Raw genomic sequence first — 52,706 nt, forward strand, 5'->3', positions numbered from 1 at the left:
CCGCCCTCCTGAGCGCAGCGACGGCGCTCGCGGGCGCGGCCCTGGGATGGGGGGTGTGGACATTGGTGGCGGCGCCGATCGTGCTGTTCTGGACGCAGGCCATCGGCATGGCCATCGCCGCCCGCCTGCTCATATTGCCAAGCTTCCGATTCGCCGGCGCCGGACATCTGTTCCGATACGGCAATGCGATGCTGCTGGTGCAATTCTTCTGGTTCATCCAGAGCCAGTCGGCGGTGTTCATTGCCGGCCGCCAGTTCGATACGCACAGCCTGGGACTCTACACCACCGCCTTGTTCCTGACCCAGATCCTGGCCGCCAAGTTCGTCCCGCCGCTCAATGAAGTCGCCTTCGCCGCTTATTCGCGAATCCAGGACAAACCGGACGCCGTTTCCTTCGCCTTCCTGAAGGCGGTCCGGCTGATCATGCTGATCGCTTTGCCTTTCTATTTCGGACTGGCGGTGACTGCCGAGCCGCTGGTGCTCACCATGCTGGGTCCGAAATGGGAGGGGACCATCCCACTGGTCGCGATACTTGCGTGGGCGATGCCGTTCATGACGGTGCAGATCATGGTCGCGCCCGCCACCAATGCGATCGGCCGCGAAGACATTTCCGTACGCACCGGAATGATCGGGGCGCTGGTCCTTCCCGTCTGTTTCCTGATCGGCGTCGGCCACGGCCCGTTCGGAATGGCGGTCGCATGGCTGGTGGGATTTCCGATCCTGACGGCGGCCACCTTCAGGATGGCCTTGCCGGCAATCGGCACGTCGATCACGGACCTGGTCCGGGCGCTTGCTCCCGGGCTAGCTGCATCGGCAGCGATGGCGATCGCGGTCACCGCGCTCGATCATATGCTGCCGGCCATGGCGCCGCAGCCGCGACTCGCCTTGCTGGTTCTCGCCGGGACCGTTTTCTATGGGGGCCTGCTCTTCATCTTCGCCCGCCAACTGGTCGCGGAAGTCGTTGCGCTCGTGCTCCGCCAACCGGCAGCGCTCAAGCCCAGGACGCTTTGAATCCAGGCGGCCGCATCATCGTGTCCCACCGGGACAAGCCCAAGTCGGTAAGGTGGGCAATGCCCGCGCCCGCCGTCACGTCAGGCCGAATGCCCCCCGAAAGCGCACTTCTAGACGCTCTGGATATAGATTCGCATCGCTTCGGCTTCTTCCTCGATGCGCCTGATCCGATAGGCAACGAGATCGCCGATCGAGACGATGCCGACCAGCCGCCCCTCCTCCACCACCGGCAAGTGGCGAATCCGGCGCCGGCTCATCTGCGAAAGCGCGGAGAGTACGGGGACATCGGGGGTCACCGTGATCGCGGGAGCGGTCATGATTCGCTCGACATTCCAGTCGAGCAGGGCCGCTCCGTCGCTTGCCAGGCAATAGATGACATCCCTTTCGGACAGGATACCCGCCACCGAAGCGCCGTCTGTGACGGGCACCGCCCCGATTCGCTTATCGGCGAGCAGCGCCACCGCTTCGCGCATCTTCGTGCCCACGGGAATGCTGACAACCTCATGGCCCTTGCCCTGCAAGATCGTCTTCACGGTCATGATCCGGCCTCCTTTTTTCCTTTTCGCGCCGACTCGTCTTGATGATCCCACGCCCTCGCTCCAAAGGGAAGCATGGCCGACGAACCCGTCCCTCCCCATCTGCAGCGCGCGGCGCATGCATGGGCAAGGTATAAAAGGATGATGAGGTGGATGGTTGCAGCTGCCGCGGTCGCGGTGCTGCTCGCCCTCCTCTATCTCAAGAGCACGGGACAACCGATGCCGCTCCATATGATCGTCGCCACCATCGCTGGCGTCGGCCTGTCCGTTTTGCTGGGAACCGGGCTGATGGGCCTGGTCTTTCTCAGCAACAGCAGCGGCCATGACGATGCCGCATCCGGCAAGCGAGACGGACAATGAGCGACGAACAGCGCGAACCGATCCTGCGGGTCGTTCCGCGTCCAGGCGACATCAATGCCAACGGCCATATTTTCGGCGGCTGGGTGCTGAGCCAGATGGATATCGCCGCCGGCATCGTCGCCGCGCGGCGGGCCGACGGAGCGGTGGCGACGGTTGCGATCGAGACGATGCAGTTCATCGCCCCGGTCCTCCTTCACGACGTCATTTCCATCTACGCCGAGATCGAGCGGACAGGCCGCACGTCGATGGGAATCCGGATCGAGGTGATTGCCAGTCGCGATCGCGGCACCGAGGAAGTGAAGGTCACGGGTGGCCTCTTCACCTTCGTGGCGCTCGACGAACAGCATCGGCCGAGGGCGCTGCCGCCGCTCTGAACCCGATTACCGATCACGAGTCGGGTCCGTCCGGTAACGAAGCGCAACCCGGCCATTGGCCGGGATGGTGACGGCCCATAAGGGCCGGCCGTTCCGTCTCCCCAATGCTTTGCCGGCCGCGACGATATCCTTCCCGAAGTCGGCTTCGAATCGGACGGGACGATCCTGATCGTTGGACGCGGTCAACAGGAACGAGCTTCCCTGTTTCCTTTCCTCCGTCTTCACGACGTGGGCGAGCACGCCCGATGCATCGCCGAGTTCGATTTCGACATCCTCGCCCACCGCCTTGTCCTCGATCGCGCCTTCGCCGAGCAGGATCGGCCGCGCCCTGCCTTCGACGAAAATGGCAACGCCCCCGGTCGGCAGCGGAAGGCCCAGCCCCTCCGACGTTCGGTTTCGCGTCCTTAGGATCATCCTGATCTGGACCAGCCGCTCTTCGGCACCGCCATGGATTTCGGCGCGATAGACGCTTTCGACCTTCACCTTTTCGCGATCGATCATCGCGACCTGCTTCTGGCTGTTCGAAGCGACGGTCACCGGCTCGGGCACGCGATAGAGTTTGAGATCGCCAAGTCCTTCCTGTGTGACCTTCATCGCCGAACGGGACATGCCGGTGACGACGATTTCCTCGGCCATCATCGGCGACGCCATCGGCGGAGGCGCCGGAGGAGGGGGTCCGGCGCCGTCATGAGTCTGGACAAGCGGGATGTCGCTCGTCTTGCCGGCCGGCCAGCATTGCAGGCTCAACGGGCTGGCTTGCGGCATGATTCGCCGGCCGCCGTCCTCCCGATTGGGACGGCCGGCGACTGTCTGGGCGCTGGCGTCGACGAAGCTGGTCTCGTCGCCGCTGGCAAGGGTCACCCAGGCGAACAGGTCGAGCCGGTCGCCTGAGGGGGACAGATTGCCGACATAATTTGCCTGCCAATCGAAGCCGGTCGCGAGATAGGAGAGGGTGATGGTCGCGGTAGCAGCGGCGACACTGCGAGTCCTGACCGACAAGGTCGGCTTGGCCGACAGGCCTTCAGGAATCTTGTCGTAGACAATCGTCTCGGGGATTCCGGTGCAACGAAGCGCTTCTAACCCCTGCTCGGTCTGAAGAATGACGGCCCCGGCCGCTCCGGAACGAATCACGGCCTCATGCTCACGTACTTCTCCGGTCGCGCGCGACGTGCGCCGCAGATGAACGCGCCGGCCAATCGAACGATCGAGCAGGCTGGCCGGCGAGAGCAGATAGGCATCCTGATTCTTCTCGATCACGCCGTCGGGAAGGCCCGTGACAATCGCGCTTTCCGGCAGGATCCCGCCGGCGACGCCTTCGAACCTGATGTCGCCATCCCCGGCCGGAATGTCGACGCGCCGCGTCTCGCTGATCAATGCGTAGCCGTTCAGCCAGCTAAGCTGCATCTTCTGGCTGCCGTCGCGATTCGGATCGCGATAAATGGTGACCGAAACCGCGTCCGGACCCGAAGAGGTGGTGACCACCTGTCCGGCCGCCCCGGATGGCAGCAGCATCAGCAGGGGCAGCAGCGCGCGCCGCATGATCTCAGTAGCGCGTATCGAAGACGGCTGTGACCACGGTCGTGCCGTTGGCGGGCACGGTGACTCGCCAGACCGCCTGGTCGGCGGAGCGCCGCTCGCTCTTGAGGCTTTCGCTGATAATGCGTGTATCGCCCCAATAATTGTCGAGACCGGCCTGGGTCAGGTCGACCGTCACCGATTCGGGCCGGGCATTGGTCAGCGTGTAGCGCATGCTCGTCCGCCAGAAGGTGGTCGTTCGCAGCGAATCGCTTTCGCCTGTCATGGCGGCGCCATCGGAGCGCTTGATTCGGAAGCGCTCGGTCGTCTTCCATTCCTCATAATCGATCCGCTCGCGCTTCTCGACGACCGGCTTCACCTTCACGTCGAACGCTTCTCCGGTCTTGAGGCCCAGCTCCGATCCCATCGGCGTATGGCCGATGGCGCTTTCGCCGATGAACTGGGCGTTGCCGCGCGCATCGCGCATATAGACCCGGACAATGCCTGCGGGCAGCGCATCCCCCAGACCCTGCTCGCGCGAGGTCGAGAATTTGAGGACCGTGTCCGCGCTCCGCGCCTCTTCCGCCGCATCCAGCCAGCCGTTGCGATATTCATAAGCCTTGCGTCCGGGCGCACCGACGACGTCGAGGAAGCTTACCTGTTTTGTCTGCTGGTTGGCGATCGTCGTCCGTTCGGCGAGCGGATAGAGATAGAAATCGCCGAGCCTTTCGCGACCTGCCGTTTCCGTCCCGGGATTGCGGATTGACGACGGAGGCGGAGGCGGAGGGCGATAGGAGCGGCGCGGGTCGTAGCCCTGATCCTGCCGGACCTGGCCGGCGACGAGCAAAGTGTCGGCATTGGCATAGGTCGTACCCGTATTGTTGCTGAGCGTGATCCAGCCCTGGACGTCGATCTTGCCGGCCCGCTCGTCGAACATCGTGACGTAGTCGGCTTTCCAGCCGATGCCCGGGGTCAGATAGCTCAAGGTCACGGGCCTGGTGCCGCTCCGCGCGCTTTCCATGGTCACCGACAAGGTTGGCCGGGCGCGCAGGTTTTCGGGCACCTTGTCGAAGATCACGCGAACCGGCAGTCCATCATCGCGGAGCACCTCGATGCGCTCGCCGATGCGCAGGACGACGCCACCATTGACGGCCAGGACGGTCGCCCGCTCGCGCATCTCCTGGCCCGTCGCCGGATTGGTGCGGACGAGGGTGATCATTTCTCCCACCGCCTTTTGCATCAAGGCCTGGGGCGAAAGCAGGTCATAGTCGAAATTCTGCTCGACGATGCCGATGCCGTCGCCGGTCAGGGTCACCGTCTCCGGACGGATCATGCCCGAGACATCCGGGAATTCCTGTTTCGAACGCCGGACCGGGACATCGAGCTGGCGCGTGTCCTGCACCAGCGCCAGATCGTTATTGTAGATGGTAATGGAGACATTTCCCTGGCCGGATTGGGCGAGAACGGGCGCAGCCAGCAGGGTGGAGAGCAGCAAGATACGACGCATGAAAAAATGCTCCCGACGGTTTCCCGCCGGGAGCATGTTATTTTATAACCTTCGCTGTCAATCGGCGAAGATGGGCGAGATTTTTCTAGAAGTCGATCTGGGCCCGGGCACCGATCACATCGACGCCATAATTGCGGTCGCCACCGGCAGCCGGGATCGCCGCACTCTTATAATCCAGCCGGCCATAGTTCAGCATGAAGCGAACATAATCCTGCGGAATCCAGATCAGGGAAATCTGGTATCCCTGCTGTTTGCCGCCGACCACGCCGGCATCGATGAGGTCGAGATAATCGTACCGCAGATTGACCTGGAGAGCGCCCATGCCGCCATCCTTGACCGACTTCAGCACCTTGGTCCGATCAAAGGTGCCGCCTTTATAGCCGCGTGTCTCGCCCGTAATGTAGTAGCCCACCTCGGCATAGCCGCCGAAGAAGGTCGGTGTCGGCGCCGGATCCACCCGATCGGCCTTCAACCAATGCACTTCGCCCACGGCGTGGAACGGACCATGGATGGCCGCGGCTTCGAGACCGTAATTGGTCTCCTTTTCCACCGCGAGAGCCGGCGTGGCCAGGAAGCGGGTGTCGCTCGAGTGGACGAGCGGCCGCTGCCGATAGCGCGTGGTGGTTCCGATATCGACCAGGTCGCGGTTCTTCCGATAGTGCGCCGATCCGCCGAAATGGAGCTGGGTTTCACCGAGCTTGGGTGCAAAGACCAGCCGTCCGTCGAACCCGAGCGAATTGTTGTCGTCATCGTTGAGATCGCCGATCGAGTCGGTGAAGACGCCTGCACTCGCAATGACCGGACCGTGCGCATAGGTCGCCGAGACGCCGACCCGGCGTTCGAAATTGAATGCGTCGGTGAAGGCCGCCCGTTCGATGAACGAGCTGAAGCGCGAGCTGGTCAGTTCCTCCAGCGACTGGAAATTATTGTGCTGGCCGATGATGAGACTCGTGCTGGGCATGAAATCATAGGACAGATAGGCGTCCGTGATGTCGACCGAATTGCCGGCGAAATCGATTTCGAACTTATAGCCCAGACCGCCGGGGATGTTGCCTTCCACGCCGAGACGAGCGCGGCGGACCTCATTCGAAAAGCCCAGGCCGCGATCGGTTATGCCGTCCGGGCGGCTCACGAAGCCCGCATCATATTGCAGGCGTCCGCGCGGCTTGAACGACCAACCGCTTTCCTTGTCGACAAATTGCGGCGCGCCCTTCCAGCTGGGCTTGGAAGAAGATATCTGTTTCTTGATGGATTCCAGCTGCTCCTGCAGCGCTTCCACCTGCGCTTCCAGAAAGGCCGTCCTGGCGGCGACCTGTTCCGGCGTGACCGCTTCCTCTTGGACGGGAACATCCTCTGCCTCTGAGGTTTGCCCCCATGCCGGCGAGATCGCAATCATCGAGCTGCCTGCCAAGAGAATCAGCGATAACACATTATTCTTCATGATTTTTTCCCCAATAGGTGAGATACTCCGCCCCCTGCGGAGTATGACGGGCGCGTGATCCTTTGATGACGCGCCCGTGACACTTTGATGACGCGTTCTACTTTACCGCTGCGAAGTTCAGCGGCGCGAACGTACGCGCCGCCTGCGCATTGCGTTGGCGCACGGCGTCAGGCGCGGCGATCAGGCCAAGCCGGGCAAGATAGCCGTTGCGGCCCCAGGTGCTTTCCTTGGTGAACTCCGCGACGAAAGAGCGGATCGACGGGATCGCCTTGGCGTGCGCATTCTTGACGTAGATGTAGAGCGGACGGGCGCCGGGATATTTAAACTGCGCGATATTGTCATAGGAAGGCGTGACGCCGTTGAGCGACAGGCCCTTCAGCTTGTCGCCATTTTCCTCGAGATACGAATAACCGAAAATCCCGACGGTGCCCGGGGTCCCCGCGATCTTCTGCACGATCAGATTGTCATTCTCGCCTGCTTCGACGAAGGCGCCATCTTCGCGCACGCCGATGCAGATCGCCTTGTGCTTGTCGGCGTTGCTGGATTTGAGCGCCTTCATGCCGGCGTTCGTCTCGCACCCAGGGGTCATCAGCAGTTCGACCAGGGCGTCGCGGGTGCCGCTGGTGGGCGGGGGACCGTAGACGCGGATCGGAATCGCCGGGAGCTGCGCGTTGACGTCCTTCCAGGTCTTGGCCTTGTTGGGCTTGCCGAAGGGCATTTTGGCGATCGCCGCATAAACGTCGCGAACCGTCAGATTGGACAGACCCGTCGCCTTGGCGGTCGCAAAGGCGATACCGTCGATGCCGACCTGGATTTCCGTGATTTGTTTGACGCCAGTGGCACTGCAGCTCTTCAGTTCCGAAGATTTGATGCGGCGGGAAGCATTGGCGATATCGGGGAACCGCTCGCCGATGCCGCCGCAGAACAGCTTCATGCCACCGCCGGTACCGGTCGATTCGATGATCGGCGTGGGCGTGCCCGGGTTGGCGCGCGCCATGCGCTCGGCGACGGCTTTGGCGAACGGATAGACCGTCGACGATCCGACGGCCCGGACCTGCGTCCGGGCATGAGCCTGCATGGGCAGTGCCGTAGAAGTGGCGACAAGTGCAATGGCCGCGATGGCCGTCCTGAATTTCATCGATTTTCCCCTTGATCAGCAGCGTCCTTGCTGCGGTGTCAGGCGGGGCATTAGGGGCTGGCCGTGACTCGTCAGGGACAATGATATGTCAGTTCCGTGACAGTCGATCATTGCCATTTGCGCAAAGAAAAAGGCGGCCATCGAAGCGATGGCCGCCTTATATTCTGCCGGAGAATCCGGAGATCACGCCGCCGGTGCGATCTCCTCGTCGCCGTCGCGGGGACGGCGGGTGCGGCGCCGCGGCGCCTTGGCCGGCGCATCGCTGTCGACGCTGATCGCGGGCGGCAGCACCTCCAGCGAGATACGCTCCTCGCCGCGATCCTCCTCAGGCTCGCGGCGACGCGAACGACGGGGACGCAACGGCTCGCCATTGCGCTCCTCGCGAGAGTCATTCCCGTCCGATGCAGGCCCGTCCGACGCAGGGTTTCGCTCCGCCTGCGGCTCGCTCTGACGAGCGGCGCGGACTTCGCCACGCCCCCGGCCGCGCTGGACCTGCGGCTCGGCGACGCGTTCCTCCCGGAAATCCCGGCGGCCGCGATCGTCGCGGTCTTCGCGGTCGTCGCGTTCCTCGCGATCGTCTCCGCCTGCGGCGGTGGTCTCGTCCTGGTCCTCGTCCTCATCGGGCGAATAATCGTCGCGCTGGCGCCTCTGCTCCTCGAAGCGGGCGCGGCTTTCGTTCAGGACCCGAAAATAATGATCCGCGAACTGCAGATAATATTCGGCCTGGACGCGGTCGCCCTGAAGCTGCGCGTCCCGAGCCAGGGATTTATATTTCTCAAGAAGCTGGCTCGCATTGCCGCGCGAGCGGTTTTCCTGACGATTGTTCCCGGGGTTAGGCGACTGGTTCGGCGAGCGGGGTCCGCCGCCGCGGCCGCGCCTGCGGCCGTTCTGACGATTGTTGATCAAACGCTGGTCCTCGTCTTCGTGGTCCCAATATTGCCACTATGACGGCCGGGCCCCTCCCGGCCGTAAATCTGTGCGCGACCGCTTTGGCAGGTGGCCACATCATGGCTCCCGCCACCTCAGGCCAGGATCGTCCAAAGACGTCTGAGCAATCGGGGGTCGGCGACGGACAACCTCACGCAATCATTGCTGTGATTGGCCCCGTCCCTGCGGCCTATGTAGCTATGCCACCTTTAAAATCCAAGCGGAAAGATGATTATCTGCATTAATGGCTTAACAGCAGCGCACGGCGCCGGCCCGCCAGGTCCCGCCGGGCGGCCGTCCTCAGCCCTTCATGCGCGAAGAGCGAAGCCACCTCGTCATATTGCCCGGCCCCGATCTCCACGCAGGCCAGGCCCTGCGCGTCAAGGCGCGGACCGATGAGCGGCGCCAGGCGCCGATAGTCGTCCAGCCCGTCCGGACCGGAGAATAGCGCCATGGGCGGCTCCCACTCCGCCACGTCGACCGGAAGCGGGGCGCCTGCTGCGATATAAGGGGGGTTGCAGAGGATCAGATCGAACTGCTCGGTGATCCCTTCGCTCCAGTCACCAAGCCGAAAATCGGCGCGCGCGGAAAGGCCCAGCCTCTCCGCATTGGCGTGGGCAACGGCAAGCGCCCGCTCCGACCTGTCGATTCCGATCCCGCGCGCTTCCCGCCATTGATCGAGCGAGGCCAGCAACAAGGCGCCCGTTCCGGTGCCCAAATCGAGGATCGAGCGAGGCCCCGCTTCACCGAACTGCGCCAGTGCCGCTTCGATCAGCGCTTCGCTGTCGGGGCGGGGTATCAGGACACCCGGCCCCACCTCCAATTCGATCGTCCAAAAGGCGCGCCGGCCAAGAATATAGGCGATCGGCTCCCCGCGGGCGCGCCGGCCCAGCAGGTCCTCGAATGCATCCGGTGCCGGTTCCTCCAGGCATGTCAGAAGCAAGGTCTCGCGCTCGATCCCGAAGGCCTTCGCCATCAGCAATTCGGCATCCAGGCCCGGCGTGTCGCTTATCGCCGCCAGGCTTTTCCTGGCGGCTGCCAGGGCGTCACGCGATCTCATCGAGAGTCGCAAGCCGCTCCGCCTCATCCTCGGCGATCAGCGCCGAAACCAGTTCGTCGAGCCCGGATCCCGCCAGGATCTCGTCCAGCCTATGGAGAGTGAGGTTGATGCGATGGTCGGTCACGCGCCCCTGAGGGAAATTATAGGTGCGGATCCGTTCGGATCGGTCCCCCGATCCCACCATCGACTTGCGGGCGCCTGCCCGTTCGTCGGCGAGCCGGGAGCGCTCAAGTTCATACAGGCGGGTGCGCAACACCTTGAGCGCCTTGGCCTTGTTCTTGTGCTGGGATTTCTCGTCCTGCTGGATGACGACCAGCCCGGTGGGAAGGTGGGTGATGCGAACAGCGCTGTCGGTCGTGTTGACCGACTGGCCGCCAGGGCCGGAGGACCGATAAACGTCGATCCGGAGATCCCTGTCGTCGATCTGGACATCGACATCCTCCGCCTCGGGAAGCACGGCGACGGTGGCGGCGGACGTGTGGATGCGGCCGCTGCTTTCGGTCGCGGGAACACGCTGGACGCGGTGCACGCCGCTTTCGAACTTCAGCTTCGCGAAAACGCCCTTGCCGGCGACCGACGCGACCACTTCCTTGAAGCCGCCGACATCGGAGGGGCTCGCCGAGATGATCTCGAGACGCCAACCCTGTTCTTCGGCATAACGCTGGTACATGCGGAGCAGGTCGCCGGCAAACAAGGCGGCCTCGTCGCCGCCCGTGCCGGCGCGGATCTCCAGCATCGCCGCCCGATCGTCGGCGGCGTCGCGCGGCAGCAGCCGCAGCGCGAGCGCCCGCTCCGCCTCGGGAAGCCTGGCCTGCAGGTCGGCCATTTCCTCCGCTGCCATCTCCCTGATATCGGGACTTGGATCGGATAGCATTTCATCGAGGACGACGATCTCGGCCCGCAACCGGCGCACTTCCCGCGCTGCGGCGGCGACGGGCTCGATCTCGGCATAATCCTTTGAAAGCTGGACGAACTGATCGGGCGGAAGGTTCGGCGCCGACATGGCGTTCTGCAACTCGTCGCGGCGCGCCTCGATGGCGGCGATACGCTGCCCGGAAATAGAGCTCATGAGCCCCTGACCGCGTCCACGAGATCGGCTATTGCGATGTCGCTCTGGCTGCCGCTCGCCAGATCCTTCAAGGCGGCCTGGCCACGGGCCAGTTCCTCGTCGCCGAGGATGATGGCGAACCGTGCACCGCTGGCGCTCGCCTTCTGCATCCTTTTCTTCATGTTGCCGCGATAAGCCATGTCGCAGGCAATGCCGGCGCGGCGGAGCGTGGCCGCGATCGCCAAAGCCTCTGTTTCCGCCTTCTCCCCCAAGGGCACCAGAGCCACATCGATACGCGGCGGCGCGGGCGCGTCGATCAGCATGCCAAGGCGCTCGATTCCGGCCGCCCAGCCGACCGCCGGCGTGGCCGGACCGCCGAGTGTCGGGATGAGGCCGTCATAGCGTCCGCCGGCGATCACCGCACCTTGGGCGCCAAGCCGGTCGGTGACGAATTCGAAGGCGGTGTGGCTGTAATAATCGAGCCCGCGCACAAGCCGCGGATTTTCGACGAAGGCGATGCCGGCGGCGCGAAGCCCCGCCTTCACCTTTTCGTAGAATGACCGCGCCTCCGCCGACAAATAGGCGTCGACGTGGGGCGCATCCCGGACGAGCGCCCGATCGCCTTCGTCCTTGGAATCGAGGATGCGGAGGACATTCTTGTCCAGCCGGAGCTTGCTGTCGGCGCTGAGGCTTTCGCTATGGGCGGCAAAATAAGCGGAAACGGCGTCCCGCCAACCCGCCCGCGAGACGTCGTCGCCCAGCGTGTTGATTTCCAACGTCACGCCATGATCGATGCCGAGCATGCGCAGCAGCTGATCGGCGAGGACGAGAAGCTCGACATCGGCGGACGGCGAATCCGTGCCGATGATTTCCGCGTCCAATTGATGGAATTGCCGATAACGCCCCTTTTGCGGGCGCTCGTAACGAAAGACCGGGCCGTGGGTGGCGATCTTGAGCGGCGCCAGCTGCTGCCATCCCTCCGAGAGATAGGCCCGGGCGATCCCGGCTGTGAATTCGGGCCGCAACGTGATCCCGTCGCCGCCGCGATCCTCGAAACTGTACATTTCCTTGGAGACGATGTCGCTCGTCTCCCCGATCGAGCGGGCAAATATACTGGTTGCCTCGAACACCGGCAGCTCGATCCGCTGGAAAGCGTAAAGGCGCCGCACGCGATCGAATGCCTCGACGACCGTCTGGAAACGATCGGCGGGTTCGCCCCATATGTCCTGGGTTCCCCTTATCCGTTGCAGGCTCTTGCTCATGGCGGCGCGCTTTAGCATCTTTGCGCGCGCTGGGAACTGCCGACGGAAAGCCGTTCAGAAGCGGCCGGGCATCCGCTAGGGTCGAGCAAGTCCACATTATCCGGAGCTTGATCTGCGTATCATCCTGTCCGCCAGCCTCGCCTTGATCCTCGCGCCCGCCGCCTTGGCGCAGACCCAGCCGACGCGGCCGCAGCCGCTTGGCATGACCGATCCCGTTCCGGCCGCCCGGGACATCGCCTTCCAGGGCACGATGCGGATCGAGGTCGACGCCACCGACACGGCGCGGGGCATCTTTCGCGTACGGCAGGTGATCCCGGTCGGCAAGGCGGGACCGATGACCCTGCTCTATCCCAAATGGCTTCCCGGCAATCACGCGCCGCGCGGGCCGATCGCCTCGATCGCCGGCCTCAAGGTGAAGGCCGCCGGCAAGGCGGTGGCGTGGCGGCGGGACCCCGTCGACGTCTATGCCTTCCATATCGACGTGCCGAGCGGCGCGCGGGAAATCGAGGTCGAGTTCCAGCATCTTTCGCCGACCAAGTCGGATCAGGGACGGGTGATCATGACCCCCGTCATGCTGAACCTGCAATGGGAGAAAATGTCGCTTTATCCGGCCGGCTATTTCACCCGGAACATCATGGTCTCCCCGTCCGTCACCCTGCCTTCGGGATGGCGGGGCGCAACGTCGCTCGACGTGGCCAGCAAGAACGGCAACCGCATCACCTTCAGGCAGGTGAGCTATGAGGCCTTGGTGGATTCACCGATGTTCGCAGGGCTCCACTATCGACGCGAGCCGCTGGCAGCCGACGTCGCGCTCAATATCTTCGCCGACCGGCCCCAGGATCTCGAGGCGACTCCCGAACAGATCGCCGCCCATCGCGAACTCGTCGAGCAGTTCGGGAAGCTCTATGGCGCCAAACATTATGACGAATATGAATTCCTGGTCGCGCTGACGGACGAGCTTGGCGGGATCGGCCTCGAACATCTGCGCTCCTCCGAGAACAGCCATCCGCGCGGCTATTTCACCGACTGGGCGAAATATTCGGCGGGACGCGATTTGCTCGCGCACGAGATGAACCACAGCTGGAACGGCAAATATCGGCGCGGCGCCGATCTCTTCACGCCCGATTACCGCACGCCGATGCGCAACAGCCTGCTCTGGGTCTATGAGGGCCAGACCCAATTCTGGGGTTATATATTGTCGGCCCGCTCGGGAATGATGCCGGTCGAGGACGTCAAGGCGGAGCTTGCTCGCACAGCCGCCTATTATGACATCCAGCCGGGGCGGAGCTGGCGCCCGCTGATCGACACCACCAACGATCCGATCGTCAATGCGCGACGGCCGCAGGCCTTTGGCAGCTGGCAGCGATCGGAGGATTATTACAGCGAAGGCATGCTGATCTGGCTCGACGTCGACAGCCGTATCCGGTCGCTGACCAATGGCCGGCGCTCGCTCGACCATTTCGCCCGGGCCTTTTTCGGGGTGAGGCCCAACGACCAGGGCATCTTCCCTTATACGTTCGAAGATGTCGTCCGAACGCTCGGCGAGATCGCGCCCTATGATTGGAACTCCTACCTGACCCAACGTGTCGAAAAGGTGGGCGAGGCGCCGCTCGGCTGGATCGGAAGGGGCGGGTACCGACTCGTCTATCGCGACACGCCGACGCCTTATTTCGCCGGCCGCGAGAAGGATCGCGAGATGCTTGACCTCACCTACACGATCGGGGCGACGATCGGAAAAGGCGGCATCGTCACCGGAGTCGCCTGGGATTCGCCTTTGTTCAATCAGGGCGTGACGGGCGGGACCCAGATCGTCGCGATCAACGGCCAGGAATATTCCGACAACGATTTCAAGGCCGCGATCACGGCAGCCAAAGGCGGCAGGACGCCGATCGAAATGCTCGTCAAGAAGGGGGACCGTTATCGGACCATCGATCTCGATTATTATGACGGTCTTCGTTATCCGGTGCTGGAACGCGTCGGATCCGGGCCTTCGACCCTTGATGCCCTGCTCGCGCCGCTTTGAAAGCGGCGATCAGGCCGTAAGCTTGAGCCCGGCAATACAGGCGACAATGCCGAAAAGGAGCATGATCCGGACCATGGCAGCCGGCTCCCCGAACCAGAATATGCCCACCAGGACCGTGCCGATCGCGCCGATCCCGGTCCAGACCGCATAGGCCGTCCCCATCGGAATCGATCGGGCGGCGACCTCCAGCAGACCCATGCTGAGCGTGACGGAGACGAGGAAAGCCAAGGTCCAGGGAATGTTGCGGAAGCCTTCGACGAATCGGATCGAGGTCGTGAATCCGATCTCGAACAGGCCGCCGAGGAAGAGCAGGAACCACGCCATCAGGGATGCACTCCGGTTTCGATGTCGCCTGTCGGCGGACGGCCGCGTACGGCCGCCAGGCAGGCAGCGACGATCATGGCTGCTCCGACCAAGGTCAGCGGCCTTACCGCTTCGTCGAAGAAAAGAAGGCCGTACAAGGCCGCCCAGATGAAGGCGGTATATTCGACCGGCGCGAGATGCTGGGCCTCGGCGCGAGCATAGGCCCAGGTCAGCAGCATCAGCGAACAAAAAGCGAGCAAGGCGGCGGCGAAGATGGCGGGCAACTCTCCCGGCGGCGGGAGTTCGGCGAGAAACGGCGCGGCAACCAGGAAGCAGCCTGTCGTGACCAGGCTCATGAAGAAGGCGACCTCGATCGGGCCGGCGACCAAAGCCTGCTGCCGCATCAGGATGATGTTATAGGCGTAGAGGAAGGCCGATGCGAGAATGGCGATCGCGCCCAGGAATGCCTCCTGACCGAGATCGGCACGGGCCTGGCCGGCCAGGATCACGACCACGCCCGAAAAGCCGAGCAGTGAGGCCAGGACCGCCCTGTGAGTGATCCGTTCCTTGAGAAGCAGGGCAGCGAGATAGAGGGCGATGATCGGCGCAACGAAGGACAATGCGATCCCCTGGGCAAGCGGTACCCGCGCCAGCCCCCAGAAGAAAAGGAAGCCCATGATGGCCGACAATATGCCGCGCCGCACGTGAAGGTGGAGGACCGACCGCGCGGGGAACTTCCTGCCTGTCCCGTAGAATATGGCGGCACCGAGGACCCCACCCGCGAGGGTGCGCCACAGCAGCGCATTGTAGGTGCCGATGGACAGCGCCAGCCCCTTCATGAAGGCGTCCATGCCGGAAAACAGAGCGATGCCCAACGTGGCGACGGCGAAGGCGATCGCCGGGCTATGCCCCTTCATTCCGCCGCGTCGGGAACCGCGTCGATCTGAGCCGCCTCGATTTCCGCGGCCTTCGCCTCCACGAGCCTGACGATATGGTCCACCATGTCGGCATCCTGGACATGGTGATCGGTCACGCCGGACAGATAGACCATATGCTTTCCCTGGCCCCCGCCCGTGATGCCGATGTCGGTTTCGCGCGCCTCGCCGGGGCCGTTCACGACGCAACCCAGCACGGAAAGCGAAAGCGGCGTGCGGATATGCGCCAGCCTGTCCTCCAGCGTCTGGACCGTCCGGATTACGTCAAAGCCCTGGCGGGCGCAGGACGGGCAGGAAACCACGCGGACGCCACGGTTGCGGATCCCGAGCGTCTTCAGGATCTCATAGCCGACGCGGACCTCTTCTTCGGGTTCAGCCGAAAGCGATACGCGGATCGTGTCGCCGATTCCGAACCAGAGGAGCGAGCCGATGCCGATCGAGGATTTGACGGTACCGCCGATCAGGCCGCCTGCTTCCGTTATGCCGAGATGAAGGGGGCAATCGACGGCCTCGGCAAGCTGCTGGTAGGCGGCAACGGCAAGAAAGATGTCCGAGGCCTTCACGGCCACCTTATAGTTGCGAAAGTCCTTGTCCTCGAGCAGCTTGATATGGTCGAGCGCGCTTTCGACCAGAGCCTCCGGACAGGGCTCGCCATATTTTTCGAGCAAGTCGCGCTCCAGGCTGCCGGCATTGACCCCGATCCGGATCGCACAGCCATTGGCCCTGGCGGCGCGGACGACCTCGCCGACCCTCTCGTCCGAGCCGATATTCCCCGGGTTGATGCGCAGGCAGGCCGCACCGGCATCGGCCGCTTCGAGCGCCCGTTTGTAGTGGAAATGAATGTCGGCGACGATCGGCACCCGCGCCGCACGAACGATCTTCCCCAACGCCGCCGTCGATTCCACGTCGGGACAGGATACCCGGACAATATCGGCCCCTGCTTCCTCGCAGCGCCGGATCTGTTCGATAGTGGCGTTCGCGTCCGCAGTCAGCGTATTCGTCATGGTCTGAACGGTGATGGGCGCGTCACCCCCTACCGGCACATTGCCGACCATGATCTGGCGGGATTTGCGGCGAATGATATCGCGCCACGGGCGGATGGACATGGATATGCGGACCTTGGTCGTTCGGACGGGCCTATAGCCGATCCGCGTGCCCGCCTGAACCCCTACCCTGCACCGTTTCGGGTCGCCCTGCCGGTGCGAGGCGCGCCGTCATGCCTTGCCCTCCTTCACGGGCCGCCCGCGCTTCCGCGGCACGGGCGGGGCCACCCTGACGCCCCGCCGCTGAAGCGCCTCGCGCAGCAGGCATTCGATCTCGGCATTGACGCTGCGAAGATCGGCCGATGCCGCACGCTCGAGCGCGTCCCACAGGGCGGGCTCGAGGCGTAGCGGAAAGGCCTTTTTCTTTGGTGGGAGGGGCACGGTCTTTACTGATCGATGTTCATGGCGTCACTGATAGAGGGTCCCGGCATTGACGATGGGCTGAGTGTCGCTTTCGGAGCAGAGGACAACCATCAGGTTCGAAACCATCGCCGCGCGCCGCTCGTCGTCGAGCTCGACCACATTCTTTTCCGACAGAAGCTGCAACGCGCTTTCCACCATGCTGACGGCGCCGATCACGATTTTCTGGCGTGCCGCGATCACCGCCTCGGCCTGCTGGCGGCGAAGCATGGACTGGGCGACCTCCGACGCATAAGCGAGGTGGGTGAGGCGGCATTCGTCGATGCTGATACCCGCCACCGAAACACGCTCCTGCAATTCTTCGTTCAGTTCCAGATTGACGACATCGGCATGGCTCCGGAGTGTCGTCTCCTGATGCTCGATATCGTCATACGGATATTTGGCGCCAATCGTCCGCAGCGCGCTTTCGATCTGGACGAACAGGAACTTGGTATAATCGTCGACGTCGAAGAGCGCCTGAGCGGTGTCGGTGACCCGCCATACGACATTGCAGGCGATTTCGATCGGATTCCCGCGCAGGTCGTTCACCTTGAGCCGCTCGGAAGTGACATTGTGGACGCGGGTCGAAATCTTCGTGCGGGTCAGCCACGGCCAACGCCAGCGCAGGCCGGTGATGCGATCGGTTCCCCTATAGTCGCCGAACAGAAGAATCGCCGCCGCCTGGTTCGGCTGAAGAAAATAGAAGCCCGAGGCGACGAACAGCATCGTCAGCGCCCCTGCAGCGGTCAGCGCCGGCCCGGATGCGAAATCCCTTTCCATCAGAAGCAGCAAGCCGGCCGCCATGATCGCCAGGGTCACCAGCAGGACAAGCAGCATGCCATAGCCGCTAATGGTGCGCGCAATGCTCTCCTGCGACAAGGACAGCGCCTTTGAACCGGAAAGGTTCTGAACTTCATTCGCCATATCCACCTCCATAATAATGATATCATATTTATATCGGAAGATTCTGCAAGCGAAATTGCGGACGTCCCGGAGGAAGGCCAGCTTGCCAGCGATCCGGCACCCCGATAGGGGCGCCAAATCGTGCCACCGAACCGGAGATTCCCGACATGGCGTCCGTCGCGCAATCGCAGACCTGGAAGCTCGTCATTCACGGCGGCGCCGGCGTGATCCAGCGCGAGCGGCTAGACCGCGACCAAGATCGGCAGATAAGGGCGGCGTTGGACCGCGCGCTCCAGGAAGGATCGTCCGTCCTCGCCGGCGGCGGCACAGCCCTCGACGCCGTGGAAGCGGCGGCCAAGGTGCTGGAGGACGATCCCAATTTCAATGCCGGACGGGGCTCCGTCTTCACCCATGAGGGCAGGATCGAGCTGGATGCAGCCATCATGGACGGACGCACGCGCGCCGCCGGGGCCGTAGCGGGCGTCACATCGACCCGTAATCCGGTGAGCCTCGCCCGCGCGGTGATGGAGCGCGGTCCCCATGTTTTTCTCGGCCGCGAGGGCGCCGATCAGTTTTCACGCGAGCAGGGCCTTGAGCAGGCGCCCCCCGAATGGTTCGCGACGGCGGAGCGACGGCAACAGCTCGAAGAAGTGCGCGCCAGCGACGGCTTTGACGCGACCCTCAAATATGGGACGATCGGCGCGGTCGCCGTGGATGTGCAGGGACATGTCGCGGCCGCCACTTCGACAGGCGGCATCACCGGCAAGCGCTGGGCGCGAATCGGGGATTCCCCTGTGATCGGCGGCGGCACCTATGCCGACGATCGCGCTGCCGCCATCTCGGCCACAGGGAGCGGCGAGCATTTCATACGCGTCGGCGTCGCCCATGAAATCTGCGCGCGCATGCGGATGCTCGGGGAAGACGCGCAGACCGCCGCCGACAAGGTGATCGCGGAAGTGGGCGAAATCGGCGGGACTGGCGGAGTCATCGTCGTCACCCCGCAGGGCGAAGCGACCTATTCCTTCAATTCAGCCGGCATGTATCGCGGCATGGCTTCGGCAGAGGGCCGGCAGATCGCCATTTACGGCGACGAATGACGAGGCTCCGTGCGCGGAGCCTCGTCCCGTCCTTCATTGCGGCAGCACGGTCACCGAGCGCCGATTCTGCGCCCAGGCGGTCTCGTCGGAACCAAGGGCTTCCGGCCGTTCCTTGCCCCAGCTGATCACCGTCATCCGCGATGCGGCGATGCCACGATTCTGGAGGTAATTCTTGGCCGCATTGGCCCGCCTGTCGCCGAGCGCGAGATTATACTCACGCGTGCCGCGTTCGTCGGCATGGCCTTCGATGGTAACGCGAACATTGGGGTTGCGCTGCAACCAGGCAGCCTGAGCGTCGAGGATGACCCGATCCTGATCATCCACCGAATAGCTGTCGGTTTCGAACAGGATGCGATCGGAAGGCACGGAACGCAGGAAGTCGGCGCGCGATCCGGGCAGAATCTCCGTGCCGACGCCCGTGTCGCCCGCCTGGTCCTGGCCGGCTTCGCCCTCCGTGCCCATTGGCGGCGGCGGTATGTCCTTGGGCGCTTTCTTCCCGCAGCCGGCAGTGAATGCCAGGGCAATCGCAAGCACGCCTACCTTCAGGCCGATCTTGTTCATCTTACTCTCCTTCACTTGGTTCATGGGAGCAACGGCCCCCAGGCGGGATCGGATCCATCGAGCGGAGTCTCGATCTTACGTTCATTGACCCCCGTCAGGTCGACCTGCCAGACACTGGACTTGCCGCCGCGCCCCTGGCTGGTGCGAAAGAATTGAATGACGCGGCCGTTTGGAGACCAGCTCGGCGCTTCGTCCTGCCAGCTGTTCGTCAGCAGCCTTTCGCCGCCGCCGTCCGGCGACATGACTCCGATCCGGAAATTGCCGGCGATGCGGGTGAAGGCAATGAGATCGCCGCGCGGGCTCCATTCGGGCGTCCCATAACCGCCGCCGCCGAAGCTGATCCGCCGCTGGTTGGAGCCATCGGCATTCATCACATAGAGTTGCTGGCTGCCGGATCGATCGCTTTCGAACACGATTCTCGATCCGTCCGGCGAATAGCTGCCGCCGATATCGATACCGGGCGTATTGGTAAGCCGGACCGGCGTGCCGCCATTGACCGATACACGATAGATGTCCGTATTGCCCGAAACCGACATGGAATAGAGGATGAAGCGACCATCCGGTGAAAAACGCGGCGCGAAGGTCTGATTGGCGCTTTCGGTGACGACACGCTGCCGGCCGGTGCCGATGTCGTAAATATAGATTCGCGGCCTTTTCTCGACATAGCTCAGATAGACGATCTGCTTGTAATCCGGCGAAAAACGCGGCGTCAGCACCACCGACTGACCGTTGGTGAGGAAGCGATGATTGGCACCGTCCGAATCCATGATCGCCAGCCGCTTGATCCGGTTCCCCTTCGGTCCCGATTCCGCGATATAGGCGATGCGGCTGTCGAAGAACGGGCTTTCCCCCGACAGTCGCGCATAAATGGAATCGGCACATTTGTGTGCGGCGCGGCGCCAGTCGCGCGGTGCGACAACATAGCCGGCGCGGGTCAGCTCCGATCGCAAGGCGACGTCGTAAAGATAACAGCCGACCGTCAATTGGCCATCGGCATTGGCCCGGACGAAGCCCTGGACGAGCGCAGCGGCACTGGTTCCACCCCAATGATCGAAGGCTGGGGCGGTCACTTCAGGATAGGTTATCGCCTTCACGCCGGCGGGGCCCAGCGGCCGGAACAGGCCGCTGCCGCGCAAATCGGCGGCAACCACCTCCGCTACCTGCCTGCCGAGCGCTTCGGTCGGACCCGCGGCCGTCGGCGCGCTTTGCGGGGTGGGCATGACCGGGATGGCGATCACGAGATCGGCGCTGCTGTCGTCCGTGACATCGACCTTGAGCTGAGCCGATGCCGGAAAGGCGACGGCCAAGGCGATAATGGCGAGAAATGCGAATCTGGATCTGGTCATTGTGCAAGACTCTTGTCGAACGAGATGGTGAGGGATTTCCAGGCATCATAATATTCGGACGGCAGGTTGAAAGGCGCCGCCAGACGCACGGCGCGGATCGCCTTTTCCTGGTGGAGCTTCACCTGAGGACGGTTGCTTGCCGTCTGGCCGGTCGTCTCGACGACCTCGACGCGAACGACCGCGCCGCTGCGGGCGAGCGCTATGTCAAGTATAGTCCGGAGCTTTTCGGCATCCGCGCCGGTCGGGGCGTTGCCGCGCCAATGCGGCCTGACCTGCCGCCGCACCTCTGCGCCCAGGGAATTGCGCACCGCGGCGCTCGCGACTTTCCCCGGCGTAGCGGTGGAGCGGCTGTCGGAATCGCTGTCGCTGACTCCTTTCAGCAGTCCGCTGAGCCGTCCGGTGGGGCGTGTCTCGGACTTGGCAGGCGCCTCCGTCTTCGGCCGCGCTGGCGCCTCTGCTTTGGCCTTGGGCTGGGGCCTTGGCTTCGGACTTGGCTTGGGTACCGGCGTCGGCTCGGCCGCTTGCGGACGCGGCACCCGAGCCGGTTCGGGCGGCGGCGGCGGCAGGGGCTGCACCACAGGCTCAACCGGGCCTTCGAGTTCGGCGAGCTTGGGTGCGGGGGGAATATCGGAAGGCGTGGGAGAAGCACTTTCGAGCCCTGTCTCGTCGACGAACGAGACTTCGATCGGTTCGCTCTGCTTCGGAATGGTGGCGGTGGCGAGCCCGAGCGACAAGGCCGCCAGCAGCGCCAAATGGCCCGAGACGGCGACGCCGAGGCCGGTGGCTTCCGCCCGATCCACTATTTCCGATCCCCGGAGACGCTGACCAGGGCGACCTTGCGCAGACCGGCCGCGTTGATCTCTCCCATCAGCTGCATGACCCGGCCATAATCGAGACTCCGGTCGGCGCGCAGGAAGATGCGCGGTCCGCCTTCGTCGCGGGCTCCGCCGGCGATCTGGGCGAGCAATGGTGACAGCGCCTCCGCGGCGACGGGACGATCGTCGACGAATATGGCGCCAGAGGATTCGATCGAGATCTGGACGGGCTTGACCTCCTGGTCGAGCGCGCCGGCCTTGGTGTCCGGCAGATCGATCGGCACCCCGGCCACCAGCAAGGGAGCCGTCACCATGAAGATGATGAGCAGGACGAGCATGACGTCGACCATCGGCGTGACGTTGATCTCCGCCATCGGCGCCCTGCGCCCGCGCCGCTCGCTGCCGGTCAGGGGTCCCATCGCCACGCCCGAATCACTCCTCGACTTCCAATTCGCGGCTCAGGGTCGCGTGAAAGCTTTCCGCGAAACGGGAGAGGCGCGATTCCATGCGATTGATGCCGTGTGTCATGCGATTATAGGCGATCACCGCCGGGATCGCAGCGAACAGGCCGAGAGCGGTCGCGAACAACGCCTCGGCGATGCCGGGCGCAACCACCGCCAGGCTGGTATTGTTGGCGCCGGCAATGTCGCTGAAGCTGCGCATGATGCCCCAAACCGTTCCGAACAGGCCGACGAAAGGCGCCACGGATCCAACGGTCGCGAGAATGTTCAGCCTTCCGGCAAGCTTGTCCACCTCTTCCGCCACGGCCGAATGCATGATGCTGGCCAGCCTGGCCCGCGTACCTTCCTTGTCGACCTTGGCGCCGGCCGTGGATCGGCGCCACTCGGCGATGCCGGCGGCGACCACCCTGGCGCTCGGCAGATTCTGACGGCCACGCTCCTGGTGAAACCGGTCGATGTCCTCGGCCTTGGCGAACTCCCGTTCGAACCTGGCATTGTCGCGGCCGATCCGATGGATCCGAAGCGCATGGGCAATGATGATCGTCCAGGTCCAGACGCTGGCCAGGATCAATCCGACCATCACCGATTTGACGACGATATCTGCCTGAAGGAACAAGGCGACGGGGGACATCGTGCCTCCCGTCATTTCCATATTCGTCACGTCTTGCCTTCTCCCTCCAGCCGTTTGAACATATCTACCCATAGACGCGGCTGGCGCTTGGGGCGGCCGTCCGGCGCAAGGAAGGCGGCCGTAACCGTGGCGTCCGCGAGGATTTCATCGCCGCGCATGACTCGTTGATGAATGAGGACGCTCGCGGCCCGGATTTCCAGAATGTCCGTCAGGATGAGGAGGTCGTCGTCCAGCTTGGCCGGCCGGCGATATTTGATCGCAACGTCGGCCACGGCATAGACGCCCTCGCCGCTTTCGAGCGCGGCCCGCTGGTCGACACCCATCGCGCGCAACATGTCCGACCGCGCCCGCTCCGCGAAGCGCAGATAATTGGCATAATAGACGATGCCCGCCGTGTCGGTATCCTCGAAATAGACGCGGAGCGCGAAATGGTGCGTCCGCCCCACGAAGGCACCTTGATAGGGCCGGTTCAAATCCATCGACACGAGAGCGGTCCTAGGGAGCGGGGATTTGCGTGGGAAGGAAGAATTGCCGAACCGCGCCAAATCTGCGTTGGCAGCCGGCCCCATATTCCGCTCGCTTCGTCATTCTGCCTCGAACAGGCCGTCCTGGATGCCATTCGGCGGACTGAGACCAAGATGGGTCCAGCCGCGTCCGTTGAGGCAGCGGCCGCGCGCGGTGCGGGCGATAAGACCCAACTGGATCAGATAAGGCTCGATCACTTCCTCGATCGTGTCGCGCGGCTCGCTGAGACCCGCGGCCAGCGTTTCGACGCCGACCGGCCCGCCTTTGTAGATGTCCGCGATCATTGTCAGATAGCGACGGTCCATCGCGTCGAGACCCAGCTTGTCGACCTCCATGCGGGTAAGGGCGCCGTCGGCGACATGGGCGTCGACCTCGGCCGCGTCGGCGGCCTGGGCGAAATCCCGGACGCGGCGCAGCAACCGCCCCGAAATGCGCGGTGTACCCCGCGAGCGGCGGGCTATCTCATTGGCACCGTCGTCGGTCACGGCCAGGCCGAGCAGAGCGGCTGCGCGCCGCACGACCTTCTCCAGCTCTTCGACCGAATAGAATGTGAGGCGGACCGGTATGCCGAACCGGTCGCGAAGCGGCGTGGTGATAAGACCCTGCCGGGTGGTCGCGCCGACCAGAGTGAATTTGGGAAGATCGATACGGACCGAGCGGGCCGAGGGACCCTCGCCGATCATCAGGTCGAGCGCGCGATCCTCCATGGCGGGATAGAGCACTTCCTCCACGGCCGGGCTGAGGCGATGGATCTCGTCGATGAACAATACGTCGCCATCTTCGAGATTGGTCAGCAAGGCGGCGAGATCGCCCGATTTGGCGATGACCGGCCCCGACGTGGCACGAAAGCCGACCCCAAGCTCCCGGGCGATGATCTGCGCCAGGGTCGTCTTGCCAAGGCCCGGCGGACCGAAGAACAGGACATGATCGAGCGCATCCCCGCGCGCCTTGGCCGCCTCGATGAAGATGCGGAGATTCTCGCGAGCGGCACGCTGCCCGACGAAATCATCCAGCGTTTTCGGCCGCAGCGCGGCATCCACGTCCTCCGGCTTGCGGCCGGCGGCAAGCAGGCGGTCCGCATCGGTCATCGCGCCGCCTTCTTGAGCGCGGTCCGAACCAGGGCGTCGAACGTCGCTTCAGCACCCAGCTCGGCCTCGGCCCGGGCGACGGCCGCCGCCGCCTCGGCCGGACGAAAGCCCAGGTTGAGCAAGGCGGAGACGGCATCTGCGCCCGCGCTTCCTGCGATCGCTGCAGGCATGTCCCGGCCGGGCCCGAGCGCGATCGATCCGACCTTGTCCTTGAGTTCGTTGACGATCCGCTGAGCAAGCTTGGGGCCGACGCCCTGGGAGCGTGCCACCATCGCCTGGTCGCCACCGGCCACCGCACGATGCAGTTCATCGATCGACAGAGCGGACAGGATGGCCAGGGCCACGCGTGCGCCGACCCCCTGCACCGACGTGAGCAGGCGGAACCAGTCCCGTTCCTCCGATGTCGTGAATCCGACCAGGCGGATCGAATCTTCGGAAACCTGCATATCGGTATGAAGCACGATCTCATTCCCGATCGCCCCCAGCGCGCCAAGCGTGCGGGTGGAGGCATAAACGAGATAGCCGACGCCCTGCACGTCGATCACCGCATGATCGGCGCTGAAGCTGTCGAGCAGGCCGCGCAGCTTGGCGATCATGCGGCGTCCAGCCCGTAAGCACGGCGCGAGGCAAGATGATGGGCGTGGGTGATGGCGACGGCAAGGGCATCGGCCGCATCGGCGCCGCTGATCCGGACGCCGGGAAGCAGGCGCTGAACCATGGCATGGACCTGAACCTTGTCGGCGCCGCCGCTGCCGACCACCGCCTTCTTCACCAGTCGCGCCGCATATTCGCCGACCTGCATGCCGGTCTTCGCGGCAGCAAGCAGGACGACGCCGCGCGCCTGACCGAGCTTGAGCGTCGATTGCGGGTTTTCGTTCACGAAAACCTCCTCGACGGCCGCGCCCTGCGGACCATGTTCGGCAAGAACGGAGGCGAGCGCGGCATCGAGCAGGACGAGACGGCCGGCGAGCGGCATCCTGGCATCGGTCTTGATCTGTCCGTTGGCGATATGGCGCAGTCGATTCCCGTCGGCGGCGATCACGCCCCAGCCCGTGCATCCAAGCCCGGGGTCGAGGCCGATCAGGATCAGCTCAATTTCTCCATGATCTCGTCCGGAACCTCGTAATTACCCCAGACGGTCTGAACGTCGTCATCGTCGTCCAGAGAATCGATCAGCTTCAGGAGCGAGCCGGCGTCGCCTTCGCCGACCTCGACCGGAGTCTGCGGCCGCCAGGCGAGCTTGGTGCTTTCGGGCTCGCCCAGGCTCTTTTCCAAGGCGCGGGCAACCTCGTGCAGATCCTCCTGCGCCGTCCAGATTTCGTGGCCATCCTCACCCGATTCCACATCCTCGGCGCCCGCTTCGATGGCCGCCTCGAAGATCTGGTCGGCGCTGCCTGCCGAGGCGGGGTAGGAGATGAGCCCGAGCCGGCTGAACCCATGGCTGACCGACCCGCTTGCGCCGAGATTGCCACCGTTCTTGGAAAAGATCGTGCGGACGTTGGTGGCGGTGCGGTTGCGATTGTCCGTCAGCGCCTCGACGATCAGTGAAACTCCACCCGGACCGAAGCCTTCATAGCGCAGTTCCTCGTAATTTTCGCCTTCGCCGACGCTCGCCTTGTTGATCGCACGCTCGATATTGTCCTTGGGCATGGACTGGGCCTTGGCGGCCATCACGGCTGCGCGAAGGCGCGGATTCATATCGGGGTCGGGCGTACCCATCTTGGCCGCCACCGTGATTTCGCGGGACAGCTTGGAAAACATCGCCGAGCGCTTTTTGTCCTGCGCGCCCTTGCGGTGCATGATATTCTTGAATTTGCTATGGCCTGCCATTGATTCCGAACCTGGTGCTGCGACCGGATCCCGCCCGGCCTTTCCATCCTCGGTTAGAAGAAAAGACAGTGCTTCGACAAGGGCCGCGGACGCGATTGGCGCGGGATCGCTTCGCCGCTGCGCGATCGGCGCGATCCGACGTTTCGCAGCACCGTCGCGCGCCTAGGCCATGATCGCTTCGGATTGAATCGATCTGAAGCGTGAAACCATGACCTAAACACTTGAAAAGGCGCGGCGCGTACTGGCCGGGCCCGCGAGCCTCAGGCGAGGCCGAGCGCCGCCTTGTAGGTCTCCAGCAAAGCCTCGGCTTCCTGGCGGTCGTTATTCTCCATCTTCCGCAGGCGGACGATCGCGCGCATCGTCTTGGTATCGTAACCGCGCGACTTGGCCTCGGCATAGACATCCTTCACGTCGTCCGCGATCGCCTTCTTCTCTTCCTCCAGCCGCTCGATCCGCTCGATCAGGAGCCTGAGTTCGTCCGCCGCGATCGTGCCTTCAGCCATTTTTTCCACTCGTCCTTGATGTTGAGCGCCGGCTTTAGGGATGCGCGCGCCGCGGCTCAAGCGGCTCCTTCACGAGCCCTGATCGCCTCAAGCTGGAACGCGGCGCTGCGATGCGCCAAGAGCCTGATTGGCGGCGCGGAGCGCCTTGGAGTTCGACGACCAGCCTCTCTCCGGTTGAACTGTCACCAATAGTGGCTATTCCGCCAATCATGCCGACCCGAGAAACGATGCCAAGCCAGTTCGTGCCGCGCACCCGCAAGGTGCGGATCCTGGCGACGCTCGGACCGGCGAGCAGCACGGCCGGAAAGATACGCCGGCTGGCCGAGGCCGGCGCCGACGCCTTCCGCATCAATATGAGTCACGGCACCCACAAGGATCATCTCGCCCTGATCGAGACGATCCGCGGCCTGGAAAAGGAGCTCGAACGCCCCACCACCATCCTTGCCGATCTCCAGGGACCGAAATTGCGGGTCGGCAAATTCGCGGGCGGCAGCGCCATGCTCAAAAATGGGCAGAAATTCGTGTTCGACCGCAGCAAGGAGGCGGGCGACGAGACCAGGGTCAGCCTGCCCCACCGCGAGATATTCGACGCGATCCAGCCCGGCGCCCGGCTGCTGATCGACGACGGCAAGATCGTCCAGCGCGTCGTTTCGGCCACTGCCGACCGTATCGAGACCCTGGTGGAAGTGGGCGGGCGGATTTCGGACAAGAAGGGCCTCAATGTTCCCGACGTGGTGCTTCCGCTCGCTGCGCTCACCGACAAGGATCGCGAGGATCTGGCCTTCGCGCTCGACAACCAGGTCGACTGGATCGCCTTGAGTTTCGTCCAGCGGCCCGAGGATGTTGCGGAAGCGAAGCGACTGATCGCGGGCCGGGCCTCCCTGCTCGCCAAGATAGAGAAGCCGGCGGCGGTCGAACGGCTGGAAGGGATATTGGAGCTGGCCGACGCGGTGATGGTCGCGCGCGGCGATCTCGGCGTCGAACTTCCGCCCGAGCAGGTGCCGCCACTGCAGAAGCAGATCGTCGAGGCGGCACGGCGCATGGGCCGGCCGGTCGTGGTCGCTACTCAGATGCTGGAATCGATGATCAGCTCGCCCTCGCCCACCCGCGCCGAAGTTTCGGACGTCGCCACGGCGGTTTATGACGGTGCGGACGCGATCATGCTGTCGGCGGAAAGCGCATCCGGGGATTTCCCCTGCGAGGCGGTGGAAATGATGAACCGCATCGCGACCAGCGTCGAATCCGATCCGACCCATGGCGCGCGCGTCCATTTCACCGAAACCTTGCCGGATCCGACGACCGCTGACGCGATCGCACAATCGGCCAACAACATGGTCGAAACGGTGAGCGCGGCCGCGATCGTGTGCTTCACCACCTCGGGATCGACGGCACGGCGCGTATCGCGGGAGCGGCCGTCCGTGCCGCTGCTGGTGCTGACGCCGTCCTTGAAGACCGCGCGCCGGCTCGGACTGTTGTGGGGCGCGCATGCGGTCCGCACCCGCGACATCGCCAATTTCGAGGAGATGATCGCCAAGGCCAAGCGCATGGCGATCCGTCACGGCGCCGCCCGCGGCGGCCAGCGGATCATCATCACCGCCGGCGTCCCCTTCGGCACGCCGGGGTCCACCAATGTCATTCACATCGTCCGTCTGGTCGGCGACGAACTGGAGCGGCACAAGGTATAGGGGTCGCCGCCGACGTCCCGGGGCCGCCTCCCCGTCATGTCCGGCGGAGCATTGCTATCTCTCCAGCAGGCCCGGAATCGGATCCAATAACTCCCGTGCCAGGAAGCCGATCCTGCCCACGTCCTTTGCGAGCTTCCTACCTGACTCACCGTGAAGATAGACGCCCCAGAGCGTTGCCGTCAGCGCATCCGCACCCCGCGCGCACAGGCCGCCGACGATCCCGGCCAGCACGTCACCGGAACCCGATGTGGCAAGCCCGATGCCGCCGCCTTCGAAGCGGAAGGCCCGTCCTTCCGGAACGGCGATGTAGCTGCACGGCCCCTTGATAACCGCCACCGCGTCGTAAAGCGAGGCGGCATGCCGCACCGCCGCCAGGGGATCGGCCACGACCACGTCATGATCGCAATCAAGCAAGCGCGCCATTTCGCGCGAATGAGGAAGCAGTATCGCGGAACCCTTCCGCCCCCGAAGCGCCTCTTTGAGCGGCGCTAGCGATCCGAGTGCGGCCGCATCCAGGACCAGGGTCGAGTCGAAGGGATCGGCAAAAAGAGACTCGAGCAATGCATCGAGCGGCGCCCCGTGCTGCAAACCGCAGCCGATCGTGACCGCATCCGCCTCCCGCGCAAGATCGCGCAACACCTTCCCGGAGGCTGGAGCGAGGCAGCCCTGCCCGTCCTCGTCGCAACCGATCACGCGCGCTTCGGGAATGGCGACCGAGAGCGGTATGGCAATCGACGCCGCGGTCGCGACCTGCAGCTTGCCCGCCCCCGCCCTAAGTCCGCCCAGCGCCGCAAGCAAGACGGCCCCCGCCAGCTCGCGACTGCCGCCGATCACAAGCAGCCGGCCACGATCCTCCTTGTCGCCATCCTCATCCGCTATCGGAAGTGGAAATTCGCGAAGCGACCTGCGGTCCAAGCGCGCCGGCGCGTTCATCGCGCGGCGACCATGGCGTCGGGGGCTGACGTGATCGGCGCATCTTCCTGGCTCAACGGCGCAGCGAAATTGTAGCGGACGAGCTTCGGCACGCACAGCTTCGCGTCGTCGGGCTCGAAATCATATTCGCAGACGCCGCAGTTGATGAATTCGGCTTCCCTGTCGATGGCCAGCACCTTCGCTTCATCCATCTCCTCCAATATGTAGCGGAGGCACAAGACCACCACCTGGTGGCAGACAATCAGCACCCGACGATCGGCATGGTGCAGGCTGATCGTGTCTAGCGCGCCGCGCAGCCTCAGGATCACGTCCGCCCAGCTCTCTCCGCCCGGGGCGCGATGGTAGAATTTGCCGAGCAGGGCGCGATGCTCTGCAAGTTCCGGATATTTGTCCTGGATTCCTGCCGTGGTGAGACGGTCGAATATCCCGAATTCCCGCTCGCGCAGGCGTTCGTCGACGATCGGCGGGCGGGCGTCGATGAGGCCGCCCTGCTCGCAAATCGCCTGGGCCGTCTGGCGGGCGCGGACATAAGGGGAAGAAAGCAGGATCTCAGGTTTGCCGGCATCGGGCAAAGCGGCAAACCAGCGCCCCAAAGCGCGCGCCTGTACGTGACCAAGATCGCTGAGCGGCACATCGACGTCGCGCGTGGCAATGTCGATCTGGTGAAGGCCGGCGGCATGGGCAGCGTCGCGCGCGACGTTGCCGGCACTTTGCCCATGCCGGACGATCCACAGCTTTTCAGGCCATCTCTGCCGCATCGCCTGAAGAAAGCCCGAACCGGGCGAAAGTTCAGAGCAGCCCGTCGGCTTCCAGACGAAGGCGCAGGTTCCCGGCATCGGTGAAAAGGTGGCCGTGCATGCCCACCGCCTCTGCCCCTTCGACATTGATCTCCCGATCATCGACAAAAAGGGCCTCGCCTGGCTTGAGGCCGAAACGGTGCAATGCAAGATAGTAAAGGGCCGGGTCCGGCTTCAGCATTTTCTCCTGCCCGGACACGACGATATCGCGAAAGCGGCTGAAGAATTCATGCTCGCGCGTCACGAAAGGCGTCCAGAAATCGGCCGAAAAATTGGTGATCGCGTACAAGGCCGTGCCCCGCGCGTCGAGCGCGTCGACAATCGCATGGACCTCCGGCACGGGATCCTTGATGGTCTCGCCAAATCGCGCCCCCCAGGCGGAGATCAGATCGGCATAAGCGGGGAATTTCTCGGAGAGTTCTGCGGCAGCTTCATCGAACGGCCGCCCGCCATCCAGCGACTCGTGCCATTGCCACAGATCGACATCCTCGATGAATCGCATCCGCGCCTCGTCGTCGGCGATCTGGCGGATGAGGAAGCTGTCGGGATCCCAGCCGTAGAGGACATTGCCGACGTCGAAGATGACGGCTGTCGGCTTCAACGCGCGCGGGTCCGATCCACTTACGCGGAGACGGGCGTGATCAGCCCTGACGCGCCTTGAAACGGCGATTGGTCTTGTTGATCACATAGGTGCGGCCACGGCGGCGGATCACGCGACAGTCGCGGTGACGCGACTTGAGGGACTTGAGCGAGTTGCGGATCTTCATGGCCGTAACGCCTGCCTATTCTTTCAAATTGGGTGCTGAAAACGAAGGCGCTCCCCTAGTGGGAGGCAAGGTTCAAGTCAAGCCGGACCGCCTTGGCTGCCGCCATGGCCGTCGGCACGCGCGGCCAGCCGGCGTTCCCAGGCCAGCGCATCGGCGACGATCGTGTCCAGATCGTTCCGACGCGGCCGCCACGGCAGGGTTGCCAGGATGCGGCTATTGTCTGCGACCAGAGCGTCGGGATCGCCGGCCCGGCGCGGCTCCATCCGCCTTGCGATCTTCATATTGGTGACACGGTCGACGCTGTCGAGCACTTCGAGCACCGAGAAACCGCGTCCGTAACCGCAATTCATCACGTGGCTGATCGCCGGATCTTCGATAAGCTTCTCCAGCGCATCGACGTGGGCGGCGGCAAGATCGCTGACATGGATATAGTCGCGGATGCCGGTGCCGTCGGGCGTCGCATAATCGCTGCCGAAGACCGACACATGGTCGCGCTTGCCGATCGCCGCTTCGACCGCGACCTTGATGAGATGGGTGGCGCCGGCCGTCGACTGGCCCGTTCGGCCTTCGGGATCGGCTCCGGCGACATTGAAATAGCGCAACGCGCAATGGTTGATAGGATGCGCCGCCGACGTGTCGACCAGCATCCGTTCGGTCATCAGCTTCGACCAGCCATAGGGATTGATCGGCTGGGTCCGCGCATCCTCGGTCACCGGAACATTTTCGGGAATGCCATAGGTGGCCGCCGTCGATGAGAAGATGAAGTGGCGGACCCCGCTCTTGACCGCGCTTTCGATGAGTGACCGGCTCCTGACCGTATTGTTGTCATAATATTTGAGAGGGTCCTCGACGGATTCGGGAACGACAACCGATCCCGCGAAATGGATGATCGCCTTGATGTCGTGCTCCGCGACGAGACGCGCCACCAGCGGCTGATCGGCGATGTCGCCCTTCGCGAATAGGGCCCCGGCCGGGACGGCCCATTCGAACCCGGTGACGAGATTGTCGAGCACCACCACCGGCCAACCCGCATCCAGCAGGGCAAGCACGGCGTGGCTACCGATATAGCCGGCACCGCCGGTTACGAGCACCGTCGGCTTCGCGTCATATTCGGGCATGGCTTAGGTCCTTGACGTGTGGACAGAAAGAGCTTGAAGTCGCAACTGCCCCTATTCGATCCTTTCGCCAAGCACGAGGTGCCGGAATGAAATCGATTTCTGAACGTGCTTGCATCCTTGTCCTGGCCGCGGCCCTGGGAGCCTGTTCCTCGACCGGTGGCGGGCGCGACGCCGGCGATGGTGTCGACGTCGCCCGCTTCCATCTTGGCGAACCCGTCGCCAGGGCCCAGATCTCGATCGAACCCTTCGACAAGGCCGACGCCGGTCGTCCCGAATATCCGGCGCATGCGAACGCCGTCGAAAGGCAGCTCACGCGGCTCGGCTGGACGGTGGTCCGCACCCCCGGGACATCGGAGCAGGTCGCCCTGATCGACGTCGAGCAGGGCAGCCGGGACGCGATCGCTGCGCTGAGTGCGGCGCGCATCGGACGAGGCATGGCGGCGCCGATGCCCAGCGGGGACGACGGCAACGTGATCGCGACCTTGCTCGAAGTGGCGATTCGTCGACGGTCCGACGGCACCGTCTTTTGGGAAGGACGCGCCGTTGCCGAGGATATCCCCGGAAAGCCCTCGGCCGATGCGGCGGTAATGGTCGAAAAACTTGTCGAAGCGCTGTTTCGGGACTTTCCCGGAGAGTCGGGGCGCACTATCAGGATCCGATGAATCTTTCGGTTTCGAGCCGTTTCGACAGCGGCAATATTCGCGTCGTCGGCGGAGACGGCAATCGCATCGACCTTGAAATAGACAAGGACAACCTGTCCGATTTCTATCAATGGTTCTATTTCCGGCTGAGCGGCACGACCGGTCAATCGGTCGAACTGCGCATCGTCAATTGCGCTGGTGCCGCCTATCCAGGCGGCTGGGAAAATTACCGCGCCTGCATCTCTTATGACCGCGAGCAATGGGAGCGGACCGACACCCGTTTCGCAGAGGGAATCCTGACCATTCCGGTGACGCTTGCCGGCAGCAGCGTCTGGATCGCCTATTTCGCGCCCTACACGATGGAGCGCCATCACGATCTGATCGCCTCCGTGGCGGTCCATCCGAGCGTTTTGCATCGCTCGCTCGGCCAGACCCTGGACGGGCAGGAACTCGACTATCTGAAGATCGGCGAAGGCCCATTGCAGGTCTGGCTCTATGCCCGCCAGCATCCCGGCGAGACCATGGCAGAATGGTGGATGGAAGGGGCGCTTGAGAAGCTGCTCGACGATGCCGATCCGGTGGCCCGACGGCTGCGCGAGAAAGCCTGTTTCCACATCGTGCCGAACATGAATCCGGACGGTTCCGTCCGCGGGCATCTGCGGACCAACGCCGCCGGTATCAACCTCAACCGCGAATGGGACGCGCCCAGCCTCGAGCGCAGCCCGGAGGTCCTTTACGTCCGCAACGAAATGGACAGGACGGGGGTCGATTTCGCCATCGACGTCCACGGCGACGAAACCATCGCCGCGAATTTCCTCGCCGGCTTCGAGGGCATCCCTTCCTTGAAACCCGGGCAGACCGCTCTCTTCAATAAATATAGCGAGGCCTTGGAGCGGGTGTCGCCGGATTTCCAGACCGAAAAAGGCTATGCGATCTCGCAACCCGGCAAAGCCAATCTGTCGATGTCGACCACCCAGCTTGCCGAGCGTTTCGGGGCGGTCTCGATGACTCTCGAAATGCCCTTCAAGGACAATGAGGACCTGCCCGATCCGGATTATGGCTGGTCCCCGGATCGTAGCCGCCTGCTTGCGCGGTCCTGCCTTGATGCGCTTCACGCCATCATCGGCGATCTTGCTGTCTTGAGGAAATAATATGCCCCGTTTGGTCCTCATCCGCCACGGCCAGTCGTCCTGGAATCTCGAAAACCGCTTTACCGGCTGGTGGGACGTCGACGTTACCGAATTGGGTGTGGAAGAAGCGCGTGAGGCCGGCAGGCTGATGGCGGCACGCGGGCTCGACTTCGATCTCTGCTTCACCAGCCTCCAGACGCGGGCGATCAAGACGCTCAACCTGGCGCTGGAGGAAATGGGCAGGCTGTGGTTGCCGGTCGAGAAGGATTGGCGGCTCAACGAGCGCCATTATGGTGGCCTCACCGGCCTCAACAAGGCGGAGATGATCGCCAAGGTGGGCGAGGAACAGGTAAGGATCTGGCGGCGCTCGTTCGATGTGCCGCCGCCGCCTCTGGAGGCCGGCAGCCCGTTCGACCTTGCCAGCGACCGGCGTTATGCGGGCATCGCGGTGCCGCGCACCGAGAGCCTGAAGGACACGATCGCCCGGGTCCTGCCTTATTGGGATTCGCGCATCGCTCCTGCCCTCAGATCGGGCCAGAGGGTGCTGATCTCCGCGCACGGCAATTCCTTGCGCGCGCTGGTAAAGCATCTCTCGGCGATCCCGGACGATGAGATTACCGGCCTGGAAATCCCGACCGGCCAGCCGATCGTCTATAACCTGGACGACAATCTCGCGGCCATCGACCGCTATTATCTCAAGGACCGCTGAACCATCCTGCGGGAAAGTGGAAAGCCGCCTTTCACGCTGAGGCCGAGAATATAATTGTCTGGAGCGCGCATGATGTTCCGCATCTGGCGCAACGCACTCTGCACCTCTGTCGCGGCCTTAAAAGCCGGTCCTCGCCCGGGCCATGTTCTGGTCGGCGCGGGCCATCACTTCATCGACGCTGTCGCCGGGGAGGATGCTGGTGACGCCGATAAATGCCTCGACGGAGATTTCCGTACCGCCGAGATCGACGGGACTCGCCGCAATGCAGCGCGCGAGCCTGTCGCCGGTCTCGATCGCGCTATTATGGTCGAGATGGTCGAGGATGAGCGCGAACATGTCGCCGCCGATGCGGGCGAGCATGTCCGTCGACCGGATCAGGCCGAGCAGCGAACGGGCGACATGGATCAAGGCCGCATCGCCGGCCAGGCGACCATGTCGCTCGTTGATCGCCTTCAGGCCCTTCAGGTCGATATAGAGCATGGCGGCAGGCGTACCGTGACGGCCGGCCTGGCCCACCACGCGCTTCAATTCCTTCAGAAATGCACGACGATTGGAGAGCGAGGTCAGCATGTCCCCGTCGGCAAGCTGCTCGAGCTCGTCGAGACGGGCGCGGGCGTCCGAGAGCGACGCGCGCAGGAGCGCGTTTTCGTCGGCCAATCGGTCGATTTGCTGGCCTGAATCCTGGCTGGAAACCTGGGGCGTTCCGTTCGACATGACAGCTCCATAGCCTGGCGGCGGTTAATAGATGACGAAGGAAGGGGCCGCCGTTATGAGGTTCTGCTTCGCCGGACAAAACAGGGTCGGAAATGGCAGTCGGAGCACCTCCAGTCGGGATCATCATGGGCAGCCAGTCGGACTGGGAAACCATGTGCCGTGCCGCCCAGATCCTGGATGCACTTGGCATCGCCTATGAAACGAAGATCGTCTCCGCGCATCGCACGCCCGACCGGCTCTATGCCTATGCCAAGGGTGCGGCGGATCGTGGCGTCAAGATCATCATCGCCGGCGCGGGCGGCGCCGCCCACCTGCCGGGCATGGCAGCATCGATGACGAGCCTGCCGGTGCTGGGCGTTCCCGTGGAGAGCAAGGCGCTTTCCGGCATGGACAGCCTGCTTTCCATCGTCCAGATGCCGGCGGGGATTCCCGTCGGCACGCTGGCGATCGGCAAAGCCGGCGCGACCAATGCCGGCCTGCTCGCTGCGGCGATCCTTGCTCTGGCCGACGCGCCGCTCGCAGGCCGGCTGTCCGACTGGCGGCAGAGGCAGACGGACGCCATCGCCGAAAGGCCGGAATGAGGATCGAGCCGGGATCGGTGATCGGCATCGTCGGCGGCGGTCAGCTCGGCCGCATGCTGGCGATGGCTGCGGCGCAGCTGGGCTATAAATGCCATATCTATGCGCCGGACGAAGCGCCGCCGGCGGCCGAAGTCTCCGCTTTCTTCACGCGCGGCGCCTGGGATGACGAAGTGGCGCTGGCGCGGTTCGGCCGCAGCGTGGACGTCGCCACCTACGAATTCGAAAATATCGCGGCCGGGCCATTGTCCGCGCTGGCGGCGGTGGTCCCGCTTCATCCCCCCCGTCAGGCGCTGGAGATCGCCCAGGACCGGCTGACCGAGAAATGTTTCGTGCGCGATCTCGGTGGCCGCCCGGCGTCCTTTGCAGCCGTCGACGACCGAGCGAGCCTGGACGCGGCCCTCGCGGAAATCGGCGTACCCGCCATCCTCAAGACCCGCCGTTTCGGTTATGACGGCAAGGGCCAGGCGCGGATCATGGAACCGGCCGACGCCGACGCCGCCTGGACGGCCTTGAAGGGCGCCCCCGCCATCCTGGAGGCATTTGTCCGGTTCGACGCCGAATTCTCGATCCTGCTCTGTCGCGGCACCAATGGCGAGACGAGATGCTGGCCGGCCCCCCGCAACACCCATGAAGACGGCATATTGGCCCGGTCCGAAGCCCCTGCAGGCAAGGATCTGGACGGCGCGGTCGCCGAAGCGGAAGTGCTTGCCCGCAAGATCGCGGATCGGCTCGATTATGTCGGCATGCTCGCCATCGAATTTTTCGCCGGCGCCGACGGCGCCCTGTTCAACGAAATGGCGCCGCGCGTCCACAATAGCGGACATTGGACGATAGAAGGCGCGGTGACCTCCCAGTTCGAAAATCATATCCGTGCCATTTGCGGTCTTCCGCTCGGCGCGACAGGCCTGGCCGCCCCGGCGGTGGAGATGTGGAATCTGGTGGGACGGGATGTCGACTCCTGGCCGGACATCCTCTCCGATCCGACCGCGCGTCTCCACCTCTACGGCAAAGGAGAAGCGCGGCCCGGCCGCAAGATGGGCCATGTCACCCGGTTGAAAGGATTGGGCGGGGCTGAATCCTCCTCCAGATAGGATCGGTCAGGGCTGCTTTATGACCTCGACCGGAAGCCCGATATTCGCGAGCTGCGGCTGGACGGTCGCAGCATCGCCCACGATGACCCACACAAGCTTGGACGGATCGATCACCCGCCGCGCCGCTTGATCCAGCGTGCTGACCGTCATGCCGCGATAGCGCTCGGCGATTCGCTCCCAATAATCGTCGGGGCGGCGATAGAGGGCGTTACTGCGAAGCGCGCCGAGAACGGCCCCTGACGTTTCGAACTGGCCCGACAATTCCCGGGTGTTGCCGTTGATCACCTTCTCCAGCTCCGCAGGGGTGAGCCCGCGGTCGGTCACGAATGCCTTGATCTGATCCATCACCGCCTGGATGGCCGGGCCGGTCTTGTCGGCCTGGACGGGGGCGCTGACAATGAAAGGAACCAGGTCTTCGCGCAGCGAAACGCCGCTGCCGGATCCGTAGGACCAGCCCTTCGTCTCCCGCAGATCCATGTTGATCCGCGACAGGAAGTCCCCGCCCAATATCTCGTTGGCGGCCGTCAGCGTCAGCAGGTCCTCGGTGCCGCGCATCGGCAATATCATGCCGGCGAGGATCACGGACTGCGGCGATTGCGGCCGATCGACCAGCACGATACGCGGCTGCGGCGCCGGCGGCGCCGACGCAAAGTCCTTCACACCCTTCGGGACGGCCGGCGGCGTCCAGTCGCCGAACCTGGCTTCGAGCTGGGGCAGGAGATCGGCAAGCGGCAGATCGCCGACCACGAAAATGGTCGCATTGTCGGGCCTGATCCAGCGTTGGTGAAAGCGGACCAGATCTTCGCGGCCAAGCTTGCTCACCGCTTCGGCTTCGCCGCTGCCGGTGGGGGAGCGGCCATAGGGATGGTCGGGCCCGAAGAGGATCGGCGGAAGCGTCCGCGCCGCGATCGCGTTGGGCTGGGTCAGCTCGTTGGCGATCTGTGCAAGCTGCCGTGCCCGCAACCTCTCCACCTCCCCGGGCGCGAAGGCCGGGTTGCGTATGATGTCGGCGAGCAGATCGAGCGAACGTCCGAGATTCGGAGTCAGCGCGGCCAGCGAAATGGCGGTGCGATCCAACGAGGCGCCGGGCGAAATGGCCGCGCCGAGACGCTCTTTCTCTTCGGCGATCTCGATCGAGTTGCGGCTGGTCGTGCCTTCGTCGAGCAGGCTGAGCATCAATGTTTGCGTTCCCGGCGCCTTGGCGGGATCGGCGGCGATGCCGGCATTGAACTCGACGGCGACGCGCACCACCGGCACCGTATCGCGCCGGGCATAAACGACCGGGATCCCGTTCGACAATCTGGCGCGCGCGACATCGGGGAAATCGAGATTGGCGACCGTTCCCACCTCCGGCATCGGTCGCTGGAACGGCTTGGGCGCCATCATATTCTCGCCCGCTTCGGGCTGCCGATAGTAACGCGGCCTCAGGCTTGCGGCGCCTGCGCGCGGCGCCGCTTCCTGATAGGCTTCGCGCTCGCCTGGCTCCACGCGGAGCGCATAGACGGGGCGGCCCAACCATTGACGCATCTCGGCCTGCACGGCAGCCGGCGTGACCCTGCCATAAGCGAGCAGCTGCTTCTTGTAGAAATCCGGATCGTCTGCGTAGAGCGCGCCTTCGGCGAGGGCCACCGCCTTGCCGCCGAAGCCTCCGACCTGTTCGAGACCGCGGATACGGGCGGCGACATTGCTCATCACGACCCGCTGCACTTCGTCCGCGGTGGGCCCTTTTGCGATCAGCTCGGCAACGATCTGATCGAGGCGACGTGCGACCTGATCCGCGTCTACGCCCGGTTTCACGTCGACCTGGACCTGGAAGAAGCTGACGCGGTGAAAGGGCTGAACGTCCGCCGACACTGCGACGGCGGTCTGGTCGCGGCGGACAAGCTCATTGTCCAGGCGGGAACTGGCGAGTCCGCCCAGGACGCCCGCGCCGACGTCGAGCGGCACGAAATCGGGATCGAGCAGCCCGGGGACCACCCAGATCCTGTAGAGCCGCGTGACAGCGACCCGATCCTTCATCACTTCGGTCTTGGGCGCGGAAAGCGTCGGAACAGCCGCCTCGGCGGGACGGTTTTCCGGACCGCGCGGGATATCGCCGAAATATTTCTCGACCAGCGGCCGGGCCTCGGCAGCCGATATGTCGCCGGCCAGCACCAGCACCGCATTGTTGGGACCATATTTGTCGCGGAACCATTGCTTGACGTCCTCGAGGCTGGCGGAATCGAGATCGGCCATCGAACCTATGGTCGAGTGGCGATAGGGGTGGCCTTCCGGAAACAAGGCCGCCAGCTGCGCATATTCGACAAGACCATAAGGTTCGTTGTCGCCCTGCCTCTTCTCGTTCTGGACGACGCCGATCTGATTGGTCAGATTCTCCTGGGTGAGCGCACCAAGAAGATGGCCCATGCGGTCGCTCTCCAGGAACAAGGCCCGCTCCAGTGCCGGCTTCGGCACAGTCTGGAAATAATTGGTCCGGTCGAACCAGGTCGTGCCGTTGAAGTCGGTGGCGCCGATCTGGCGCAACGGCTCGAAATAGTCGCCAGGCGCGTTTTCGGAGCCGTTGAACATGAGATGCTCGAACAGATGAGCGAATCCCGTCTTGCCCTTCGGTTCGTCCTTCGACCCGACATTGTACCAGACGCTGACCGCGACAACCGGAGCCTTGCGATCCTCATGGACGACGACGCGCAGGCCATTGGAGAGCGTGAATTGCTGATAGGGGATGTCGACCATCTCGACAAGGTCGGCGACCGGCGCCAGGCCCTTCGTCGCGGGTGCGGCGGGCTCGGCCACAGCCACGGCCGCCGGCAGGGCGAATGCGGCGAGCGAGATCAGGGCCAGCATGAGGGGGCGCATCAACATCCTCCGAATCTTCGATTTTTCATACCATAGCGTCCCGTATTAGACACGCAACACGGACTCCACCCCAAATGGGCTCGGCCTCGATCTGATATTGGGATAGGTGATCGGAAGATCGTCCGTGTCGTTTACGGAGAAAAGGGCCAAGAAATTGCAGGCCCCCTTGTGTTGCATAAAGGCAACACCATATCCGCTGCGACCAAGCAAAGGGGCAGATATGAACCTGGAAAAATTCACCGAGCGGGCGCGGGGTTTCCTCCAATCCGCGCAGACGGTAGCCATCCGGATGAACCATCAGCGGATCGCGCCGGCGCACCTATTGAAAGCGCTTCTGGAGGATGAGCAGGGCATGGCTTCGGGGCTGATCGCCCGCGCCGGGGGCAGTGCCCAGGCGGCGCTTCGCGAAACCGATGAGGCCTTGACCAAGATCCCGGCGGTATCCGGCAGCGGCGCCTCGGCCGCTCCCGCGCTGGACGGCGAAACGATCCGAATCCTGGACCAGGCCGAACAGATCGCCCAGAAAGCGGGCGATTCCTATGTGACGGTCGAACGGCTGCTGCTTGCTTTGGTGATGTCGAAAACGGATGCCGGCAAGGCATTGGCCGATGCCGGCGCGAAGGCCGAGGCGCTCAACGCGGCAATCAACGAGCTTCGCGGGGGCCGGACCGCCGACACCCAGACGGCCGAAGATCGATATGACGCGCTCAAGAAATTCGCGCGCGACCTCACCCAGGCGGCCCGCGACGGCAAGCTCGATCCGGTGATCGGGCGCGACGAAGAGATAAGGCGGACAGTTCAGATCCTCGCCCGCCGCACCAAGAACAACCCGGTGCTGATCGGCGATCCCGGCGTCGGCAAGACCGCCATCGCCGAGGGCCTCGCGCTCCGCATCGCCAATGGCGACGTGCCCGACAGCCTGAAGGATCGGCGGCTGATGGCGCTCGACATGGGAAGCCTGATCGCCGGTGCAAAATATCGCGGCGAGTTCGAGGAAAGACTGAAGGGGGTCCTGGATGAAGTGAAGGGTGCCGGCGGCGAGATCGTCCTCTTCATCGACGAGATGCATACCCTGATCGGCGCCGGCAAGAGCGAAGGCGCCATGGATGCCTCGAACCTCCTGAAACCAGCGCTGGCCCGCGGCGAACTGCATTGCATCGGCGCCACCACGCTGGACGAATATCGCAAGCATGTGGAGAAAGATCCGGCTCTGCAGCGGCGTTTCCAGCCAGTCTTCATCGGTGAGCCGACGGTGGAGGATACGATCTCCATCCTGCGCGGGCTCAAGGAAAAATATGAGCTTCACCACGGCGTCCGCATCACCGACGGGGCGCTAGTGGCGGCCGCGACGCTGTCGAATCGCTACATCACCGACCGTTTCCTGCCCGACAAAGCGATCGACCTGATGGACGAGGCGGCCTCGCGGCTGCGCATGGAAGTGGAATCGAAGCCGGAGGATATCGAGAATCTCGATCGGCGGATCATCCAGCTCAAGATCGAGCGCGAAGCTTTGAAGAAGGAAAGCGACCGCGCATCCAAGGATCGCCTTAAGACGCTGGAGGAGGATCTGGCCAATCTCGAACAGCAATCGTCGGAGCTGACTCAGCGCTGGCAGGCGGAGAAGGACAAGATCCAGGCCGAAGGCAAGCTGAAGGAGCAGCTCGATGCCGCCCGGCTCGAGCTCGAACAGGCCCAGCGCGCCGGCGATCTCGCCAAGGCAGGCGAGCTTGCATATGGCACCATTCCCAATCTCGAAAGGGCGCTGAACGAGGCCGAGGCCGTGACCGAAAGCGCGATGCTGCGCGAGGAAGTGACATCCGAGGACATCGCTTCGGTCGTCGCACGCTGGACCGGGATCCCGATGGAACGGATGCTGGAAGGCGAACGCGAGAAACTGCTGACGATGGAGGCGGAGCTCGGTCGCCGCGTAATCGGTCAGGAAGACGCCGTGAAAGCTGTCTCCGCGGCCGTCCGACGCTCGCGCGCGGGCCTGCAGGATCCGAACCGTCCGCTCGGCTCCTTCCTGTTTCTCGGCCCCACCGGCGTCGGCAAGACCGAACTGACCAAATCACTGGCTCTGTTCCTGTTCGACGATCCGCAAGCCATGGTTCGCATAGACATGTCGGAGTTCATGGAGAAGCATAGCGTCGCCCGGCTGATCGGCGCTCCTCCCGGCTATGTCGGCTATGAAGAAGGCGGCGTGCTGACGGAAGCCGTGCGGCGCAGGCCCTATCAGGTGATTCTGTTCGACGAGGTCGAGAAGGCGCATGGCGACGTCTTCAACGTGCTTCTGCAAGTTCTCGACGATGGCCGGCTCACCGACGGCCAGGGCCGAACCGTCGATTTTTCCAACACTTTGATCATCCTCACGTCGAACCTGGGCAGCCAGTTCCTGTCGAACCTGGCCGAGGGGCAGAAGGTCGAGGATGTCGAGCCGCAGGTGATGGAGGTTGTCAGGGCCCATTTCAGACCCGAATTCCTCAACCGGCTGGACGAGATCATCCTGTTCCACCGGCTGAGCCAGGAACATATGGGTCCCATCGTCGATCTCCAGGTCGCGCGCGTCCAGAAGCTGCTGTCTGATCGCAAGGTCAAGCTGGAGTTGGGCGAAGGTGCCCGTGCCTGGCTGGGCCGGGTCGGCTATGATCCGGTCTATGGCGCCAGACCGCTCAAGCGGGCGGTGCAGAAATATCTGCAGGATCCATTGGCCGACGCAATCCTTCGCGGCGAGGTCGTCGACGGATCGACGGTCCATGTGGAAGAGGGCGAGGGCAATCTCGTCATCCGGACCGATGGGGCGCCATCCGCTTGAATAAAGCCTGAGATGCGTCCTCGGTGGAGGCGCGAAACGCTTCCACCTCAAACGCTCTGGGATACTTGCATAGGGCGCCCCGACGGCACATCCTACGGGGGTGAACGCCAAGGCCCCTGACGCGGCGACCGTCGCCGATCTGCTCTCCCGGAGCGCCGTGGAGGCCGAACGAGGACGTCCGGACGCCGCCACGGCCCTGCTGCGCGAGGCCGCCGGTCTGGCGCCGGACGATCCGCTCATCCTGAACCGGTTGGGCAACATGCTGCTGGCCGGGGGACATGCCGTGGAAGCACGCGCCGCGCTCGAAAGAGCCGTCGCGGCCGATCCTGGCCAGCCCGCCTTGCTGTTCAACCTCGCTGCGGCGGCACGAGGCTGCGGCGACGTGACCGGGGCCATCGTCGCGCTCGATGCCGCGCTGGCCGCCGATCCCTATTTCGTCCAGGCGCTGTTCCAGAAGGCGGTGGCGCTGGAGGAGATCGGCCGGACCCGGGATGCTGCGCGCACCTACAAGGACTTTCTCGATACGGCACCGCCCGAAATACTCGGCGACGCGCGTTTTCGCGTTCCGATCGATCAGGCGCGCGCGGCTGTCGACGCGGACAGTGCCGCCTTGGCGCGACTGCTCGGGACGCAGGGGACGGCGCCCACAATACGGGCCCGCGAGGCCCAGGCCGCCTTGCTCGGCGAGACCCGCATCTTTGTCGCCGAGCCGACCTTCCTCACCGTGCCTCGGCTCCCCGCCATTCCTTTCTTCGACCGTACATTGTCACCATGGATGGAAGCGCTTGAAGCGGAGGCGGAGGCGATCCTGGAAGAGGCGCGCGAGGCGATAGCGGCTGACGCGGAGAAGGCTCCGTTCCGCCCCTATGTCGCCAATCCGCCGGGGACTCCGCTCAACCAATGGCGGGAACTCGACCATAATCCGCAATGGGGCGCGCTGTTCTTCTGGAAGCATGGCGTGCGCGACGACGCCAATTGCCGCCGCTGTCCACGGACCGCCGCCGTGCTGGACAGGATGCCGATGCCGGATCTCGGCGGGCGAGCGCCCAATGCGATGTTCTCCCTGCTCCGGCCGCACACACGTATTCCGCCGCACACCGGGGTCACTAATTTGCGCGCGACCGTCCACCTGCCCCTGGTCGTTCCGGACAATTGCGGCTTCCGCGTCGGGGCAGAGACCCGATCCTGGGAAGCCGGGCGGGCCTGGATGTTCGACGATTCGATCGAGCATGAAGCCTGGAACGACAGCGATTCCGACCGCCTGATCCTGATCTTCGATACCTGGAACCCCTTCCTGGAGCCGGAGGAGCGAGACTATTTCGCCGAACTGCTCGGCGCCTATGATCTTCATTACGGGCGGACTCGGGGGCTTAGCGACACGCTTTAGGTTCGTTTCCTCTTTCTACCTGTGGCGAACCTGTTCAGGGCAATAAATGGGGCGGCGGATTGCTCCGCCGCCCCAGCTTCTCCGCTCGCCGCGCGCTCAGAAACGAACGTTCACGCCCGCGAAGAAGCTGCGACCGAGGGGGTCATAGGTCGCAGGGAAGGTGTTGCCGCTATTTTCCGTGGTCCCGCCATAATCGTTGCCAACCACGGGAGGCAGCTTGTCGAGCAGGTTGTTGACGCCGAACCGGAAGGTGAAATGATCGCCGACGTCATAGCTGGTGAAAAGGTCGAAATAATTGCGCGAACCGATGGTCGGTACGGCGAAATCGCCTGGGGCTGCCGTGCCGAAGCCAACGGTGTCGTTGGTGATCTTGCCGATGTGGCGCCAGCGCAGCTGGACCGTCGCCGGACCCCAGGTCAGCGTGCTGGTCTGCACCCATTGCCATTTCGGCAACGGCCTCAGGCAGGTCTTGCCGACCAGCCCTTCGCATTCCCGCACCGGCGACAAGGACGTCGATTGCAGCCAGCTCTTCATCGTGTAGGTGGCGTTCGCGGCGAGCGCCAGCCGGACGTCCGGAGCCAGATCGAAGCGGTAGGCGGCGGTGATGTCGATGCCTTCCGTGCGCAGGAAGCCCGCATTGACGTTGCGGGCATCGACGCCCGTTTCGGTGCCGCCGCGCAAACTGCCGTTCAGCGGGTTGCGCTGGATCCGGGAACAGAAGACGCCGTCCGGATCCTGCTCCACATTGTAGCAGAGATTGACGATCTCCTCCTCCGGAAGCTGTACGATGGCATTCTCCACCTCGATGTCGAAATAATCGACCGAGGCGGTGAAGCCGCGCAGGAAATCGGGCTGGATCACCACGCCCGCCGTGATCGTGCGCGACTTTTCCGGGGTTAGATTGATGTTGCCGCCAAGATAATTGTTGATCTGGCCCGACACCGGCCCGCCAACGATGCCAGCGGCCGCTGCCGCTGCCGGCACGCCGGTCGCACGACAAAGCTGCGCAAGCGGACCGTTGGCAGCGTAATCGGCCGGCGTCAGCTGGGTGGATTGGCAGGGGTCGACGGTAAGATCGCCCGTGGAGGGCGTCAGCGGCTGTCCAATCTCGTTGAGATTGGGGGCCCTGACGGCGCGCTGATACATGGCGCGGGCGCGGATGCCGGGAATCGGCTCGATATCGCCGCCGAACTTGTAGCTCGTGGTCTTGAAGCTGTTGCCCTGTCCGGTGAGATTATCCCTATTCTGATAGTCCGAATAGCGGATGCCGCCTTCGATACTGGCTATATCCAGGATCGGTATCTTCACTTCGCCATAGATTTCCTTGACCTCGATCTCGGCGTCGATCGGAGTCGAGGAACCGAAGCCAGGTGCGTTGCCCTGAATCAGGTTTTCGTCCGGATTGGCCTTTGATCCCTCGCGGCGATATTCGACGCCGCCGACGAGCCCGCCGGTCTTGGTGCCGCCGAGTGCGAAGGGAAGGTCATAGGCCAGGAAACCGCCCAGGACCGTTTGCGACGTCGTGTCATATTGCTGCAGGTCGAGCCGGATCGCATTGCCAGCCTCCTGGGTCAAATTGCCTTGTCCGAACAGGTTGACGCTGCCGTCCAATATGCCGGCCTGGGTACGGCTGAAGGAGATGTCGTTCGCAAAGGTCTGGGTGCGGCTGGTGCGGCCCCATTGTGCGAACGCCTCCCAGCGCAATCCCTCGACGATGTCTCCCCGGAGTCCGCCGACGAGCTGGTAGGCCGTATTCTCGTATATGGAGTCGCGAGTGCCGAGCTCGACCGTCCGACGCCCGAATGCGACGGAGACGATACCGTCGCCTGGATTCGGATCGCCCGCGAGCGCGGTATCATTCTCCGCCAGAACCGCGCGCGCCTGATCGGAGAGATTGGGATTGGTCGCGTAATTGATGTCGAAGGGGAAGAAGAAGGTTCCCGAGGGCGCAACGACCGTTGTCACGCGGCTGTTGGCAAAGGACGCCCGGCCGAAGAATTCGATCGAATCTGTGATGTCGTATCGACCGAGCACGGTTGCCGTCCATTTTTCCTGCGGCGCCTGCAGCAGGTTGAACGGATTGAAGTTGAAGCCGAAGCGGTCGTCATATGGGACGAGATTGCCGGTTTCGTCGAAGACGCAGGTGCCCTGTTGCGAGGCGCAGGTCGCGCTGACGAGCCCGTCGACGGTGCCGAATGCGTTGGTGAAGCTGTTACCGCCGCCGCCGAGATCGGCCGAAGCAAGCACGTTGCGCGAATAAGCGCGCTGGCCTTGCGTGACAGGCCGGGTCTTCACATAGGTGGCATTGGCGACAAGATTACCCCGACCATCGCCGCTATTGACGCCCATGGTCAGGCTGAAGGCATTTTCGAAACCGTCGCCGCGCTGGGTGATGCCCGCTTGCGCGTCGGCCTCGATGCCTTCGAAATCGTCTTTCATGATGAAGTTGACCACGCCGGCGATGGCATCGGAGCCGTAGACCGAGGATGCGCCGCCGGTCAGCACTTCGACGCGCTCCACGAGCGCCGCCGGAATCATGTTGAGATCAACGATGCCGTTGGAATCGTAGGGGACGAAGCGCTTGCCGTCGACAAGGACCAACGTGCGCTCCTCACCGAGATTGCGAAGGTCGATAGTGGCCACGCCGGGATTGCCATTGTTGGTCGCACCGCCGATCGCGGCGACCACTTGCGGAATTTCGCGGAGGTAATCCTCTACCGAGACGGTACCGGAGATTTCCAGCGCTTCGCCGCTGACCACGGTCACGGGGCTGGAGGCTTCAAGATCGGGCCGCGCGATGCGCGAGCCGGTCACCACGATCTCCTGAACATCGGCCGCTTGCGGGGCTTCGACGCCGCTCTCAACCGGAACCTGCGCGGTGCCCGGTTCGGTCTGGTCCTGGTCTTGGGCATAAGCGGGCGCTGCGATGATCGCCGCGCCGACGAAAAGGGTGGAAGCCAACAACCCCTGTTTGAAAGTCTGTGTCATCTATTGGATCCTCTCTGTGGCACGGAAGCAACGGCATCCTCGGATGCAGCTTCGGCCAGACAATGACGGTTAATTAGGGCTGAGGTTTCCGGGCGAGCAAGCAAAGTGGCGTTCGCAATGGAAGGAAAGCGACACTATGTCGCATTTCTGTCACACCGCTCGAAAGGGAGATCAGGAAATCAATTCGTCACCGCAACAGATTTTGTTTCGTATGCGGAATGTTTGGAACGTTTTCTTGACTCGTGCTTTGCAGATCGCCGTTTTACAGGAAAATCGCAGATTACGTAGCGTAAGTGACTTAGAGTGTTACTTGGATAAATCGCGATAGCAAGTGATTCTTCAATTGCGTATTTATGTATTACCATAGTGTAACATGTTCAATTGAAAAATCTTCCGCGGACCGATAGGGAGCGGATACCGGCGTCTGAGTTGAGCAGCGGGAGGCGATCATGCGGACGATATTGTTTGCGGCTATTCTGCCATTCTCGGTCACGACCTCTGCTTGGGCTCAGGCACCGAGGGTACCGAACGAAGTGGAAAAGCTGCACGCCTGCCGCGACATAGGAAATTCGGAGAGGCGGCTGGCCTGTTATGACGCCGCCGTCGACCAGTTGCAGCGGTCGATCGGCGCCCGCAAGATCGTCGTGATGGATCGGGATGAGATTCGGAGGACGAAGCGCTCCCTCTTCGGCCTCACTCTCTCGGATCTGCCTTTCATCGGCGACAAGGATGCCGACGATATCGAGATCAATACCAGCATCACCGCGGCGCGGCAGCTTCCGGATGGAAAATGGCGCCTCCAGTTGGCCGAAGGCGGAGTCTGGCACACGTTGGAATCGCGCGATTATGGCGCATCGCCCCGTTCCGGCCAGAAGGTCCGCATCCGCAAGGCCGCGATGGGCAGCTATTTAATGAACATTGCCGGCCAGCGCGCCCTGCGCGTACGGCGCCAGAATTAGGCAGACGCCTGCTGACCCCAAGGGTCCGGATTCTGTTCGTTCAATCCCGCAGCAAACGGGTCTAGCGACGCATGGGTCCCGCCAGTGCCTGCGGATCGATGCGGGCATCCTTCCATTTCATGCTCCAGTGAAGGTGGGGCCCGGTGGCACGGCCGGTGGAACCCACCGTGCCGATGAGCTGGCCCTGGCGCAGCACCTGGCCCTCCCTGACGTTTACCTCGGCCAAATGGAGAAAGGCGCTGTTGAGGCCCATGCCATGGTCGACGATCACGAGATTGCCTTCCAGGCTGAAAGATGGCGGACCGGCGAGTACGACCACGCCATCCGCCGGCGTGGCAACGGTCGCGCCCGCGCCTGCCGCCACATCCACGCCCGAATGAAATGAGGCCGCCTCGCCCCGGTAGATGCGCTGCGAACCGAAGACGCCGCTGATCCGACCCGTCGCAGGCCAGATGAAGGTCTGCCGCCAGCCTTCGCTCGATTCCCGAACCGCGCGCGCCGCGGCGATGCGGGCAAGCTCGCCTTGCCGGACCCGCAGATAATCCGCCGAGGGGCCCTTGGGACGCCGGGCGATATCGACATGTTCGATCTGCCAGGCTTCGGGGAGAATCCGGAGGACCTGACGGAGGATGCTGCCGTCGCCGAGGGTCGCCACCAATTGTGCTTCCCCAGCCTGGTCGCGGTCGAAACCGAGGATGAATTGCCGGTCCGCCGCATATGGAACGTCCTGCCCGTCCAATGTCAGCGAAGCCGTGCCGGACGGCGCCACGCCGGTCACGATGCCGCTCTGGCGCATGGGGCCCGAAAACTGAAAGGCGGAGGCGCGGCGGGCGTCGACATGGATCGCGGTCGGCCGGACCTGGGCCGAAAGCGGCAGGATGGCACCTGCCCAGAAAATGAGGAACAAGGGAGCGGTGCGGCAGACCGGCCGCCTCATCCGCGCCCTTCCGCCTGCACCGAAGCCTCGGCAGAAACATAGGGTTCCTGCCGCGCAACGCTCCAGTAGCGAAGAGCGTCCAGCGCGATCGGCTGTCCCGTCACCGCACAAACCACATGGTCGCCGGGGCTCAACACCCGAAATGTTCCATCCATATAATGGAGCCGCGCGGGCCTGCTCCGGTTCGCCATCAGCATCGTCATGACCTTGTTCAACGCAATCGGGTCTCAAAGCAGCTTCGGCTGCTCGCTCGTGGATCTGGAATGGGTAGGACGGCGCGGCCGTTCAACCCCCCTGTCTGTATTCACGTCCAACGCACCGTCCGCGAAGACCAGCCGAAGCCGTTCGATTGCCCGCGCGGACGCCGCCGACATCAAGGTCGTGCCGTCGCGATCCTCGACCCGGGCATAGCCCCTTTCGAGCGGCCTGTTCGGATGGACGAGCTGGGCCACGCGCCACAGCGATTCCAGTCGTTCCTGGGCCCGGCGATGAACGGCGACGAGCAGATTGGGTCTTAACGCCCCGGCCGCATGGCCAAGCTCGCCGCGCGCATGCGCGAGCCGGCCGGCAAGCGCCCGCGGCAGTCGTTCCGCATGATCATCGAGCAGCTGTCGCTGCGGCGCGAGCAAAGCTTCGCGCTCCGGCCAGCGCCTAAGGCTGTTGTCGAATTGCTCGGCGGCACGCTCACGGGCGCGCACCGCGCAACGTTCGATACGATGCCCCAGTTCGCGGAGCTGACCGAGCAGATCGTTTCGCACGGGTACCGCGATTTCGGCGGCAGCCGTCGGCGTCGGCGCCCGGACATCGGCGGCGAAGTCGCAAAGGGAGATATCGGTTTCATGACCGACCGCCGAGATGATCGGTATCGAGGAACTTGCGACCGCGCGCACCACCGCTTCCTCATTGAATGCCCAGAGATCTTCGATCGAGCCGCCGCCGCGTGCGACGATCAGCAGGTCCGGCCGCGGCACGGAGCCGTTTTCGGGCAATGCTCCGAACCCGGCCACGGCGGCCGCGACCTGGGCTGCCGCGCCTTCGCCCTGGACCGCGACCGGCCAGACCAGGACGTGGCTGGGGCAGCGATCGGCGAGCCGGTGCAATATGTCCCGGATCACGGCTCCGGTCGGCGAGGTCACCACCCCGATCACACGGGGATGGAAAGGGAGCTTCCGCTTGCGGTCGGCGTCGAACAATCCTTCCGCGGCCAAAGCGCGGCGCCTCTTTTCGAGCAGCGCCATCAAAGCGCCCTGTCCGGCAAGCTCGAGCCGGTCGATCACGATCTGGTAGCGCGAACGACCAGGATAGGTGGTGAGGCGCCCGGTCGCGACGACTTCCGCTCCATCCTCGGGCTGGAAGCGCAAGGCGCCCGCAACCGCCTTCCAGATGACGCCGTCGATCACCGCCTTGTCGTCCTTGAGGCAGAGATAGCAATGTCCGGAGCTCGCGCGCTTCCACCCGGAAATCTCCCCGCGCACGCGGACGTGCCCGAACGCATCTTCGACCGTCCGCTTGAGCGACATCGACAGTTCGGACACGGATAAGGCAGGCGCGTTGTCGCCCGGCATTTCGGTTGCTAACAGTCCTTCGTCGATCGGAGGAAAATTGTTCATGAATGTCCTGCTGCTTGGCTCCGGCGGCCGTGAACATGCGCTGGCCTGGAAGCTCGCGCAATCGCCGATGCTGGGCAAATTGTTCGCTGCGCCAGGCAATCCCGGCATCGCCGAACATGCCACTTTGGTGCCGATCGATCCAGCCGATCATCGTAATGTAGTCGATTTCTGCTTGAAAAATTCGGTCGAGCTGATCGTGATCGGGCCCGAGGCACCGTTGGTGGACGGCCTTGCCGACAATTTGCGAACGATGGGCTTTGGCGTATTCGGTCCCAATCGGATTCCGGCGCAGCTGGAAGGGTCCAAGGGCTTTACCAAGGATCTTTGCGCCAGGCACGCAATCCCGACCGCCCGCTATGCGCGCGCGTCCGACAGGCTTGCGGCCGAGGCCGCGCTCGAGGATTTCGGGCTGCCCGTGGTGATCAAGGCCGACGGGCTGGCCGCGGGCAAGGGGGTCATCATCGCCGAGACGATGGAGGAAGCGCAGGCAGGCCTTGCGTCCATGTTCGACGGCGGCTTCGGTTCGGCCGGTTCGGAAGTCGTGATCGAGGAATTCCTGACCGGCGAGGAAGCGAGCTTCTTCGTGATGACCGACGGTGTCACCGCTGTCCCGTTCGGTTCGGCGCAGGACCACAAGCGGGTCGGCGACGGCGACACCGGCCCGAATACCGGCGGCATGGGCGCCTATAGCCCGGCCTCGATCCTGACGCCGGATCTGGAGACGAAAGCGATGGACGAAATCATCCGTCCGACGCTGGAGGCGCTGGCCGAGCAGGGGACGCCTTATTCCGGCATCCTCTATGCGGGCCTCATGCTCACCCCCGACGGGCCCTCGCTGATCGAATATAATGCCCGCTTCGGCGATCCCGAATGCCAGGTGCTGATGATGCGGCTCGAAAGTGACCTGCTCGAACTGATGTTCGCGGTGGCGAAAGGCCGGCTTGCCGAAGCGCCGCCGCCCCGCTTTTCGCCCAGCCCGGCTTTGACCCTGGTCGTGGCCGCCAGGGGTTATCCGGGCGCAGCGGAAAAGGGCGGCCCCATCGGCGGATTGGAGAAGGCTGGCGGCGAAAATGTCAAGATCTTCCAGGCCGGCACTGCCTCGGAAAATGGCGTTCTGGTGGCAAGCGGGGGCCGGGTTCTCAACGTCACCGCCCTCGGCGCGAATGTTGCCGAGGCGCAACGCTCGGCTTATGCGGCCGCCGAGGCAATCGACTTCCCGACCGGCTTCTTTCGCCGTGACATAGGCTGGCGGGAGATTGCGCGCGAAAAGCAGGCATCCTATTCCTGAACGCGCGAGCGCGGTCAAAAAAGGAGTCGAAGGGCATGTCACCCATGGTGAAAATCCTGATCGGACTCATCGCCGCTTTGCTGATCGGCTGGATTTGGCACGGCCCGCTTGGCCACGGTGCCGCACTCATCGACAGGATGGAAGGCCAGGCCCGGACTGCGGTGGCGGCGACCGAAGTTCCGGGTATAGAGGTACACCTTGCCCGCCATCCCTTGAAGCGGATCGCCACGCTCGACGGACCGGCCAACGACCTGCAACGGGAAGGGCTGGGCAGCCAGAAGGGAATTTCTGACTATGTCCGCGCCATAGACGGGATCGCCAAGGTTCGCTGGGCGGACGAGAAGCCCGCAACAGCCATGCCGCTGCTTGCCGAGGGTCTGCTGTTGCACGTCATTGCCTATCTTCTGGGCCTGGGACTCGCCGCCATCTTCTGGGGCAGGAAGAAAAAGGAAGGCTTCTTGTAGAAGGACAAGAAACCGAGCCGCTGAATCAAAGGAGTATTCTCGATCATGTCGACCGTCGCCCAAGATTATCTCGTCCCGATCCTGATCGCCCTGCTGGTCGGCCTCGTGGTGGGCTGGTGGATTTTCCGCATGGCCCGCAAGGATGCCGCGCCGGCGCAAAAGCGGGATTCCGTCGCGAAGCCGCCAGCGCCAGCGGCGCCGAACCCGCTCGCTGCCCACGAAGGTCGCGCGATCACCGATCAGGCGGCGGCGGCGACGGCCGATGTGGCGGGCGAGATATTGGGAGTCGACGCTCATCCCGACATTCCGGGGCCTAGTGGTCCTCCCGACAATCTGCAGGCCTTGAAAGGTGTGGGCCCGAAGATGGCCAGCCAGTTGAACGCGCTCGGCATCACCCGCTTCGATCAGCTTGCCGGCCTCGGCGCCAACGAGATCGCCATGATCGACGAAAAGCTGGGCGCATTTCGCGGCCGCTTGTCCCGCGACCGGGTGACGGAACAGGCGAGCTATCTCGCCCGCAACGACCGGGACGGCTTCGAGGCAAAATTCGGCAAGCTCGGAAACTAGAGCATGATCATGCTTCTGTGAATCGGGAGGG

Annotated in this window: 53 protein-coding genes (1 of these 53 running past the window's edge); 17 read left to right on the top strand and 36 right to left on the bottom strand. The window is 63.9% G+C overall.

Annotated elements, in window-relative coordinates; translation table 11 throughout:
* On the top strand, window positions 1-1,010 hold the 3' portion of the coding sequence (locus RQX22_RS18235; protein WP_315728467.1) for a lipopolysaccharide biosynthesis protein. The gene continues 484 nt to the left of window position 1, outside the view; 1,010 of the gene's 1,494 nt are visible here — the last part of the coding sequence; its start codon lies beyond the left edge, outside the window; the stop codon is at window positions 1,008-1,010.
* Window positions 1,011-1,120: 110 nt separating this feature from the next.
* On the opposite strand, the gene RQX22_RS18240 is transcribed toward RQX22_RS18235, so the two are convergent.
* Window positions 1,121-1,549, bottom strand: coding sequence for a CBS domain-containing protein (locus tag RQX22_RS18240; RefSeq protein WP_315728469.1), 429 nt, complete (start codon window positions 1,547-1,549; stop codon window positions 1,121-1,123).
* Window positions 1,550-1,699: 150 nt separating this feature from the next.
* Here RQX22_RS18240 and RQX22_RS18245 point away from each other — a divergent pair, with 150 nt between their 5' ends.
* A complete protein-coding gene (locus tag RQX22_RS18245; RefSeq protein WP_315728472.1) occupies window positions 1,700-1,906 on the top strand; it encodes a hypothetical protein in 207 nt (68 codons plus the stop codon).
* Window positions 1,903-2,280, top strand: a complete 378-nt coding sequence (locus RQX22_RS18250; RefSeq protein ID WP_315728474.1) for an acyl-CoA thioesterase — start codon at window positions 1,903-1,905, stop codon at window positions 2,278-2,280. The genes RQX22_RS18245 and RQX22_RS18250 overlap by 4 nt, the downstream gene beginning before the upstream one ends.
* 6 nt (window positions 2,281-2,286) lie before the next feature.
* Here RQX22_RS18250 and RQX22_RS18255 read toward each other — a convergent pair whose 3' ends face one another.
* The 8 genes from RQX22_RS18255 to hisS form a co-directional block, all read right to left on the bottom strand.
* The gene (locus RQX22_RS18255) at window positions 2,287-3,819 is read right to left on the bottom strand and encodes a DUF4139 domain-containing protein (protein ID WP_315728476.1); all 1,533 of its coding nucleotides are present in this window, start codon (window positions 3,817-3,819) and stop codon (window positions 2,287-2,289) included.
* A gap of 4 nt (window positions 3,820-3,823) precedes the next feature.
* Window positions 3,824-5,302, bottom strand: coding sequence for a DUF4139 domain-containing protein (locus RQX22_RS18260; protein ID WP_315728477.1), 1,479 nt, complete (start codon window positions 5,300-5,302; stop codon window positions 3,824-3,826).
* 85 nt (window positions 5,303-5,387) lie between these two features.
* On the bottom strand, window positions 5,388-6,743 hold the full coding sequence (locus RQX22_RS18265) for a porin (RefSeq protein WP_315728478.1): 1,356 nt from the start codon (window positions 6,741-6,743) through the stop codon (window positions 5,388-5,390).
* 97 nt (window positions 6,744-6,840) lie between these two features.
* Window positions 6,841-7,881, bottom strand: a complete 1,041-nt coding sequence (locus RQX22_RS18270; protein WP_315728480.1) for a substrate-binding domain-containing protein — start codon at window positions 7,879-7,881, stop codon at window positions 6,841-6,843.
* A 183-nt stretch (window positions 7,882-8,064) separates the two neighbouring features.
* Complete coding sequence (locus RQX22_RS18275; RefSeq protein WP_315728481.1) at window positions 8,065-8,787, bottom strand: DUF4167 domain-containing protein; 723 nt, start codon at window positions 8,785-8,787, stop codon at window positions 8,065-8,067.
* 262 nt (window positions 8,788-9,049) lie between these two features.
* On the bottom strand, window positions 9,050-9,868 hold the full coding sequence (prmC, locus tag RQX22_RS18280) for a peptide chain release factor N(5)-glutamine methyltransferase (protein ID WP_315728483.1): 819 nt from the start codon (window positions 9,866-9,868) through the stop codon (window positions 9,050-9,052).
* Window positions 9,855-10,937 carry a peptide chain release factor 1 gene (gene prfA, locus RQX22_RS18285; RefSeq protein ID WP_315728485.1) on the bottom strand — a complete coding sequence of 361 codons (1,083 nt, stop codon included), beginning with the start codon at window positions 10,935-10,937 and terminating at the stop codon, window positions 9,855-9,857. The genes prmC and prfA overlap by 14 nt, the downstream gene beginning before the upstream one ends.
* The gene (hisS, locus tag RQX22_RS18290) at window positions 10,934-12,178 is read right to left on the bottom strand and encodes a histidine--tRNA ligase (RefSeq protein WP_315728487.1); all 1,245 of its coding nucleotides are present in this window, start codon (window positions 12,176-12,178) and stop codon (window positions 10,934-10,936) included. Before hisS ends, prfA begins: the two co-directional genes overlap by 4 nt.
* Before the next feature lie 124 nt (window positions 12,179-12,302).
* Here hisS and RQX22_RS18295 point away from each other — a divergent pair, with 124 nt between their 5' ends.
* Window positions 12,303-14,201, top strand: coding sequence for a M61 family metallopeptidase (locus RQX22_RS18295; RefSeq protein WP_410001665.1), 1,899 nt, complete (start codon window positions 12,303-12,305; stop codon window positions 14,199-14,201).
* A 9-nt stretch (window positions 14,202-14,210) separates the two neighbouring features.
* On the opposite strand, the gene RQX22_RS18300 is transcribed toward RQX22_RS18295, so the two are convergent.
* From RQX22_RS18300 to RQX22_RS18320, 5 genes are all read right to left on the bottom strand, one after another.
* Window positions 14,211-14,525 carry a DMT family transporter gene (locus tag RQX22_RS18300; protein WP_315728491.1) on the bottom strand — a complete coding sequence of 105 codons (315 nt, stop codon included), beginning with the start codon at window positions 14,523-14,525 and terminating at the stop codon, window positions 14,211-14,213.
* Complete coding sequence (locus tag RQX22_RS18305; RefSeq protein ID WP_315728492.1) at window positions 14,525-15,421, bottom strand: DMT family transporter; 897 nt, start codon at window positions 15,419-15,421, stop codon at window positions 14,525-14,527. The genes RQX22_RS18300 and RQX22_RS18305 overlap by 1 nt, the downstream gene beginning before the upstream one ends.
* On the bottom strand, window positions 15,418-16,545 hold the full coding sequence (gene ispG, locus RQX22_RS18310) for a flavodoxin-dependent (E)-4-hydroxy-3-methylbut-2-enyl-diphosphate synthase (RefSeq protein ID WP_315728494.1): 1,128 nt from the start codon (window positions 16,543-16,545) through the stop codon (window positions 15,418-15,420). Before ispG ends, RQX22_RS18305 begins: the two co-directional genes overlap by 4 nt.
* Window positions 16,546-16,653: 108 nt before the next feature.
* On the bottom strand, window positions 16,654-16,863 hold the full coding sequence (locus RQX22_RS18315; protein WP_315728496.1) for a type II toxin-antitoxin system antitoxin: 210 nt from the start codon (window positions 16,861-16,863) through the stop codon (window positions 16,654-16,656).
* 27 nt (window positions 16,864-16,890) lie between these two features.
* The gene (locus tag RQX22_RS18320; RefSeq protein ID WP_315728498.1) at window positions 16,891-17,805 is read right to left on the bottom strand and encodes an SPFH domain-containing protein; all 915 of its coding nucleotides are present in this window, start codon (window positions 17,803-17,805) and stop codon (window positions 16,891-16,893) included.
* A 146-nt stretch (window positions 17,806-17,951) separates the two neighbouring features.
* On the opposite strand from RQX22_RS18320, the gene RQX22_RS18325 reads away from it, so the two are divergent.
* Window positions 17,952-18,881 (top strand): isoaspartyl peptidase/L-asparaginase family protein, encoded by a 930-nt coding sequence (locus RQX22_RS18325; protein ID WP_315728500.1) that lies wholly within the window; start codon window positions 17,952-17,954, stop codon window positions 18,879-18,881.
* A 33-nt stretch (window positions 18,882-18,914) separates the two neighbouring features.
* Here the strand turns inward: RQX22_RS18325 and pal are convergent, their stop codons facing one another.
* From pal to RQX22_RS18380, 11 genes are all read right to left on the bottom strand, one after another.
* On the bottom strand, window positions 18,915-19,442 hold the full coding sequence (gene pal / locus RQX22_RS18330) for a peptidoglycan-associated lipoprotein Pal (protein ID WP_315728502.1): 528 nt from the start codon (window positions 19,440-19,442) through the stop codon (window positions 18,915-18,917).
* Between the two features lie 20 nt (window positions 19,443-19,462).
* The gene (gene tolB, locus RQX22_RS18335) at window positions 19,463-20,788 is read right to left on the bottom strand and encodes a Tol-Pal system beta propeller repeat protein TolB (RefSeq protein ID WP_315728504.1); all 1,326 of its coding nucleotides are present in this window, start codon (window positions 20,786-20,788) and stop codon (window positions 19,463-19,465) included.
* Window positions 20,785-21,588 carry a cell envelope biogenesis protein TolA gene (locus RQX22_RS18340; protein WP_315728505.1) on the bottom strand — a complete coding sequence of 268 codons (804 nt, stop codon included), beginning with the start codon at window positions 21,586-21,588 and terminating at the stop codon, window positions 20,785-20,787. Before RQX22_RS18340 ends, tolB begins: the two co-directional genes overlap by 4 nt.
* Window positions 21,588-22,028 carry an ExbD/TolR family protein gene (locus RQX22_RS18345; protein ID WP_410001664.1) on the bottom strand — a complete coding sequence of 147 codons (441 nt, stop codon included), beginning with the start codon at window positions 22,026-22,028 and terminating at the stop codon, window positions 21,588-21,590. Before RQX22_RS18345 ends, RQX22_RS18340 begins: the two co-directional genes overlap by 1 nt.
* 7 nt (window positions 22,029-22,035) lie before the next feature.
* On the bottom strand, window positions 22,036-22,716 hold the full coding sequence (tolQ, locus tag RQX22_RS18350) for a protein TolQ (RefSeq protein WP_315728561.1): 681 nt from the start codon (window positions 22,714-22,716) through the stop codon (window positions 22,036-22,038).
* A 5-nt stretch (window positions 22,717-22,721) separates the two neighbouring features.
* Window positions 22,722-23,174: a tol-pal system-associated acyl-CoA thioesterase gene (gene ybgC, locus RQX22_RS18355; RefSeq protein ID WP_315728562.1), complete on the bottom strand. Its 453-nt coding sequence runs from the start codon at window positions 23,172-23,174 to the stop codon at window positions 22,722-22,724.
* A gap of 105 nt (window positions 23,175-23,279) precedes the next feature.
* Window positions 23,280-24,308: a Holliday junction branch migration DNA helicase RuvB gene (gene ruvB, locus RQX22_RS18360; protein ID WP_315728507.1), complete on the bottom strand. Its 1,029-nt coding sequence runs from the start codon at window positions 24,306-24,308 to the stop codon at window positions 23,280-23,282.
* Window positions 24,305-24,904, bottom strand: a complete 600-nt coding sequence (gene ruvA, locus RQX22_RS18365) for a Holliday junction branch migration protein RuvA (RefSeq protein WP_315728509.1) — start codon at window positions 24,902-24,904, stop codon at window positions 24,305-24,307. Before ruvA ends, ruvB begins: the two co-directional genes overlap by 4 nt.
* A complete protein-coding gene (gene ruvC, locus RQX22_RS18370; protein ID WP_315728564.1) occupies window positions 24,901-25,398 on the bottom strand; it encodes a crossover junction endodeoxyribonuclease RuvC in 498 nt (165 codons plus the stop codon). The genes ruvA and ruvC overlap by 4 nt, the downstream gene beginning before the upstream one ends.
* Window positions 25,395-26,138, bottom strand: a complete 744-nt coding sequence (locus RQX22_RS18375; protein ID WP_315728511.1) for a YebC/PmpR family DNA-binding transcriptional regulator — start codon at window positions 26,136-26,138, stop codon at window positions 25,395-25,397. Before RQX22_RS18375 ends, ruvC begins: the two co-directional genes overlap by 4 nt.
* A 260-nt stretch (window positions 26,139-26,398) precedes the next feature.
* Complete coding sequence (locus RQX22_RS18380) at window positions 26,399-26,641, bottom strand: DUF2312 domain-containing protein (RefSeq protein ID WP_315728513.1); 243 nt, start codon at window positions 26,639-26,641, stop codon at window positions 26,399-26,401.
* Window positions 26,642-26,868: 227 nt separating this feature from the next.
* Here RQX22_RS18380 and pyk point away from each other — a divergent pair, with 227 nt between their 5' ends.
* The gene (gene pyk, locus RQX22_RS18385; RefSeq protein ID WP_315728565.1) at window positions 26,869-28,326 is read left to right on the top strand and encodes a pyruvate kinase; all 1,458 of its coding nucleotides are present in this window, start codon (window positions 26,869-26,871) and stop codon (window positions 28,324-28,326) included.
* Window positions 28,327-28,380: 54 nt separating this feature from the next.
* Here pyk and RQX22_RS18390 read toward each other — a convergent pair whose 3' ends face one another.
* From RQX22_RS18390 to galE, 5 genes are all read right to left on the bottom strand, one after another.
* Window positions 28,381-29,259: an NAD(P)H-hydrate dehydratase gene (locus tag RQX22_RS18390; RefSeq protein ID WP_315728515.1), complete on the bottom strand. Its 879-nt coding sequence runs from the start codon at window positions 29,257-29,259 to the stop codon at window positions 28,381-28,383.
* Window positions 29,256-30,017, bottom strand: a complete 762-nt coding sequence (locus RQX22_RS18395) for a histidine phosphatase family protein (protein WP_315728517.1) — start codon at window positions 30,015-30,017, stop codon at window positions 29,256-29,258. The genes RQX22_RS18390 and RQX22_RS18395 overlap by 4 nt, the downstream gene beginning before the upstream one ends.
* 31 nt (window positions 30,018-30,048) lie before the next feature.
* Window positions 30,049-30,657, bottom strand: coding sequence for an HAD family hydrolase (locus tag RQX22_RS18400; RefSeq protein WP_315728519.1), 609 nt, complete (start codon window positions 30,655-30,657; stop codon window positions 30,049-30,051).
* A gap of 40 nt (window positions 30,658-30,697) precedes the next feature.
* On the bottom strand, window positions 30,698-30,823 hold the full coding sequence (gene ykgO, locus RQX22_RS18405; RefSeq protein WP_006833921.1) for a type B 50S ribosomal protein L36: 126 nt from the start codon (window positions 30,821-30,823) through the stop codon (window positions 30,698-30,700).
* A 77-nt stretch (window positions 30,824-30,900) separates the two neighbouring features.
* Window positions 30,901-31,941 (bottom strand): UDP-glucose 4-epimerase GalE, encoded by a 1,041-nt coding sequence (gene galE, locus RQX22_RS18410; RefSeq protein WP_315728539.1) that lies wholly within the window; start codon window positions 31,939-31,941, stop codon window positions 30,901-30,903.
* Between the two features lie 86 nt (window positions 31,942-32,027).
* Between galE and RQX22_RS18415 the strand changes: the two genes are divergently transcribed.
* Genes RQX22_RS18415 through gpmA form a run of 3 tightly spaced genes read left to right on the top strand, consistent with a single transcriptional unit; the run spans window position 32,028 to window position 34,421 of the window.
* The gene (locus tag RQX22_RS18415) at window positions 32,028-32,603 is read left to right on the top strand and encodes a DUF4136 domain-containing protein (RefSeq protein ID WP_315728540.1); all 576 of its coding nucleotides are present in this window, start codon (window positions 32,028-32,030) and stop codon (window positions 32,601-32,603) included.
* Window positions 32,600-33,733 carry a M14 family metallopeptidase gene (locus RQX22_RS18420; protein ID WP_315728541.1) on the top strand — a complete coding sequence of 378 codons (1,134 nt, stop codon included), beginning with the start codon at window positions 32,600-32,602 and terminating at the stop codon, window positions 33,731-33,733. The genes RQX22_RS18415 and RQX22_RS18420 overlap by 4 nt, the downstream gene beginning before the upstream one ends.
* Before the next feature lies 1 nt (window position 33,734).
* Window positions 33,735-34,421 (top strand): 2,3-diphosphoglycerate-dependent phosphoglycerate mutase, encoded by a 687-nt coding sequence (gene gpmA / locus RQX22_RS18425; RefSeq protein ID WP_315728542.1) that lies wholly within the window; start codon window positions 33,735-33,737, stop codon window positions 34,419-34,421.
* 117 nt (window positions 34,422-34,538) lie between these two features.
* On the opposite strand, the gene RQX22_RS18430 is transcribed toward gpmA, so the two are convergent.
* On the bottom strand, window positions 34,539-35,135 hold the full coding sequence (locus RQX22_RS18430; protein WP_315728543.1) for a GGDEF domain-containing protein: 597 nt from the start codon (window positions 35,133-35,135) through the stop codon (window positions 34,539-34,541).
* Window positions 35,136-35,227: 92 nt separating this feature from the next.
* Here RQX22_RS18430 and purE point away from each other — a divergent pair, with 92 nt between their 5' ends.
* Both purE and RQX22_RS18440 read left to right on the top strand, forming a co-directional pair.
* Window positions 35,228-35,716, top strand: a complete 489-nt coding sequence (gene purE / locus RQX22_RS18435) for a 5-(carboxyamino)imidazole ribonucleotide mutase (protein ID WP_315728544.1) — start codon at window positions 35,228-35,230, stop codon at window positions 35,714-35,716.
* On the top strand, window positions 35,713-36,807 hold the full coding sequence (locus RQX22_RS18440) for a 5-(carboxyamino)imidazole ribonucleotide synthase (RefSeq protein ID WP_315728545.1): 1,095 nt from the start codon (window positions 35,713-35,715) through the stop codon (window positions 36,805-36,807). The genes purE and RQX22_RS18440 overlap by 4 nt, the downstream gene beginning before the upstream one ends.
* 6 nt (window positions 36,808-36,813) lie before the next feature.
* On the opposite strand, the gene RQX22_RS18445 is transcribed toward RQX22_RS18440, so the two are convergent.
* On the bottom strand, window positions 36,814-39,669 hold the full coding sequence (locus RQX22_RS18445) for a M16 family metallopeptidase (protein ID WP_315728546.1): 2,856 nt from the start codon (window positions 39,667-39,669) through the stop codon (window positions 36,814-36,816).
* Between the two features lie 214 nt (window positions 39,670-39,883).
* Here RQX22_RS18445 and clpB point away from each other — a divergent pair, with 214 nt between their 5' ends.
* Together clpB and RQX22_RS18455 are read left to right on the top strand one after the other, a co-directional pair.
* Complete coding sequence (clpB, locus tag RQX22_RS18450) at window positions 39,884-42,475, top strand: ATP-dependent chaperone ClpB (RefSeq protein ID WP_315728547.1); 2,592 nt, start codon at window positions 39,884-39,886, stop codon at window positions 42,473-42,475.
* Between the two features lie 100 nt (window positions 42,476-42,575).
* Window positions 42,576-43,862: an aspartyl/asparaginyl beta-hydroxylase domain-containing protein gene (locus RQX22_RS18455; RefSeq protein ID WP_315728548.1), complete on the top strand. Its 1,287-nt coding sequence runs from the start codon at window positions 42,576-42,578 to the stop codon at window positions 43,860-43,862.
* Between the two features lie 96 nt (window positions 43,863-43,958).
* Here the strand turns inward: RQX22_RS18455 and RQX22_RS18460 are convergent, their stop codons facing one another.
* Window positions 43,959-46,850, bottom strand: a complete 2,892-nt coding sequence (locus tag RQX22_RS18460) for a TonB-dependent receptor domain-containing protein (RefSeq protein WP_315728549.1) — start codon at window positions 46,848-46,850, stop codon at window positions 43,959-43,961.
* 449 nt (window positions 46,851-47,299) lie between these two features.
* Between RQX22_RS18460 and RQX22_RS18465 the strand changes: the two genes are divergently transcribed.
* A complete protein-coding gene (locus RQX22_RS18465) occupies window positions 47,300-47,809 on the top strand; it encodes a hypothetical protein (protein WP_315728550.1) in 510 nt (169 codons plus the stop codon).
* A 61-nt stretch (window positions 47,810-47,870) separates the two neighbouring features.
* Here the strand turns inward: RQX22_RS18465 and RQX22_RS18470 are convergent, their stop codons facing one another.
* From RQX22_RS18470 to xseA, 3 genes are read right to left on the bottom strand one after another with little or no spacing between them, the layout of a single operon-like run.
* Window positions 47,871-48,746, bottom strand: a complete 876-nt coding sequence (locus RQX22_RS18470) for a M23 family metallopeptidase (protein ID WP_315728551.1) — start codon at window positions 48,744-48,746, stop codon at window positions 47,871-47,873.
* Window positions 48,743-48,943: a DUF2093 domain-containing protein gene (locus tag RQX22_RS18475; RefSeq protein ID WP_315728567.1), complete on the bottom strand. Its 201-nt coding sequence runs from the start codon at window positions 48,941-48,943 to the stop codon at window positions 48,743-48,745. Before RQX22_RS18475 ends, RQX22_RS18470 begins: the two co-directional genes overlap by 4 nt.
* A 30-nt stretch (window positions 48,944-48,973) precedes the next feature.
* Entirely contained in the window at window positions 48,974-50,356 is a 1,383-nt protein-coding gene (gene xseA / locus RQX22_RS18480) for an exodeoxyribonuclease VII large subunit (protein ID WP_315728552.1), read from the bottom strand.
* Between xseA and purD the strand changes: the two genes are divergently transcribed.
* Genes purD through RQX22_RS18495 form a run of 3 tightly spaced genes read left to right on the top strand, consistent with a single transcriptional unit; the run spans window position 50,355 to window position 52,675 of the window.
* Window positions 50,355-51,644, top strand: a complete 1,290-nt coding sequence (purD, locus tag RQX22_RS18485) for a phosphoribosylamine--glycine ligase (RefSeq protein WP_315728553.1) — start codon at window positions 50,355-50,357, stop codon at window positions 51,642-51,644. The two genes, xseA and purD, sit on opposite strands and share 2 nt — an antisense overlap.
* A gap of 35 nt (window positions 51,645-51,679) precedes the next feature.
* Window positions 51,680-52,108, top strand: a complete 429-nt coding sequence (locus RQX22_RS18490; RefSeq protein ID WP_315728555.1) for a hypothetical protein — start codon at window positions 51,680-51,682, stop codon at window positions 52,106-52,108.
* 45 nt (window positions 52,109-52,153) lie between these two features.
* The gene (locus RQX22_RS18495) at window positions 52,154-52,675 is read left to right on the top strand and encodes a hypothetical protein (RefSeq protein ID WP_315728556.1); all 522 of its coding nucleotides are present in this window, start codon (window positions 52,154-52,156) and stop codon (window positions 52,673-52,675) included.
* The last annotated feature ends 31 nt before the right edge of the window (window positions 52,676-52,706 follow it).

This window comes from Sphingosinicella rhizophila, from assembly GCF_032378825.1.
Taxonomy (GTDB): domain Bacteria; phylum Pseudomonadota; class Alphaproteobacteria; order Sphingomonadales; family Sphingomonadaceae; genus Allosphingosinicella; species Allosphingosinicella rhizophila.

Coding starts and splice junctions, on each gene's coding strand:
- RQX22_RS18250 (WP_315728474.1), top strand. CDS start 1,903: ATGAGCGACGAACAGCGCGAACCGATCCTGCGGGTCGTTCCGCGTCCA.
- RQX22_RS18445 (WP_315728546.1), bottom strand. CDS start 39,669: ATGTTGATGCGCCCCCTCATGCTGGCCCTGATCTCGCTCGCCGCATTC.
- RQX22_RS18240 (WP_315728469.1), bottom strand. CDS start 1,549: ATGACCGTGAAGACGATCTTGCAGGGCAAGGGCCATGAGGTTGTCAGC.
- RQX22_RS18395 (WP_315728517.1), bottom strand. CDS start 30,017: ATGCGGCAGAGATGGCCTGAAAAGCTGTGGATCGTCCGGCATGGGCAA.
- RQX22_RS18475 (WP_315728567.1), bottom strand. CDS start 48,943: ATGCTGATGGCGAACCGGAGCAGGCCCGCGCGGCTCCATTATATGGAT.
- ykgO (WP_006833921.1), bottom strand. CDS start 30,823: ATGAAGATCCGCAACTCGCTCAAGTCCCTCAAGTCGCGTCACCGCGAC.
- RQX22_RS18465 (WP_315728550.1), top strand. CDS start 47,300: ATGCGGACGATATTGTTTGCGGCTATTCTGCCATTCTCGGTCACGACC.
- pal (WP_315728502.1), bottom strand. CDS start 19,442: ATGAACAAGATCGGCCTGAAGGTAGGCGTGCTTGCGATTGCCCTGGCA.
- xseA (WP_315728552.1), bottom strand. CDS start 50,356: ATGAACAATTTTCCTCCGATCGACGAAGGACTGTTAGCAACCGAAATG.
- RQX22_RS18490 (WP_315728555.1), top strand. CDS start 51,680: ATGTCACCCATGGTGAAAATCCTGATCGGACTCATCGCCGCTTTGCTG.
- RQX22_RS18245 (WP_315728472.1), top strand. CDS start 1,700: ATGGTTGCAGCTGCCGCGGTCGCGGTGCTGCTCGCCCTCCTCTATCTC.
- hisS (WP_315728487.1), bottom strand. CDS start 12,178: ATGAGCAAGAGCCTGCAACGGATAAGGGGAACCCAGGACATATGGGGC.
- clpB (WP_315728547.1), top strand. CDS start 39,884: ATGAACCTGGAAAAATTCACCGAGCGGGCGCGGGGTTTCCTCCAATCC.
- purE (WP_315728544.1), top strand. CDS start 35,228: ATGGCAGTCGGAGCACCTCCAGTCGGGATCATCATGGGCAGCCAGTCG.
- ruvA (WP_315728509.1), bottom strand. CDS start 24,904: ATGATCGCCAAGCTGCGCGGCCTGCTCGACAGCTTCAGCGCCGATCAT.
- ybgC (WP_315728562.1), bottom strand. CDS start 23,174: ATGGATTTGAACCGGCCCTATCAAGGTGCCTTCGTGGGGCGGACGCAC.
- RQX22_RS18325 (WP_315728500.1), top strand. CDS start 17,952: ATGGCGTCCGTCGCGCAATCGCAGACCTGGAAGCTCGTCATTCACGGC.
- RQX22_RS18320 (WP_315728498.1), bottom strand. CDS start 17,805: ATGGCGAATGAAGTTCAGAACCTTTCCGGTTCAAAGGCGCTGTCCTTG.
- RQX22_RS18440 (WP_315728545.1), top strand. CDS start 35,713: ATGAGGATCGAGCCGGGATCGGTGATCGGCATCGTCGGCGGCGGTCAG.
- RQX22_RS18495 (WP_315728556.1), top strand. CDS start 52,154: ATGTCGACCGTCGCCCAAGATTATCTCGTCCCGATCCTGATCGCCCTG.
- prmC (WP_315728483.1), bottom strand. CDS start 9,868: ATGAGATCGCGTGACGCCCTGGCAGCCGCCAGGAAAAGCCTGGCGGCG.
- galE (WP_315728539.1), bottom strand. CDS start 31,941: ATGCCCGAATATGACGCGAAGCCGACGGTGCTCGTAACCGGCGGTGCC.
- RQX22_RS18260 (WP_315728477.1), bottom strand. CDS start 5,302: ATGCGTCGTATCTTGCTGCTCTCCACCCTGCTGGCTGCGCCCGTTCTC.
- gpmA (WP_315728542.1), top strand. CDS start 33,735: ATGCCCCGTTTGGTCCTCATCCGCCACGGCCAGTCGTCCTGGAATCTC.
- RQX22_RS18420 (WP_315728541.1), top strand. CDS start 32,600: ATGAATCTTTCGGTTTCGAGCCGTTTCGACAGCGGCAATATTCGCGTC.
- ruvB (WP_315728507.1), bottom strand. CDS start 24,308: ATGACCGATGCGGACCGCCTGCTTGCCGCCGGCCGCAAGCCGGAGGAC.
- RQX22_RS18430 (WP_315728543.1), bottom strand. CDS start 35,135: ATGTCGAACGGAACGCCCCAGGTTTCCAGCCAGGATTCAGGCCAGCAA.
- RQX22_RS18380 (WP_315728513.1), bottom strand. CDS start 26,641: ATGGCTGAAGGCACGATCGCGGCGGACGAACTCAGGCTCCTGATCGAG.
- tolB (WP_315728504.1), bottom strand. CDS start 20,788: ATGACCAGATCCAGATTCGCATTTCTCGCCATTATCGCCTTGGCCGTC.
- RQX22_RS18415 (WP_315728540.1), top strand. CDS start 32,028: ATGAAATCGATTTCTGAACGTGCTTGCATCCTTGTCCTGGCCGCGGCC.
- RQX22_RS18390 (WP_315728515.1), bottom strand. CDS start 29,259: ATGAACGCGCCGGCGCGCTTGGACCGCAGGTCGCTTCGCGAATTTCCA.
- purD (WP_315728553.1), top strand. CDS start 50,355: ATGAATGTCCTGCTGCTTGGCTCCGGCGGCCGTGAACATGCGCTGGCC.
- RQX22_RS18375 (WP_315728511.1), bottom strand. CDS start 26,138: ATGGCAGGCCATAGCAAATTCAAGAATATCATGCACCGCAAGGGCGCG.
- RQX22_RS18300 (WP_315728491.1), bottom strand. CDS start 14,525: ATGGCGTGGTTCCTGCTCTTCCTCGGCGGCCTGTTCGAGATCGGATTC.
- RQX22_RS18460 (WP_315728549.1), bottom strand. CDS start 46,850: ATGACACAGACTTTCAAACAGGGGTTGTTGGCTTCCACCCTTTTCGTC.
- pyk (WP_315728565.1), top strand. CDS start 26,869: ATGCCAAGCCAGTTCGTGCCGCGCACCCGCAAGGTGCGGATCCTGGCG.
- RQX22_RS18305 (WP_315728492.1), bottom strand. CDS start 15,421: ATGAAGGGGCATAGCCCGGCGATCGCCTTCGCCGTCGCCACGTTGGGC.
- tolQ (WP_315728561.1), bottom strand. CDS start 22,716: ATGGAAATGACGGGAGGCACGATGTCCCCCGTCGCCTTGTTCCTTCAG.
- RQX22_RS18270 (WP_315728480.1), bottom strand. CDS start 7,881: ATGAAATTCAGGACGGCCATCGCGGCCATTGCACTTGTCGCCACTTCT.
- RQX22_RS18265 (WP_315728478.1), bottom strand. CDS start 6,743: ATGAAGAATAATGTGTTATCGCTGATTCTCTTGGCAGGCAGCTCGATG.
- RQX22_RS18470 (WP_315728551.1), bottom strand. CDS start 48,746: ATGAGGCGGCCGGTCTGCCGCACCGCTCCCTTGTTCCTCATTTTCTGG.
- ispG (WP_315728494.1), bottom strand. CDS start 16,545: ATGTCCATCCGCCCGTGGCGCGATATCATTCGCCGCAAATCCCGCCAG.
- RQX22_RS18255 (WP_315728476.1), bottom strand. CDS start 3,819: ATGCGGCGCGCGCTGCTGCCCCTGCTGATGCTGCTGCCATCCGGGGCG.
- prfA (WP_315728485.1), bottom strand. CDS start 10,937: ATGAGCTCTATTTCCGGGCAGCGTATCGCCGCCATCGAGGCGCGCCGC.